General features: G+C 63.6%; 57 protein-coding genes and 1 pseudogene (2 of these 58 only partly in view). 33 read left to right on the top strand and 25 right to left on the bottom strand.

Going from position 1 to position 56,796, the window contains the following annotated elements:
- Positions 1–519 carry the 3' portion of a DMT family transporter gene (locus tag C484_RS16345; protein ID WP_006827004.1) on the top strand. The gene continues 543 nt to the left of window position 1, outside the view, so 519 of the gene's 1,062 nt are visible here — the last part of the coding sequence; its start codon lies off the left edge, out of view; its stop codon occupies positions 517–519.
- A gap of 179 nt (positions 520–698) precedes the next feature.
- A complete protein-coding gene (locus C484_RS16340; protein ID WP_006827003.1) occupies positions 699–1,811 on the top strand; it encodes a pyridoxal-phosphate-dependent aminotransferase family protein in 1,113 nt (370 codons plus the stop codon).
- 135 nt (positions 1,812–1,946) lie between these two features.
- Here C484_RS16340 and C484_RS16335 read toward each other — a convergent pair whose 3' ends face one another.
- Together C484_RS16335 and eif1A are read right to left on the bottom strand one after the other, a co-directional pair.
- Complete coding sequence (locus C484_RS16335; protein WP_006827002.1) at positions 1,947–3,020, bottom strand: cytochrome P450; 1,074 nt, start codon at positions 3,018–3,020, stop codon at positions 1,947–1,949.
- A 545-nt stretch (positions 3,021–3,565) separates the two neighbouring features.
- Positions 3,566–3,856: a translation initiation factor eIF-1A gene (eif1A, locus tag C484_RS16330; protein ID WP_006110924.1), complete on the bottom strand. Its 291-nt coding sequence runs from the start codon at positions 3,854–3,856 to the stop codon at positions 3,566–3,568.
- 113 nt (positions 3,857–3,969) lie between these two features.
- On the opposite strand from eif1A, the gene C484_RS16325 reads away from it, so the two are divergent.
- Together C484_RS16325 and C484_RS16320 are read left to right on the top strand one after the other, a co-directional pair.
- Complete coding sequence (locus C484_RS16325; protein WP_006827001.1) at positions 3,970–4,149, top strand: DUF7470 family protein; 180 nt, start codon at positions 3,970–3,972, stop codon at positions 4,147–4,149.
- Between the two features lie 84 nt (positions 4,150–4,233).
- On the top strand, positions 4,234–4,494 hold the full coding sequence (locus tag C484_RS16320; protein ID WP_006827000.1) for a hypothetical protein: 261 nt from the start codon (positions 4,234–4,236) through the stop codon (positions 4,492–4,494).
- 34 nt (positions 4,495–4,528) lie between these two features.
- Here C484_RS16320 and C484_RS16315 read toward each other — a convergent pair whose 3' ends face one another.
- From C484_RS16315 to rnz, 4 genes are all read right to left on the bottom strand, one after another.
- On the bottom strand, positions 4,529–6,502 hold the full coding sequence (locus C484_RS16315; RefSeq protein ID WP_006826999.1) for a DUF460 domain-containing protein: 1,974 nt from the start codon (positions 6,500–6,502) through the stop codon (positions 4,529–4,531).
- Positions 6,503–6,580: 78 nt separating this feature from the next.
- A complete protein-coding gene (locus C484_RS16310; protein WP_006826998.1) occupies positions 6,581–6,979 on the bottom strand; it encodes a PIN domain-containing protein in 399 nt (132 codons plus the stop codon).
- Complete coding sequence (locus C484_RS16305; protein ID WP_006826997.1) at positions 6,976–7,224, bottom strand: antitoxin VapB family protein; 249 nt, start codon at positions 7,222–7,224, stop codon at positions 6,976–6,978. Before C484_RS16305 ends, C484_RS16310 begins: the two co-directional genes overlap by 4 nt.
- Before the next feature lie 239 nt (positions 7,225–7,463).
- Positions 7,464–8,393, bottom strand: coding sequence for a ribonuclease Z (gene rnz / locus C484_RS16300; RefSeq protein WP_006826996.1), 930 nt, complete (start codon positions 8,391–8,393; stop codon positions 7,464–7,466).
- Positions 8,394–8,553: 160 nt separating this feature from the next.
- On the opposite strand from rnz, the gene C484_RS16295 reads away from it, so the two are divergent.
- The 3 genes from C484_RS16295 (at position 8,554) to C484_RS16285 (ending at position 11,348) form a co-directional block, all read left to right on the top strand.
- Entirely contained in the window at positions 8,554–9,666 is a 1,113-nt protein-coding gene (locus C484_RS16295) for a DUF7282 domain-containing protein (protein WP_006826995.1), read from the top strand.
- Between the two features lie 39 nt (positions 9,667–9,705).
- The gene (locus tag C484_RS16290) at positions 9,706–10,710 is read left to right on the top strand and encodes an AAA family ATPase (RefSeq protein WP_006826994.1); all 1,005 of its coding nucleotides are present in this window, start codon (positions 9,706–9,708) and stop codon (positions 10,708–10,710) included.
- 194 nt (positions 10,711–10,904) lie between these two features.
- The gene (locus C484_RS16285; protein WP_006826993.1) at positions 10,905–11,348 is read left to right on the top strand and encodes an acyl-CoA thioesterase; all 444 of its coding nucleotides are present in this window, start codon (positions 10,905–10,907) and stop codon (positions 11,346–11,348) included.
- Positions 11,349–11,384: 36 nt separating this feature from the next.
- Here C484_RS16285 and C484_RS16280 read toward each other — a convergent pair whose 3' ends face one another.
- Positions 11,385–12,461 carry an RNA methylase gene (locus C484_RS16280; protein WP_006826992.1) on the bottom strand — a complete coding sequence of 359 codons (1,077 nt, stop codon included), beginning with the start codon at positions 12,459–12,461 and terminating at the stop codon, positions 11,385–11,387.
- A 168-nt stretch (positions 12,462–12,629) separates the two neighbouring features.
- On the opposite strand from C484_RS16280, the gene C484_RS16275 reads away from it, so the two are divergent.
- Both C484_RS16275 and C484_RS16270 read left to right on the top strand, forming a co-directional pair.
- Positions 12,630–13,190: a TATA-box-binding protein gene (locus C484_RS16275; protein WP_005554970.1), complete on the top strand. Its 561-nt coding sequence runs from the start codon at positions 12,630–12,632 to the stop codon at positions 13,188–13,190.
- Between the two features lie 206 nt (positions 13,191–13,396).
- A complete protein-coding gene (locus C484_RS16270) occupies positions 13,397–14,461 on the top strand; it encodes a potassium channel family protein (RefSeq protein ID WP_006826991.1) in 1,065 nt (354 codons plus the stop codon).
- A 60-nt stretch (positions 14,462–14,521) separates the two neighbouring features.
- On the opposite strand, the gene C484_RS16265 is transcribed toward C484_RS16270, so the two are convergent.
- Positions 14,522–14,947 (bottom strand): universal stress protein, encoded by a 426-nt coding sequence (locus C484_RS16265; protein WP_006826990.1) that lies wholly within the window; start codon positions 14,945–14,947, stop codon positions 14,522–14,524.
- A gap of 163 nt (positions 14,948–15,110) precedes the next feature.
- The gene (locus C484_RS16260; RefSeq protein WP_006826989.1) at positions 15,111–15,398 is read right to left on the bottom strand and encodes a DUF5789 family protein; all 288 of its coding nucleotides are present in this window, start codon (positions 15,396–15,398) and stop codon (positions 15,111–15,113) included.
- Between the two features lie 152 nt (positions 15,399–15,550).
- On the opposite strand from C484_RS16260, the gene C484_RS16255 reads away from it, so the two are divergent.
- Both C484_RS16255 and C484_RS23745 read left to right on the top strand, forming a co-directional pair.
- A complete protein-coding gene (locus tag C484_RS16255) occupies positions 15,551–16,351 on the top strand; it encodes a PHP domain-containing protein (RefSeq protein ID WP_006826988.1) in 801 nt (266 codons plus the stop codon).
- 59 nt (positions 16,352–16,410) lie between these two features.
- Complete coding sequence (locus C484_RS23745) at positions 16,411–16,575, top strand: DUF6757 family protein (protein WP_006665316.1); 165 nt, start codon at positions 16,411–16,413, stop codon at positions 16,573–16,575.
- A gap of 47 nt (positions 16,576–16,622) precedes the next feature.
- Here C484_RS23745 and C484_RS16250 read toward each other — a convergent pair whose 3' ends face one another.
- The 3 genes and pseudogenes from C484_RS16250 to C484_RS16245 all read right to left on the bottom strand — a co-directional run bounded on the left by C484_RS16250 (position 16,623) and on the right by C484_RS16245 (position 18,572).
- Positions 16,623–16,946 (bottom strand): 4Fe-4S dicluster domain-containing protein, encoded by a 324-nt coding sequence (locus C484_RS16250; RefSeq protein ID WP_006110910.1) that lies wholly within the window; start codon positions 16,944–16,946, stop codon positions 16,623–16,625.
- 114 nt (positions 16,947–17,060) lie between these two features.
- Positions 17,061–17,189: pseudogene (locus tag C484_RS23925) on the bottom strand (TrmB family transcriptional regulator); the annotation flags it as partial.
- 207 nt (positions 17,190–17,396) lie between these two features.
- Positions 17,397–18,572, bottom strand: coding sequence for an MFS transporter (locus tag C484_RS16245; protein WP_006826987.1), 1,176 nt, complete (start codon positions 18,570–18,572; stop codon positions 17,397–17,399).
- A gap of 309 nt (positions 18,573–18,881) precedes the next feature.
- On the opposite strand from C484_RS16245, the gene C484_RS16240 reads away from it, so the two are divergent.
- Positions 18,882–20,012: an asparaginase gene (locus C484_RS16240; protein WP_006826986.1), complete on the top strand. Its 1,131-nt coding sequence runs from the start codon at positions 18,882–18,884 to the stop codon at positions 20,010–20,012.
- 21 nt (positions 20,013–20,033) lie between these two features.
- Here the strand turns inward: C484_RS16240 and C484_RS16235 are convergent, their stop codons facing one another.
- Positions 20,034–21,560: a hypothetical protein gene (locus C484_RS16235; protein ID WP_006826985.1), complete on the bottom strand. Its 1,527-nt coding sequence runs from the start codon at positions 21,558–21,560 to the stop codon at positions 20,034–20,036.
- Positions 21,561–21,673: 113 nt separating this feature from the next.
- On the opposite strand from C484_RS16235, the gene hemB reads away from it, so the two are divergent.
- From hemB to C484_RS16215, 4 genes are all read left to right on the top strand, one after another.
- Positions 21,674–22,678 (top strand): porphobilinogen synthase, encoded by a 1,005-nt coding sequence (gene hemB, locus C484_RS16230; protein ID WP_006826984.1) that lies wholly within the window; start codon positions 21,674–21,676, stop codon positions 22,676–22,678.
- 505 nt (positions 22,679–23,183) lie between these two features.
- On the top strand, positions 23,184–24,899 hold the full coding sequence (locus tag C484_RS16225) for an ammonium transporter (protein ID WP_006826983.1): 1,716 nt from the start codon (positions 23,184–23,186) through the stop codon (positions 24,897–24,899).
- Between the two features lie 192 nt (positions 24,900–25,091).
- Entirely contained in the window at positions 25,092–26,438 is a 1,347-nt protein-coding gene (gene hemL, locus C484_RS16220) for a glutamate-1-semialdehyde 2,1-aminomutase (protein WP_006826982.1), read from the top strand.
- A 60-nt stretch (positions 26,439–26,498) separates the two neighbouring features.
- On the top strand, positions 26,499–27,170 hold the full coding sequence (locus C484_RS16215; protein ID WP_006826981.1) for a hypothetical protein: 672 nt from the start codon (positions 26,499–26,501) through the stop codon (positions 27,168–27,170).
- Between the two features lie 63 nt (positions 27,171–27,233).
- Here C484_RS16215 and C484_RS16210 read toward each other — a convergent pair whose 3' ends face one another.
- A complete protein-coding gene (locus C484_RS16210) occupies positions 27,234–27,596 on the bottom strand; it encodes a group I truncated hemoglobin (RefSeq protein ID WP_006826980.1) in 363 nt (120 codons plus the stop codon).
- 219 nt (positions 27,597–27,815) lie between these two features.
- On the opposite strand from C484_RS16210, the gene hemC reads away from it, so the two are divergent.
- From hemC to C484_RS16190, 4 genes are all read left to right on the top strand, one after another.
- Positions 27,816–28,952 (top strand): hydroxymethylbilane synthase, encoded by a 1,137-nt coding sequence (hemC, locus tag C484_RS16205; RefSeq protein ID WP_006826979.1) that lies wholly within the window; start codon positions 27,816–27,818, stop codon positions 28,950–28,952.
- Complete coding sequence (gene cobA, locus C484_RS16200; protein WP_006826978.1) at positions 28,953–29,792, top strand: uroporphyrinogen-III C-methyltransferase; 840 nt, start codon at positions 28,953–28,955, stop codon at positions 29,790–29,792.
- Positions 29,789–30,562, top strand: coding sequence for a uroporphyrinogen-III synthase (locus C484_RS16195; protein WP_006826977.1), 774 nt, complete (start codon positions 29,789–29,791; stop codon positions 30,560–30,562). The genes cobA and C484_RS16195 overlap by 4 nt, the downstream gene beginning before the upstream one ends.
- Before the next feature lie 80 nt (positions 30,563–30,642).
- On the top strand, positions 30,643–32,211 hold the full coding sequence (locus C484_RS16190; RefSeq protein WP_006826976.1) for a single-stranded-DNA-specific exonuclease RecJ: 1,569 nt from the start codon (positions 30,643–30,645) through the stop codon (positions 32,209–32,211).
- Here the strand turns inward: C484_RS16190 and C484_RS16185 are convergent.
- Positions 32,203–32,964 carry a CehA/McbA family metallohydrolase gene (locus C484_RS16185; RefSeq protein WP_006826975.1) on the bottom strand — a complete coding sequence of 254 codons (762 nt, stop codon included), beginning with the start codon at positions 32,962–32,964 and terminating at the stop codon, positions 32,203–32,205. The genes C484_RS16190 and C484_RS16185 overlap by 9 nt on opposite strands.
- A gap of 214 nt (positions 32,965–33,178) precedes the next feature.
- Positions 33,179–33,568 carry a hypothetical protein gene (locus tag C484_RS16180; protein WP_006826974.1) on the bottom strand — a complete coding sequence of 130 codons (390 nt, stop codon included), beginning with the start codon at positions 33,566–33,568 and terminating at the stop codon, positions 33,179–33,181.
- 175 nt (positions 33,569–33,743) lie between these two features.
- Here C484_RS16180 and C484_RS16175 point away from each other — a divergent pair, with 175 nt between their 5' ends.
- Positions 33,744–34,073 carry a DUF5783 family protein gene (locus C484_RS16175; RefSeq protein WP_006826973.1) on the top strand — a complete coding sequence of 110 codons (330 nt, stop codon included), beginning with the start codon at positions 33,744–33,746 and terminating at the stop codon, positions 34,071–34,073.
- A gap of 59 nt (positions 34,074–34,132) precedes the next feature.
- Positions 34,133–34,492 carry a NifU family protein gene (locus C484_RS16170; RefSeq protein WP_006826972.1) on the top strand — a complete coding sequence of 120 codons (360 nt, stop codon included), beginning with the start codon at positions 34,133–34,135 and terminating at the stop codon, positions 34,490–34,492.
- Positions 34,493–34,586: 94 nt separating this feature from the next.
- On the opposite strand, the gene C484_RS16165 is transcribed toward C484_RS16170, so the two are convergent.
- From C484_RS16165 to C484_RS16145, 5 genes are all read right to left on the bottom strand, one after another.
- Positions 34,587–35,492, bottom strand: a complete 906-nt coding sequence (locus tag C484_RS16165; RefSeq protein WP_006826971.1) for a ketopantoate reductase family protein — start codon at positions 35,490–35,492, stop codon at positions 34,587–34,589.
- Between the two features lie 38 nt (positions 35,493–35,530).
- Complete coding sequence (locus C484_RS16160; RefSeq protein ID WP_006826970.1) at positions 35,531–35,830, bottom strand: DUF7130 family rubredoxin-like protein; 300 nt, start codon at positions 35,828–35,830, stop codon at positions 35,531–35,533.
- Positions 35,831–36,091: 261 nt separating this feature from the next.
- Positions 36,092–36,304: a hypothetical protein gene (locus tag C484_RS16155; RefSeq protein WP_006826969.1), complete on the bottom strand. Its 213-nt coding sequence runs from the start codon at positions 36,302–36,304 to the stop codon at positions 36,092–36,094.
- Positions 36,305–36,708: 404 nt separating this feature from the next.
- A complete protein-coding gene (locus C484_RS16150) occupies positions 36,709–40,422 on the bottom strand; it encodes a DNA polymerase II large subunit (RefSeq protein WP_006826968.1) in 3,714 nt (1,237 codons plus the stop codon).
- Position 40,423: 1 nt separating this feature from the next.
- On the bottom strand, positions 40,424–40,843 hold the full coding sequence (locus tag C484_RS16145; protein ID WP_006826967.1) for a PPC domain-containing DNA-binding protein: 420 nt from the start codon (positions 40,841–40,843) through the stop codon (positions 40,424–40,426).
- Between the two features lie 606 nt (positions 40,844–41,449).
- Between C484_RS16145 and C484_RS16140 the strand changes: the two genes are divergently transcribed.
- The 6 genes from C484_RS16140 (at position 41,450) to C484_RS23740 (ending at position 48,249) form a co-directional block, all read left to right on the top strand.
- Positions 41,450–43,066, top strand: a complete 1,617-nt coding sequence (locus C484_RS16140) for an ABC transporter substrate-binding protein (RefSeq protein WP_006826966.1) — start codon at positions 41,450–41,452, stop codon at positions 43,064–43,066.
- 97 nt (positions 43,067–43,163) lie between these two features.
- Positions 43,164–44,162 (top strand): ABC transporter permease, encoded by a 999-nt coding sequence (locus tag C484_RS16135; protein ID WP_006826965.1) that lies wholly within the window; start codon positions 43,164–43,166, stop codon positions 44,160–44,162.
- 63 nt (positions 44,163–44,225) lie between these two features.
- Positions 44,226–45,224: an ABC transporter permease gene (locus C484_RS16130; protein ID WP_006826964.1), complete on the top strand. Its 999-nt coding sequence runs from the start codon at positions 44,226–44,228 to the stop codon at positions 45,222–45,224.
- Between the two features lie 63 nt (positions 45,225–45,287).
- On the top strand, positions 45,288–46,502 hold the full coding sequence (locus C484_RS16125; RefSeq protein WP_006826963.1) for an ABC transporter ATP-binding protein: 1,215 nt from the start codon (positions 45,288–45,290) through the stop codon (positions 46,500–46,502).
- A 31-nt stretch (positions 46,503–46,533) separates the two neighbouring features.
- Complete coding sequence (locus tag C484_RS16120; protein WP_239640999.1) at positions 46,534–47,892, top strand: ABC transporter ATP-binding protein; 1,359 nt, start codon at positions 46,534–46,536, stop codon at positions 47,890–47,892.
- 198 nt (positions 47,893–48,090) lie between these two features.
- A complete protein-coding gene (locus C484_RS23740; RefSeq protein WP_169332880.1) occupies positions 48,091–48,249 on the top strand; it encodes a hypothetical protein in 159 nt (52 codons plus the stop codon).
- A 196-nt stretch (positions 48,250–48,445) separates the two neighbouring features.
- Here the strand turns inward: C484_RS23740 and C484_RS16115 are convergent, their stop codons facing one another.
- Entirely contained in the window at positions 48,446–48,955 is a 510-nt protein-coding gene (locus tag C484_RS16115) for a hypothetical protein (protein WP_006826960.1), read from the bottom strand.
- A 136-nt stretch (positions 48,956–49,091) separates the two neighbouring features.
- Complete coding sequence (locus C484_RS23735; protein ID WP_006110879.1) at positions 49,092–49,253, bottom strand: DUF7556 family protein; 162 nt, start codon at positions 49,251–49,253, stop codon at positions 49,092–49,094.
- Between the two features lie 140 nt (positions 49,254–49,393).
- Here C484_RS23735 and C484_RS16110 point away from each other — a divergent pair, with 140 nt between their 5' ends.
- From C484_RS16110 to C484_RS16095, 4 genes are all read left to right on the top strand, one after another.
- Positions 49,394–50,245, top strand: a complete 852-nt coding sequence (locus C484_RS16110; protein WP_006826959.1) for a CBS domain-containing protein — start codon at positions 49,394–49,396, stop codon at positions 50,243–50,245.
- A complete protein-coding gene (gene glyS, locus C484_RS16105; protein ID WP_006826958.1) occupies positions 50,238–52,085 on the top strand; it encodes a glycine--tRNA ligase in 1,848 nt (615 codons plus the stop codon). Before C484_RS16110 ends, glyS begins: the two co-directional genes overlap by 8 nt.
- 180 nt (positions 52,086–52,265) lie before the next feature.
- Positions 52,266–52,499 carry a DUF2061 domain-containing protein gene (locus C484_RS16100; RefSeq protein ID WP_006826957.1) on the top strand — a complete coding sequence of 78 codons (234 nt, stop codon included), beginning with the start codon at positions 52,266–52,268 and terminating at the stop codon, positions 52,497–52,499.
- Between the two features lie 102 nt (positions 52,500–52,601).
- Positions 52,602–53,198, top strand: a complete 597-nt coding sequence (locus tag C484_RS16095) for a hypothetical protein (protein WP_006826956.1) — start codon at positions 52,602–52,604, stop codon at positions 53,196–53,198.
- A gap of 65 nt (positions 53,199–53,263) precedes the next feature.
- Here C484_RS16095 and C484_RS24660 read toward each other — a convergent pair whose 3' ends face one another.
- Positions 53,264–53,398 carry a hypothetical protein gene (locus tag C484_RS24660; RefSeq protein ID WP_006110874.1) on the bottom strand — a complete coding sequence of 45 codons (135 nt, stop codon included), beginning with the start codon at positions 53,396–53,398 and terminating at the stop codon, positions 53,264–53,266.
- Between the two features lie 272 nt (positions 53,399–53,670).
- Here C484_RS24660 and C484_RS16090 point away from each other — a divergent pair, with 272 nt between their 5' ends.
- Entirely contained in the window at positions 53,671–56,175 is a 2,505-nt protein-coding gene (locus C484_RS16090; RefSeq protein ID WP_006826955.1) for a DEAD/DEAH box helicase, read from the top strand.
- A gap of 45 nt (positions 56,176–56,220) precedes the next feature.
- Here the strand turns inward: C484_RS16090 and C484_RS16085 are convergent, their stop codons facing one another.
- Positions 56,221–56,796 carry the 3' portion of a phosphatase PAP2 family protein gene (locus tag C484_RS16085; protein WP_006826954.1) on the bottom strand. It continues 303 nt past the right edge of the window, so 576 of the gene's 879 nt are visible here — the last part of the coding sequence; its start codon lies off the right edge, out of view; the stop codon is at positions 56,221–56,223.

The following is a 56,796-nucleotide window of genomic DNA, read 5'->3' as shown; positions in this document are numbered from 1 at the left end:
GTACAAGCCTGGGCGATGGTCGTCGGTGCCGGCCTGTTGCACGGCTTGAGCGCCTTCCATCCCGGCGAGCAACTCGCGACAGTCTCGCTTCCGTCGGCGACCCTGAGCGCACTCCTCTACCTCGGCGTCGTCTCCACGGCCGGCGGCTTTCTCGCGTACTTCCTGCTTCTCGATCGCGTCGGCGCGACCGAACTCAGCCTCGTCAACTACGCGACGCCAGTCATTGCCGCACTCGTCGGCTGGGCGCTCCTCGGCGAAGCGATCACCGCGACGACCGTCCTCGGATTCGCACTGATCGTCACCGGCTTTGGGCTCTGCAAACTCGAAACGCTGTGGCGCGTCGGCGGTCCGCTGGTTGGATACGGTCCCCAGCGCCTCCTGCTTGCCGACGGCGATGACGGTGATGACGGTGATGACGATAGCAGTATCGTCGTCGACGGGAACGCCTACCTGCGTGATCGTGAACTCGGCCTCAGTGAGACCGACCGCTCGACTCGCGTTGCTCCGCACGGGGACTGACGAAAACCCATCAGCACCACCGCACGGCGGCTTTCGGAGCGCATCGGCTATCGACAAGATGAGAAACCGGCGGTGAGCCTGAGATCGGAGAGTAGCACTTCCACCGACCGCCAAAAGAAGACGCCATCAAAAGTACCATACCGCCTCGCTACGCAGTAAGCCGTACTCAGGTGGTTTCCGTGACCGAGAAACGCGAATACAGAGACGACTATCCCGACAAAACGTTGTACATTCCAGGCCCGACCGAGGTACGTGACGACGTTATTGAATCGATGTGCGAGCCGATGTTCGGCCACCGAATGGACCGAATGACGGACCTCTATACGACCATCGTCGAGGACACCAAGGAGTTCCTCGGCACCGACAACGACGTCATCATCCTCACCGGCTCGGGCACCGAGTTCATGGAGAGTTCAGTCCTGAACCTCGTCGACGAGAACGTGCTCGTGACGACCTGCGGGAGTTTCAGCGAGCGCCAGGCCAACGTCGCCGAACGTCTCGGCAAGAACGTCGACACGCTCGAGTACGAGTGGGGACAGGCGGTCAAACCCGAGGACGTGCGCAAGACGCTCGAAGCGAGCGACACAGCGTACGATGCCGTTACCTGCGTGATGAACGAGTCCTCGACCGGCGTCCGCAACCCGATCGAGGAGATCGGCGACATCATCGCCGAGTATCCGAACACGTCCTTCATCGTCGACGCCGTCTCCTCACTCGGCGGCGATTACGTCGACATCGACGAGCACAACATCGACGTCATCTTCACGTCGGTCCAGAAGGCCTTCGCCATGCCGCCGGGGCTGGGCGTCTGCGTCGTCAGCGACGACGCCTACGATCGCGAACTCGAGAGCGACTCGGCGTCGTGGTACGGCGGCTTCCAGCGCTCGCTCGATTACTACGACCGGAAGGGCCAGACCCACTCCACGCCCGCGATTCCGATCATGCTCGCCTACCGAAAACAGATGAAACACATGCTCGAGGAAGGCCACGACGCGCGCGACCAGCGCCACCGCAAGATGGCCGAGTACACCCGCGAGTGGGCCCGCGAGCACTTCGAGATGTTCCCCGAGGACGGCTACGAATCGCAGACGGTGAGTTGCATCGAGAATACACAGGGCATCGACGTGGCCGAAACCATCGACACCGTCTCCAAGGAGTACGACATGGTCTTCTCGAACGGATACGGATCCGAACTCGGCGAGAAGACGTTCCGTATCGGCCACATGGGTGAACACGACGTGGAGTCCGTTCGAACGCTGACCGACGCGATCGAAGACGCTGCCGGCCTGTAGGTCGTCTCGGAACCGATATCCGCACTCGTGTGGCGTTCGTTCGCTCGTATTCCGGGTACGACGGCAGCATCAGATCCAGTAGCGCCTAGCATGTTCGCGTTACCGTTGGGGGCCGTTCAATCGCGAGCAGGACGATCAGGTTTGGACAGAGATAGGGAGCGTCTGCAATCCGTATAGCGTCGGCCCGACGATCGGATCGCGTTCGTCGGTCGCGAAGCTCACGTCGGAGACACGGTCGAAGAATACGGGGAGAACGGTTCTCGCTTCGAGTCGAGCGAGCGGTGCCCCCAGACAGACGTGAATTCCCCTGCCGAACGTCATATGGGGGTTCGGTGACCGTTCCGGATCGAACGTTTCGGGATCGTCAAACTGTTGTGGGTCTCTGTTCGCTGATGCAACCCATGCAGCGATCTGATCGCCTTCCGGAATGGTAGTACCGTTGACTTCAACGTCCGTCGACGCGATCCGCTCGACGGTATGAACCGATGGTTGGTACCGTAACACCTCCTCAATCGCAGTGTCAAGGTCGATAACGCCCGCCTGAATGTCTGCGATGAGGTCGTGTTTCGTAAACATCCAGAGCGCATTCGTCAGGAGGGTGATCGTCGTGTGGCTCCCAGCGAGCAACAGCAACGCACAGAAATTATAGATCTCCTCCGGCGTCATCTCCCTCCCGTCCGGAGTCGCGTGAATCACCTCCGAGAGGATGTCGTCCCGAGGGTTTTCCTTCCGCCTCTGAACCAACTCGGTAATGTACGCTTTGAGTTCTTCCTGCGTGTGTTCGCCGCCCGGTCTGACGCCTATAAGCACCTCGCGTTTGTCCCGTGGGACGCCGAGAATTTCTCCGATAACGCTTGCCGGAATCGGCGCTGCAAACTCTGCGGCGAAGTCGAATTCGGTTCCAGCCGCGAGGACCGTATCGAGCTGGTCGCGAGCCAATTCCTCGAAATCATCGCGAAACTTGCGTAGATAGCCCGGCTGGAAGTATTCGTCGACGACCCCTCGAAGGCGTTCGTGCTCTGGTGGATTGCGCTTGATCATCGTGTCCGTGAGGTCGACTGCACTATCCTTGCTCATCCCGCCCAGCCCGGACCCGAATTCGGAGGAAAACGTTTCGAAATCAGTGAGTACTGTCTGGACATCATCGTACTGGAATACATCCCAGCACCCCCGTGTCTCGTCGTAGCGGACGGGGTTGGTCTCACGCATCTCTTGATACCACGGATACGGGTTCAATTGCCGTTGCGGAGAGTCAATCGGGCCCGGCAGACGGCTCATACCGGGATTGTCTACGGCGACCATACTGACCGTTCAGTCAGCCAGCGGTAAATAGTTTCTCCTCGGTATTTTATTGGATTATTTAAATCGCGCCAATCATACGTCATAGATGGCGAACGCAGCCGTTCAGTGAGGACAGCTACCGTTACTACCGCGTCGAACTCGTGAACTCTGTGACGGTTCGCAAGCAAACACGGGAGGATACCACTATCGCTCAGACCGCCCCGGTTTCTGATATCGATTCGGAATCGATTCTGGCCATAGTAAGCACCAGCGGGCGTTATACGGAACGCTCCGATCGGGCTAAATATTCATTCAGAAACGATACGCGCAACGATAGCCAGAGAACCGTTTTGCGTAGTATGACTTCAAGGTCCGCCGTCACGGCGGACGCCCGCACGGCTACTGCTGTGGGACCTCTCGTTCGCTACAAAGCGTCAGCGCGAGAAGAGATGCAACCCGAGGGCGCTACCGAGCTACTGAATGTGGCCTTCCCGGCGCAACTGGTCCGCGTCGCTCTTCTCGTAGCGCCAGGTGATGTCCGCCTTCTCGTCCTGCCAATCCCAGGGTTCGACGAGGACGACGTCGTCTTCCCGAATCCAGATCCGCTTTTGCATCTTCCCGGGAATCCGTGCCGTCCGTTCTTTCCCGTCCGCACAGCGTACTGTCACTCGATTTGCGCCGAGCATATTCGTGACGGTCGCAAAGACCTCATCCTCGTCAGGCATTCGGAGGTTCTTCCGACCGCCCTCGCCGTCGTCGCTCATGCAGCACGATTCGGGTTCGAACGGTTTAACCCTTTATCGATTTGCTCCGTCACCCGTTCTCGCCCAAACGCCGAACCACGCCGCTTATTTCGCTCGCCTGTGCAAGCCAGCACATGCTGAAAAATCTCGGACTGCTCGGTATCGTCGGCATCGTCGTTCTCCTCGCTGGAATCGGTGTGATCGCGTACGCAAATTGGATGGTCGCCGTCGGCATCGCGCTCGTCCTCGCCGGGCTTGGACTCGTCGTCAAATCCCTCGTTTCGAGCGTCCTCAAGCAGTTCGGCATGTTCTGAACGCTCGGCTAACCGCCCAGTCGGCTGCTCGAACGTCCATATCATTTCTCCGATCCTTTTGTCGTCACACCGCCTAGAACTCGTATGGGATGCACGCTCCAGTACTACGATCTCATCTTGCTCGCGATCGGCGTGGGTCTCGGGAGCAGCGCGATTCTCGGCCTTGCAACCCCTCTCCCATTCCCTGCCCCTCCTGCCATCATCGGGCTCGGACTCGTCGCCATCGCGTTCATCGGCCACGCCCTATTCGTCAACGGCCCGGGCAGCGAAGTCAGTGATCCCGGCGAGGAAGTCGAACTCGAAGATGCTCCACAGGTTCTCTCGCCGATCAAATCCGTCGAGTAGCGAGTTCAGCGTGGCAGAACAGGCCACGGGGTCGTTAAACTTCGTTATCGCCCGCACGGTGTTCGCTGATGAGTTGGTCCACCATCGCCGACTTCCGATCCCGCCGGCGTTCGCGGGCCCGGTCGTGCCAGTCGTCGATCACGGCCTCGATGTCTTCCTCGCGCGCAACAGCGAGTTCATCGACTTCCTGCATGGCCACGTCGCCCGCCGGACCCACAGGAATCTGGTTGTCGAAGAGGATCTCGTCTGCGACCTCCGAGAGCCCGCCGTCTTTGAGAATCACTCGCGGCTCGAACTCGGCGAGGAGTTCGGCCGTCGAGCGCCCGGCACCGCTCGCGTCTCGGAGGTAGACGACGTCGTCGATCGCAATGCCGTACTGGTCGTCGGCTTTGCGGATCGTTCCCTTGGTGAACTTCTCGACGACCTTGACCGGAGCCAGCCCCTCCTTCTCGGCGGACACGTCGCTGAAATTCGAGTGATCGAGTTTCCAGAGGGCTTTCATCCGTTCGACCTTGTCCTCGAGTTCGTCGACGCGGTCGTGGGCCTCGTCGCGTTCGTACTCGAGTCGCTCGGCTTCGCGGCGGTGTCGTGTCACCTCGCGGTTCTGGCGGACTTCCTTGCGTTCCGCCCGTCGCGCACCGCTCAGTTCGTCCTCGAGTTCGTCGATACGATCCTCGCGCTCTTCGAGCCGCCCTTCGAGCGTCTCGACGTGTGACTGGAGGCGGTCGACCTGCCGTTCTAGGTCCTTGATCCGCCGTTCGTCCTCGGTCAGTTCGCGAGGTTCGTGCTCGGTCGCCGCTTCGTCCGCACCGTCGTCGTCTTCGAGGTCCGCGAGGACGGCTTCGACGCTCTCCTCGCCGGCGACGACGCGGGCGATCACTTCGCCGCGGTCGATCCCCGGCGGGAGTTTGTCGGCGATGCGCTCGAACTGGTCCTCGTGGGCGTCGGCGGCGTACAGGGCGGCCGCCATCGCGTCGCGCTGGTGATCGTCGTCGTAGGGCTGCTCGCGCGTGCGATGTTGCTTCTCGTCGATCGGCAGGTCCGACTCCGGCGTCCAGCCCGCGGCGTCGAAACTCCGACGAAACTTCTCGACCGTTTCGGGCATCGGCGTCACGTCCGCCCCGACGACGATCGGTCGCCCCCGCTCGACGATCCACTCGATCACGTCGGCGGTATCGCTCGTGCGCGAACTCCAGACGTCCAGCACCTCGCCCTCCAGTCCCACGATGGCGACCGCGGTCGTCGTCCCCGGATCGATCCCGACGATGACGTGATCCCGGCGCTTTGCCAGCGGCCTGAACTCGATCCCGTCGCGGCGCTCGCGCTCGATTTCGACCCGAACGTCGCCAGAGCGGGCGCTGGAAACGGGGATGTCGCTCGGTCGCGCTTCGACGGTAAACACCGCGTTCGCGTAGCCGCCGTAGGCCTCGCGGATATCAGTCTCGTAGGCGAGATTCGCGTCCTCGAGTTCTGATTCGACCTCGCGGGCGCGGCGCTTGACGGCCCCGTGGATGCGGCGGGTGTAGCGGTCCTCGCTCCAGCCGCCGCTGCCAGTCGACCGGCCGCGTGAGACCTTGACGCTCGTGGTGTCGGTAAAGGCGGAGACCTCGTGGCCGACGTTGTGGGCGGCGAGGCGAGCGGCGGCCTCGGCTTCTTTCATCGGTTCCTTGCCGTAGGGGATGCCGTGACGTTTCGCGACGCGAGAGAGCGGCTCGGGCTGTTCGGCACCCGTCACTTGCACCAGTTTCGTCCCGGTCGGCAACGAGCCGAGCAGGTGGATGAGCTGGTCCTTGTCGGCGGCCAGCTCGTACATGTTGTCCGTCGCGACGATCGCCGGCTCCTCGTCGTCGATCAGCCGCCTGAGTTTTCGGTGGGAAACGACGTCCCGAGCGACGGTTTCGCCGTCGAACTCGACTAGCGCGTACGACGGTGCATCGCCGCGCACGTCGCCGCTCTGGATGTCGATCCCGAAGACGACTGCATCGAGCGCACTCGTTCGCGTACTCACGATGGGGGATAGGGGCGAGTCGAGTATAAATCCGGCGCGGCTGTAAGCGCTGCTGAGAAACCACGCTGAAAAGAGCGGCTATCGGTACATCTCGACGGCAATAACTCGTCTTGTTTCGGGATGCGTTAAATCGGTGTCGCCAGAGACGACGGGTGCGTCGAGTTCGCGTCCAACGGCTGCGGTGAGCGCATCCGGTCCGTCTAGAAACGGTCCTTCGGACCCGATTTCGTCTGCAATTCGACCTGCCGTGATTGCCGTTCGTTCGTCGATTTCGTATACTGATGTCCATGCAAGATCGGCACGAACGCTGTCAACGTCGCCGCCCGGGAGGTTTCCTTCGCCAACGAGAATCTCTGCGAGCGCTGGAATCGGGACGATCCACCGCGTATTCGCTCCACCATGTTGCTCGTAAAATTCACGGGTTACGTTGCGGCCATCCAGATAGTCGATCAGAAACGACGTATCCACGACTTTCATGAAGTCTCTTCTCCGCGCTCGCGCATTCGGCGCTTTCGCTTCGATTTGGCATTTTTCCGTTCCTTCCGAACCCGCTCCGCTTCTCCGTCGGACCAGCGGCCAAATCCGTCGGCAAAGTCACCGCTCGTTCGCTCGTTAAATACGCGCTCGAGAACGTCGTTGTAGCTCTCTCCCTCCCGCTTTCGGCGCTCGAGTTCCCGCTTCACGCGGTCACTCACTCTAATCTGCTCGTTGGCAGCGCCCATACGTTGACAATCGTGTCGACGTTCCTTCTGTGTTTGGTTCAGACCGAGAACCAAACGGTGGTGTACTCGGCTCTATCTATGAGTGTGAGTGACTATCGATGTGCGAGTGTCTGACGATGCGTTCTTCCGGTGTGTTCCTCCGAAACTCAACGTCGGGCAGGTTACAGTAACGGAGACTGGTACGTATCTATCCGGAGAGGAGAAGAAAACGAGATGAGTGAGAGAACAGGGTGAATGCGCTACTCTGTCTCCGAATATGGAATCTCGAGTTCATCGCCGTCCGCGGGGACGAACGTTTCGCCGTCGAAGACTTCGCGAGCCTCGGCGAGGTGATCGCCGGTATGGCCCGCGTAACGCGAGGAGAGGTGCATTAGTGCGAGTCGGTCCGCACCCGCGCGACTCGCGAGTTCGGCAGCCTGCCGCGCCGTCGAGTGGGCGGTTTTGGCCGCGCGGTCCGCGCGGTCCGCGGCGAAGGTCGCGTCGTGGATCAACAGGTCCGGTTCATTCGCAACCTCGACCGTCGCCGCAGTGGGCCGCGTGTCGCCCGTGTAGACGATCGTTCGGCCGGGTCGGGGCTCGCCGACGACCTGCTCGGGTTCGACGACGGTGCCGTCCTCGAGTTCAACCGCCTCGCCCTCGTGGAGTTGCGAGAACATCGGGCCGGCGGGGACGCCCAGTTCTTCGGCGCGTTCGCGGTCGAAGCGGCCCTTGCGGTCGTCTTCGACGAGCGCGTAGCCGACCGAGTTCGTGTCGTGGTCGGTGTCGAAGGCTCGGATCTCGAACTCGTCGGCGCGGTAGGCGACGTCGCCGTCGCCGACTTCGCTGATGCGCACCGGAAACGAGGGGCGATTGTTGAGGGCGTTGACCAGTCCCTTGAGTTGGCGACGCGTCCCGCGAGGAGTGTGAATCGCCAGGGGCTCTTCGCGGTCATTGAAGGCCATCGTCTGGAGGAGTCCCGGAATCCCGAGGACGTGATCGCCGTGGAGGTGCGTGACGAACAGCTGTGAGACGGAAAACCCGGTCCCAAAGCGCATCATCTGTCGCTGGGTTCCCTCACCGGCGTCGAACAACAGTCCCTCACCCTTGCGGGAGACGTGGATACTGCTCGGATTCCGTTCGGTCGTCGGAATCGCGCCGGCCGTCCCCAGAAACGTCACGCATAGTGGCATCTGGTAGGGTGTTCGACGGGCCGCGGCTAAACCGGCTTCGAATCGTGACTCGGGATGACAGCGAGAAGCAGTCGCTCGAAGCGACTCGAAACCCGTGAACGGACGGCGCGTTTTACGTCATTCGAGTCCGTATCCCCGGTCGCTATCCACCCCCAACCCAATGAGTTCGAGATCGACTTTCGGTACTATCAAACGCGTCGTCGCCATCCTGATCGCGATCATGATCGTCCTGGCCGCCGGAATCGTCGTCGGGCAGGCACCCACCCTCTTCGGGATCGAGGAAGACCCCGAGGCATCGATCGAGTTCACGGATCAACAGGGCAACGGAACGGCAGTCACGATCGACGAGGTGAGCCTGTCTGACGGCGGGTTCGTCGTCATTACCGCCAACAGTGACGGATCGGAGTCGATCGCGGTCTCCGAACCGCTCGAAGCGGGCACCCACGAGAACGTCACGGTCGAATTAGCCGACGATGCCGACCGCGAACTGCTCGGGCGACTCACCGCGACGGTCCATCAGGATACCGACGACGACGAAACGTACACCTACGGGGAGAGCGACGGCGAGGAAGACCGTCCGTATCTCGACGCCGGCTATCCGGTCAGCGCCACCGCGACGGTCACCGCAGACGAGACTGACGACGCGCTCGGCGATTCGTTCGTCGTCGACTCGCTCGACGTTCCGGACACCGCGACGACGAACGAAACGATGAACGTCACCGTCACCGTGCGGAATCCGACCGACGTTCGCGCCCAGCAGAACGTCGAACTTCGACTCGACGGGCAACTCCTCGAGTGGCAGTCCGTCGATCTGGACGGCGGCGAGACGACCGAACTCACCTTCGAGGTCGATACCCGCGGCACGCCGCCGGGCGAGCACCCCCTCAGCGTCCAAACGAACCGTGACGGTACAGTCGAACTCGTCGAGTTCGAGTTCCACACCGACCCCGGTATCGAGGTGACGAACGCGACCACGGACCGCATCATCACCGACGTCGCGACGCCCGCCGAGGGATTCGTCGCCGTCGAAAACGACAGCGGCGAGATACTCGCTACGAGCGATGAACTCGACTCTGGCGAGCACGAGGAGATCCGGATCTCGATCCCGGCGAACGTCTCCGTCGACGAGGACACCGACCTCACCGCCGTCGTCTACGAGGGTGATCCCGACACACCCGAATCGGCATCGCCGTACGAGGAGGACGGCGATCGAATCGAGACGACGTTCACGATTGGAACGACACCAGGCGGGCCGACGACTGACGCGGAGTAATCGACCGATTCTTACCCGTTCCGACCATAGCACCCGTCGATGGACGCGCCGCTGTGGACCGACACGTACGCGCCCGAGTTGGCCGAGTTGCCACAGGACGACGCCCGCGAGTACCTAGAGCGGGCCGTCGACGAGCCGATCAACCTCCTGTTGCAGGGGCCGCCCGGAAGCGGCAAGACTGCGGCGGCGCGTGCACTCGCCCGCGAAGCGCATGCGGACCCGGATAACGATCTGGTCGAGATCAACGTCGCCGACTTCTTCGGTCGGACGAAGACCGAAATCAAGAACGACCCGCGATTCTCGCAGTTTCTCGTCGGCCGCTCCTCGATGTCCAAACGCGACATGATCAATCGCGTCCTCAAAGAATCCGCGAGCTACGCCTCCGTCTCGGGGGAGTACAAGACGATCCTGCTCGACAACGCCGAGGACGTCCGCGAGGACTTCCAGCAGGCACTGCGCCGGATCATGGAACAACACCACCGGACGACGCAGTTCATCGTCGCCACCCGCCAGCCGACGAAACTCATTCCGCCGATCCGATCGCGGTGTTTTCCCGTCTCCTTTCGCTCGCCGACGACCGCCGAAACCGTCACCGTCCTCGAACGCATCGTCGAGGCCGAAGCCGTCGAATACGACGACGACGGCCTCGAGTTCGTCGCCGGCTACGCCGACGGCAACCTTCGGCAGGCCATTCTAGCGGCGCAGACGACCGTCGAGAGCGAGGGCGAACTCACGATGAGCGCGGCCTACGAGACGATCGGCGAAGTCGGGCTGGACGACGAGATCGAATCCATGCTCGACGACGCGGAAGCCGGCGAGTTCAGCGACGCGCGAAAGACGCTGGACGACCTGCTCGTCGACGAGGGATTAGATGGCGAGGAAGTTCTCGACTCCGTTCTGGAACTCGCACGCAAGCGCTATCAGGGGGCGAAACTGGCCCGGGTACACCGCTTGGCCGCGGATATCGAGTTCGAGATGCACGAAGGCACGAGCGATCGCATCCACGTCTCGCACCTGCTTGCTGAACTCGGGCGGGACGCCTGATACGGTCTGCTGTAACGATTTACCGGGCAACCGCGCCCGTCCTGCGGTTGCGCCGGAAATGACTTACAGCAGTCCGTATGACGGCCGACATCGTAGCGAACGCGTCCCGAGTTCATGCTCGTCGGGCGACGAGGGTGCCTCGTGAGGCGGCCGATCGAAGCAAATTTCTTCACCCCGTCGGGCGAAGAGCCGGTATGCCAACGGTTCGCGAAACGCATATTCAGAATCGTTTTCCAGTTCAGCCGAATCACGCAAACAGCAACGGCACGCTCCACGGCGGCAATCTGATGAAGTGGCTCGACGAGGTCGGCGGAATGGCGGCGATGCGCTTTGCCGGCGAAACCTGCGTCACCGCGCGGGTCGACAGCCTCTCGTTCGAGCGGCCGGTCCAGATCGGCGACACGGCGCTGGTCGAAGCCTACGTCTACGATGCGGGACGAACGAGCGTCCACGTCGCACTTCGAGCCTGGCGCGAGAATCCACGAACCGGCGAGACCGAAAAGACGACCGAATCGTCGTTTACCTTCGTCGCGATCGACGACGACGGAACTCCCATCCCAGTACCCGAACTCGGCGTCGAAACGGACGAGGGCGAGCAACTCCGCGAGCGAGCGCTCGCGGCCGACTACAGAGCCTGAGACGACTATCGGATACCATACCGCTCGCCGCGAAAACTACTCGAGCACAAGCACGTACCGCGTCAGCGATCGATGAACTCGCCGCTCGAAAGTCGCCTCGAGTTCCCAGCCAGCGTCTCGTGCTTCCCGCTCCCAGGATCGATCGGCGACGACGACGGCCCGCGAGGCGACTCGCCGCGCTTCCGAGAGTGCGCCGGCGACGAGATCCTCGAGTCGATGGGTGTCGATCTTCGACTGGCGGCCGTAGGGGGCGTCGAAGATCACGCTGTCGACGGCGTCGTCGGCGAGCGGCAGGCGCGTGCCGTCGCCACGGCCGACGGACCAGGAACCGCGCTCGACGCCGGTGGGCGAGGGCTCGTCGCGATCGAGAAAGGCGGTCAGGTTCTCTCGTGCGCCCTGGGCCATCTTCGCCTGCGCGTCGGTGCCGATCACGTCCGCGCCGACGAGGCCGGCTTCCACGAGGACGCCGCCGGTGCCGCACATCGGGTCCAAGAGAGTGCGGCCGGGGCGCGCGCCGGCGATGTTCGCGACTGCACGAGCGAGCAGCGGGTCCATGCTGCCGGGCTGGAAGAACGGCTTGTCCGTCGGGGCGCGAGCGCCGAAGTCGCGGACGCTCTCGGCGGCGAGCCAGCCGAGGGCACAGACGGAGCTCCGGTCTGAGTCTCCCGCTTTCCCCCCGTCACCGTCCTCCGCCGTCGACCCGTCCGCGGACGCGGTCGAAAACGCGGCTCGCAAGAGGTGATCCGGGTCGTCGAGATCGACGTCGAACCCGCGATCGACCAACACCTGCCCGAGTTCACGTTCGGCGCGTGCAGTACTGATGCCGGTCGAGCCGTGCACGTCCGTCGCGCGGACGGCGACGGTTCCCGGTGGCTCGCGATCGAGCGTCGCCGCGTCGAGCAGCGCGCGGGCGCTTTCGAGGTCAGCATCGGTTTCGGTTCGACCCAGTAACTCGCTCGCGCGGTGCGTATAAGCCAGTCCGCGGACCCGCTCGGATGCGATGCCGCGCGCGACGCCGAGTCCGGGCGCGATCCGTCGCACGTCGCTCGCGGCGCTACGGGCCTCGCGGGCCGCAAAGGCGTCGTCCTCGCCGCCGAACTCGAGGAGGTACACGATGAGTCGTCACCGCGGGCCGAGTATGAGCCTACCGTTTTCACTGGCACGACCGGCGTCGGCTTCGCCTCGAGTACCGGTCACGACCGCCCCGTACTGAATGAACCGGATATATCAGGTGTCGGTACCAAGCTTTATAAACCTTAAATACGTCTTTTTAAGCGACTTATGACGGATCCGAAGGACACCATCAACATCGAAAACGTGGTGGCGTCGACCGGCATCGGGCAGGAACTCGACCTCCAGAGCGTCGCGATGGACTTAGAGGGGGCCGACTACGACCCAGAACAGTTCCCCGGTCTCGTCTACCGGACGCAGAATCCAAAATCCGCAGCGCTGATCTTCCGCTCGGGGAAGATCGTCTGCACCGGGGCAAAGAGCACCGACGACGTCCACGAGAGCCTTCGTATCGTCTTCGATAAGCTCCGTGAACTCCAGATTCAGGTCAACGAAGACCCCGAAATCGTCGTCCAGAACATCGTCACCTCGGCCGACCTCGGGCGGAACCTCAACCTGAACGCGATCGCGATCGGCCTGGGACTCGAAAACATCGAGTACGAACCGGAGCAGTTCCCCGGTCTCGTCTACCGCCTCGACGAACCCGAAGTGGTCGCACTGCTTTTCGGTTCGGGCAAGCTCGTCATTACCGGCGGCAAGAAGCCTAAAGACGCTGAACACGCGGTCGACAAGATCGTCTCCCGACTCGAGGATCTCGGCCTGCTCGAGTAACGCGACTCGACTTTCGTTTCCGACGCCGACGGTTCGAGTGTCGACGCTGCCGCCATCGGCCCCTGTTTCCGTTTCGTCGCCCATCCCTCGTTTGCCACCGGTCTCCACTCCACCTTACTCTGTCACTCCTCGCGTCGATCGCCCGCTGTCGTCCGTCGCTGGCCCATCGTTGACGGTCACCCATCCCGTAGTCGTGTGACGGATCAATGCAACCACTGTTTCTGCTCGCCGGACTCGTCGTGCTGGCCGCCGTCATCATCGACTTACTCTGGACGACGCTCTGGGTTGATGGGGGCTCCGGCCCGCTGTCCGGTCGGCTCACGACCGGCGTCTGGCACGGCCTTCGACGTGCCACCGGCGACCACCCCCGCGCGCTCAGCCTCGCCGGCCCGATCATCCTCGCGCTCACCCTCGCGATGTGGATCGGACTCATCTGGCTCGGCTGGACGCTCCTCTTTGCTGGGGGCACGGCAGCCCTCGTCGACAGCCAGACCGGCGACCCCGCAACCTGGGCCGGACGGCTCTACTACGTCGCCTACACGATGTTCACCAGCGGGAACGGCGACTACACGCCGACGAGTTCAGTCTGGGAACTCGTCAGTTCGTTCACGACGGCGACGGGGATGGCCTTCGTCACGCTCGGGGTGTCCTACGTCCTCTCGGTGCTCGGTGCGGTTTCGGAAAAACGAGCGTTCGCCAGCGACGTGACCGGGCTGGGCGAGCGGAGCGAGGCGTTCGTGCGGACGAGTTGGACCGGTGGCGCTGCCGCCGCCGATTCCGAAATCGATAGTCGTCGCCCGGATGGCGGGCGAGCCAGCGAGGCGCAGAACCCGTTCAGCGGACTCGATCTCCCGCTCGAATCGCTCGCCTCCCAACTCAGCCTCCTTGCGGAGCAGCACAAGTCCTACCCGATCTTGCACTACTACCACAGCGACCAGGCCGCGCAGGCCTCCGCCGTCGCCGTCCCGATTCTGGACGACTCGCTCACGCTCTTTCGCCACGGGATTCCCGACGAAGAGCAGCCGAATCCGACGCTGATCGAGGACGCCCGCACGAGCGTCCATCGCTATCTCGAGACGCTGGACACGGCATTTATCGACCCCGCAGCAGAGGAGCCACCCGCTCCTGAACTCGAGCGGCTGCGCGAGGAGGGGATTCCGACCGTTTCCGACGAGGAGTTCGACGCTGCGCTCGAAGAGTTATCGGAGCGTCGACGGAAGCTACTGGGCGTCGTTCGGGCCGATGCGTGGGAGTGGCCGCCGGCGAAGTGATGGGACGGGGCGATCGGGATAGATATTCGAGACCGATCGCCGCCGCGAACGGGAACGGGCTCACCGAACGATCGTCACCGGGACCGGCGAGCGTCGCGTCACCGTCTCGGCGACGCTCCCGAGGAGCACCCGGCTGACGCCGTGTCGACCGTGGCTCCCCATGACGACGTGGTCGATATCGTGCGTCGAAATGTACTCGGTAATCGTCTGGGCCGGCGTCCCGATCTCGAGTTCAGTCTCGATCGTCACGTCGCGATCTGCAACCTGGCTGTGGGCATCATCGAGCAGTTCGGTGCCGTATGCCCGAAGCTGATCGATGAACTCGTCCGTGAAGATGGCACCGTCAGTGCCGTAGGTGGAGAAGTTTCCCACATCGATGACGTGCAAGAGCGTGATCGTCGCGTCCGGGTACTCCTCGACAGCGAACGTGAGCGCCGACCGGGATTGCTGTGACCGATCGATCGGAACGAGGACGTGTTCTGGCATGTGTCTAGTTAGCACTCGGTAGCTAAATCGTTGCCGTTCGTCGGCGGTCGAATTCGGTGACGAGACGCCGATCGGTCGGACGAGGAGAGACTGCAGTCGCCCGAATCAGGAACGCGCTGTCGATGGTTTCGAAAACTCGAACGGACGGACGGGTGCCGCAGCCCTAGAACGAGACGGCATCCGGCGAGTACGGACTCCCGACCGGCGTCGGATCGCGGTCGCTGTAACCGACGCGGCCAACGGCCTTGTTGCTCACGGCCGAGTAGACGGCGAGGTGGGCGTCGTCCGCCGATTCGAAGGTTTCGGACTCGAGGCGGGCGAGTACGTCGCTGACCGTCTCGGAGCCGTTCGAAAGTTCGAGGACGCGGTCGCCACAGTCCTCGATCAGTTCCTCGGTCGTCGCGGGGTACTCGTGGTCGTCGATGACCTCGGCGGTGCCGTTTGAAAGCATTACACCCAGTTGTCCGTGAACAATGATTATAAACATTGTCCATAATGAATTCCTAGTGCCACCCAAGACCTAATACAGCTAGAATGGGTCGACACCGCACGACCAAACCGACACTGAAAACGTCTTTATCGCCGGGACGGCTCGCATGAGCCATGCCCTACGCCGACCTGCACGTCCACACGACCCGCTCCGACGGCAGCCTCGAACTGGCGGACGTCCCCGCGGCTGCCCGCCGGGCGGACGTCTCGGTCGTCGCCGTCACGGATCACGACCGCCTCCAACCGTTCGATGCCCCCCTCTCGGAACGCGACGAGGTGACCGTCGTCAACGGCATCGAACTCCGCGTCGAACTCGATGACGAGACCGGTGCTTCCGACGGAAGCGGCCAGCGTGTCGACCTCCTCGCCTACGGCATCGAACCCACGGCCGAACTCGAATCGCTGACGGCGCGCATCCAGGAGAACCGCATCAAGCGCGGCCGAGCCATCGTCGACCGCGTCGAAGACCGCCTCGACATCGACCTCGACGTTACCGTCGCCGACGGCTTCGGACGCCCGCACGTCGCCCGCGCCGTCGACGCCAATCCGAACACCGACTACGGCTACGAGGACGCCTTCGAGCACCTCATCGGCGACGACGGCCCCTGCTTCGTCGCCCGCGACGTTCCGTCGTTCGAGGAGGGCCGACGAATACTCGCGGACGCCGCACAACTCGTCTCGCTCGCCCACCCGCTTCGCTATCCCGACCCGGACGGCGCGCTGGAATACGCCGCAGAACTCGACGCCGTTGAACTCGCGTATCCCTACGGTCGATCGGTGGATCGCACGCCGGTCGAGCGGGCCATCGAGCGATACGACCTCCTCGCGACTGGCGGCACCGACGCCCACGAAGAGACGCTCGGCGTCGCCGGGCTCTCCGAGGCCGAGTTCAGTCGGCTGAATCTGACAGCGTGAAAATGTAAATCCTGTCCGGGAGCGGAGGGTTCAATGTTCCGTGTCTCCAATAAAGCTGTATGAACTGCCACTACTGTGACCGCGAGGCCGCCTTCGCCGCCGAATCCGATGGCCTCAAAGTCGGGCTCTGCGAGGACCACTTCCGCGAGCGGTTACAGGAACTCGCCGAAGCCGACGGCCTCGAGAACTTAAAGGAGAAGGTCGACGTGGATCGTGCCGAGTAACGTCTTGGGAAGGCGTCTGACTGGTTGACTGGTTGGTAGTGGCCGATTCAGGCCGATCGTCCGGCATCGACATCAATCGCGTCGACCGGACAGACATCGACGCAGAGCATACAATCGATACACTGGGCCTCGTTTGCGGGGTCCGCTTTTTCCTCGCTTTCAGGGTGACCCGGCGTGTCAAGCCACTCGAAGACGTCGACCGGACAGTCCTCGAGACAGGCACCGTCGGCAATACAGAGATCGAAGTCGACCGCGACGTGTGTCCCGTGAATACCGAGTTCGTCCGGTTCGTCGACGGGCCCCCAGACGCTGTGGCCCTCGTGGTCGTCGACCTGCTCGCGGGTTTCGTGAAACTGCGGATCGATGGCCATTGCTAGCAGAGGAAAAGGGCCGATGCGTACTTAAAAGCACGGACTCGGTGTCGGCGGTGTGACCGGTTGATCGCCCGCTCGCCGGACTGACGGTTCGGATTTTCTCGCCCGGTCTCACCCGCCATCCGTCCGGTCGTCGGCGTACTGCTCGAGTCGGTTGTCGAGCAGCGTTCGAACCCAGGCCGCAAAGCCGTGATCGTTGCCGTAGGTCCACACCGCCGTCTCCTGGACGACATCCGGGATGGAGCCGATCGGTAAGATTTCGTGGGTCGAGGTTACCCAGACTGCGAGCGGCTTGCCGCAGGCCTCACACCGTGCTGCGCCTCTCTGTCGCGTTGGTTCCGTTATTACGCGATTTTCGCCGGCAAGAATTATAAACCTATTGTCATTTTAACAGTAGTACGACGATCGTTACTGCTGCCGTAACAACAGCGCTCACAACGGCGGCTGTCAGTACCCGAGCGAGAGCGCCCAGTTGACGACGAGCGCACAGAGCACGAGCGCCAGCAGGCCCGCAAGCATGGCGAAGGCAACCCCCCAGTTGAAGAGGTCCGCTACCAGTCCGGTGCCGACCGAGCCGAGCGCGCCGACGAAACCGTAGACGGTGCGGATGAGGCCGAAGCCGGCCCCGCGTTCGGCGTCCGAAAGCACGTCCATGAACCGCGGCAGCAGGGCGGCCCCCCAGCCGAGTCCAGTGCCGATCAGGAGCACGGCGACGGCCACGGCGGTGAAGCCTGGACCGACGACGAGCAGCGCGAACCCGGCCGACGCTAGGAGCATACAGCCCGCCGTGGCGAAATCGCGACCGTAGCGGTCCGAAATCGCCCCGACACCGACCTGCGTCGTCGCCTGGACGACGAAGTAGCCGGCGAAGACGACGCTCGCGAGTTCAGTCGAGTAGTTCCGGTGGTGCTTGAGAAACGTGGGGAGGAACGTGGAGGTCGCTTGCCAGACGAACGCGGCGGCGATGGCGAGACAGATTGGAAACGCGATCTGCGGCCGCGAGAGGAGGTCGGCCATGGCACCGAGGTCGAATCGGTCGCGCATCGATTGGTCGGGTCGACGGGGGGCGGTCGGCTCGATGAACTGCGCAAAGAGCACGTAGACCAGGATCGCGACCGGAATCGCGATGGCGACGGCCGGCCGCCAGCCGTAGGTGACGCCGACCCAGCCGGCGATCGGCGGCGCGATGAGGCCGGCGGCGGGACCGCCGCTGTTGTGAATGCCGATCGCGGCCCCGATCTCGTCGTAGGTCCGGGTGAGCAACGTCGTGGCGACGCTGTAGTGGAGGCCGGCGACGGCACCGAGCGCGACCGTGCCGAAGACGAAGACGGCGAAAACGGGGGCGGCCGCGAGGAAGAGACTCGTCACCGCCGTTCCGCCGACAGCGATCAGGATGATCGGGCGCTCGCCATACCGATCGGCGAAGATGCCGCTCGGGAACTGCGAGAGGAAATAGGCCATCCACATGCCCGTCATCGCGATGCCGACGACCGTGTTCGAGACGCCGAACTCGTCTTTGATCATCGGTAGGACGGGGCTGATCGCCAGCCGGCCGACCATCGTCGCGAAGAACGCGAGCGTCGACAGCGCGAGGACGGTTTCGCTGTATCGCCAGCGCCTCATTCGTGATCTCGCCGTCGCGTCGCGTATTCGGCCGGTCGCCTCTCGTGGTCGTGTCGTCGGTGAGTCGTCGCCATTGTCGAGCGCGTCGGGGGTGAAGTGTCCCGGCGGACGGAAACGCGGCGTCCCGACCGGTCACTCGCGCCGAGAGTTCATCCGTTCGTCACCGGCGTGTACGGATGAGGATATTGGTCCCGGCAGTCGCCGCCGTGGAGTGGTGTGACGACGCTCACCACGTGAGACGGGTGGTTCGTCGCGACGGCACTCCCATGCTGGACTAGAACCTTCCCGGTGGCGAGCGAGGTGAGCGGTATGGAGACGGAACGATCGCGGTCGCGGTCACGGTCACAGTCGCAGTCAGAAGTAGACTCACAATCACAGTCGCAATCCCGACCGCACGTCAGAATCCTCAGCACCGGCGGCACCATCGCGAGCACTGGCGAGAGCGAGACGAGCGGAAAGACGCCCACCCGTACCGGCGACGAACTCGTCGACGCCGTCCCCGAACTGGCCGACTACGCGACCGTCAGCGTCGAGACGGTCTGTCAGCGCTCGGGGTTTCAGATAACCGCCGAGCAGGCGACGACGATCGTCGATGCGGCCGAACGCGCCGCCGAAGACGGCGTTACCGGCGTCGTCGTCACCCACGGCACCGACACGATGGCCGAATCCGCCTACTACCTGGACCTCGTCTCGGCGGCCGACGTTCCGGTCGTGTTCACCGGCGCACAGCGCCCCTTCGACCAGCCCGGCACGGACGGCCCGGCAAATCTGCTCACAGCCGTTCAGACAGTCGTCGACGACCGATTCCGGTCCGGCAGCTATCTCGCGTTCAACGACGCCGTTCACGCCGCCCGCTGGGTCCGCAAATCCCACACGAGCAAACTCGAAACGTTCGCCTCGCCCGGCGCGGGGCCGGTCGCCGAACGCACGCCGAACGGACTGCGAACGTTCCGCGAGCCGCGCAGCTACAGCAACGCCACGGCGATTCCGGATACCGGCGCGCGAATCGACCCCGACGTGCGCGTCGAACTCGTGACGAACGCGATGGGCATCGACGGCACGCAGGTCGAGCGCGCACTCGACGACGAGACCGTAGACGGCTTCGTCCTCGCCGGCACCGGACTCGGCAACGCGACCGCCGAACTCGGGGCCGCACTCGAATCCGCGATCGACGCCGGCTATCTCGTCGTCCTCACCTCCCGCTGTCACGCCGGGAGTTCGGCCGGGCTGTACGGCGGTCCCGGCGGCGGGCGAACACTTCTCGACGCCGGTGCGATTTCCGGCGGCGACCTTTCGCCGTGGAAGGCCAGGGTAAAAACTGAACTCGTGCTGTCAGCGGCGGCGACCGATGCAGATGTAGATGCGGACACAAATACAGACACGGACGCGCTACGAAAACAGGTCACAGCCGCGTTCGACGGCATCGAGTCGGTCAATTGAGCCGCAACACTGGCTCGTCTCTCAGGTGGACTCGAGCGATGCAGTCGCTTCGAACAGGTCGCCCTCGTAGGCGATCGTGTGCGTTGTATCCGATTCGAAGTCGAACCAGCGGAGCGCAGTGGAACGATCCGTCCGTACCTGAACTCGTTCGACATCGTCCCCGAACAGCGGCAGCGAGTTCCGGAACGCTCGAAATGACGGCCGGGGGAGCTGCTCAGGAATGACGCGGGCGTCGGCCGTCGATGCTGCTCCGGCTGACGGCGACCCGACCCGACTGACGGTAACCGTTGCCGGGCGACGGGCGTCCGCGTAGTTTGGCAGCCGGACGACCCGCTCCGTCCCGTCGCTGCGGGCATCGTCGACCACCGCGTCGGCCTCCGGATCGACGTGCAGATCGGGCGCATCGAGTTCAACGAGCGCCGCGTGGGTTTCCGAGTCGACACTATATCCGACCGTATAGGCATACTGCCCGCCGCCGAGGAAGCCCACCGTCCGCTCACCCTGGTGCGTGATCGGCTCACCCGCGTAGACGACGAGTTCGGAGTCGTCGATAGCACCCGGAGTGACCCACGATAGCGGTTGCGGAGTCATCCAGGGCGCGATGTGGTGCCACGCGCCGTCAACCAACTTGTACAGCCGCCACTGGTACGGATTTCCGGACAGTCGCTCGCGGGCGTGGTTGACGAGACTGAACTCGATCCGTGCCGGAGCCGTGACCGACTCGCGACTCGGCTCGAGAAATACCGGCGTCTCGGGCGTCGCCTCGTGGTACCATCGAACGTCGTCTCGGTCCGGAAGCGGTGGGACTGTCGTCCCGGCGAACGTCGAGTCGCCGTTTGGACCCGGCTGTTCAGTCGGCCAAATGGCGATTTCGAACGAGTTCTCTCCGTAATTGAACCGATAGCGACGGTCCTCGATGGGTTGTGTTCCGGGCTGGTGGTGACCGAGCAGGTAGTATTCAGCGCTGATGCGCTGGTCGGCCTCGAGCGTAATCGTCTCGGGGAACCAATCGCCGCTGGGGCTGGTGAGTCGCCAGCGGCCATCGTCGTCCCGGTCGTACTCGGGCGTCGTTTCGGCGAGTGGGTGGGCTTCGGCTGGAGCGAGGTACACCGCGTCACGGTCACCGGGCGAGCGACTGGCTACCAGCTCGTCGAGAACAACCAGCCGATCCGGCTCGAACGTCTGTTCGTAGGACCGCATATTCGCGATGATTGCCGTGAGCGTCGCCGGCGACGACGAGGTTGCCGGCTCGTCGAAATCGAGCGCCATCATGAGACCGTCAGCGGTACGCACTCGACCGGTAACCGCGGCAGTTAGCGGTGCCGTCTCGAACTCGACGACCGTCGGGTTCGTTGCCAGGGTTCTACTGTCGGCTTGTTCGGTTAGCTCGTCGGACTCGTCCGTCTCGGAACTGCCATTGGAAGTGTCGTCTCCCTGCGCTGGCGAACGACCTGCATCACCGTCGACTGCGGCGAGTTCAGTGCAACCGGCGAGCAGGACGCTGCCACCGGCGAGTGTCTGGAGGAAGCGTCGGCGGTAACGGGACATACGTCAACTATCGTGAGAATACCCGTAAAGATATGGATAGCTCAAAGCCGTCTTTCACCGTTCGGACCGCTCGCGAACGCACCGCTTTTGCCCGTTCCGTGACTAGCGCCGGTATGGATCTCACTCACCGTCCCCGCCGCCTGCGAGAAGACCGCGTTCGTGAACTCGTCAGCGAGACGAGCCTCGAGCCGGCGGATCTCATTGCGCCAGTGTTCATCGATGCGACGACGGCGGAGCGCCAGCCGATCGAGTCGATGCCGGGGCACGAGCGCGTGCCGATCGAGGACAGCGTGGCTCGCGTCGAGGAGGTGCTCGAAACGGGCGTCGAGGCGGTGATGCTGTTCGGGATTCCGGAGTCGAAAGACGCGAAGGGAACGCGGGCCTGGGCCGAAGACGGCGTGGTCCAGGAGGCGACGCGACGGATTACCGCCGAGACGGACGCCTACGTCATCACCGACGTGTGTCTGTGCGAGTACACCGAGCACGGCCACTGCGGAACGCTCGAACCCGGTATCCGCGAGACCGAGACTGGATCGCGCGAGGATCCGTCGTTGACCGTCGACAACGACGCTACACTCGAGTCCCTCCGGAAGACGGCCATCTCCCACGCCGTGGCCGGTGCGGACATGGTTGCGCCGAGTAGCATGACCGACGGCATGGTCGGCGCGATTCGAGACGAACTCGACGGCGAGGGCTTCGACGACGTGCCGATCATGAGCTACGCCGCGAAGTACGAAAGCGCCTTCTACGGCCCGTTTCGGGACGCCGCCGACGGGGCACCCGCCTTCGGCGACCGCCGCCACTACCAGATGGATCCCGCCAACGCCCGCGAAGCCATGCGCGAGGTCCGCCTCGACGTCAAGCAGGGCGCGGACGTATTGCTGGTCAAACCCGCGCTTCCGTACCTCGACATCGTCGCCGACGTTCGCCGCGAGTTCGAACAGCCGGTTGCCGCCTACAACGTCTCCGGCGAGTACGCGATGCTCCACGCGGCGGCGGAGAAGGGCTGGCTCAATCTCGAGGAAACCGCCCGCGAATCGCTGCTGTCGATCAAGCGGGCCGGGGCGGATCTGATTCTTACCTACTTCGCCGAGGACATCGCCGAACAACTGCGCTGAACGGGGATCATTTCGGGGTGGTGCCCCATCGATTGCGGACGAATCGCCGGATTTGGGTCCGATACTCGATCGATAACGCACGGGCGTCGACAGCAAACCCAGTGTGAGACACCACATTCGGACGAACGTCCAACCGATGTCCGCATTCGCCGAGCGGGCGGCAACATCTGCCGCGCGTGCGGTGTCGTGTCACATTTTGTCGTCACCTCGGTACGATACGCTACATATCGCCGTTAGTTCGAGTTCACGAACGCCGGATAGATACCCGGGAAACGAAAAAGGCACAAAATCCAACACCCTTATACACATTAAATCGCCTTTAGATTTGTTCGGCTGTCCCTATTATGCGCTGATTTTTGGACAAGCAACAACGCTAATCCTTATATGAGTCTGGTACATCGAGGATAAACGTGATTCAGAACAGAACCATGGAGTCGATTGGATGGGATATGGACATATGTCTACAAACTCTGGATAGCAGTACGCAGGTGGAGGTGAGCGGATAATGGAGACGATGGTGCTCCAGACCGAGCCCGATGCGTTGATGGAGGCGATCAACTACACGTGGATTCTCGTCGTCACGTTCCTGATCTTCTTCATGCACGCCGGCTTCGCCATGCTCGAGGCGGGGCAGGTGCGCTCGAAGAACGTTGCTAACCAGCTGACGAAGAACTTGCTGACCTGGAGCGTCGGCGTAACGGTGTTCTTCCTCATCGGAATCGGCATCGAAAGCGCGGTCGCCGGCGCGGGGTTCGAGCCCGCGTTCACGGGTAACGGGACGGGGTGGATCGACTGGCTGTACGGTGCCGTCTTCGCGATGACGGCGGCGACCATCGTCTCGGGAGCTGTCGCCGGCCGTGCGAAGCTCCGTGCGTACGTCACCTACACGTTCCTGCTGGCCGCAGTCATCTATCCGGTCGTCACCGGGATCACCTGGGCCGGCGGGTATATCGAGACGCTCACGGGCACGCCGTTCTCGGACTTCGCAGGCGGGATGATCGTCCACGGCATGGGCGGTATCGCCGGCCTCACCGCCGCGTGGATCCTCGGTCCGCGTATGGACCGGTACAACAGTGACGGCACCGCAAACGTCATTCCTGGTCACTCGCTCACGTTTGCCGTCCTCGGAACGTTGATCCTCGCCTTCGGCTGGTACGGCTTCAACGTCGGGACGTCGGCGATCTTCTCCGAAGAGGGCGCGTTCCTCAGTGAGCAGCTCGGTCGCGTCGCCATGACGACGACGATCGCGATGGCCTGCGGCGCGATGGGTGCGGGACTCGTCGCGTGGCTCAAGACGGGGAAGGTCGACACGCTATACGTTGCGAACGGACTGCTCGCCGGGCTGGTCGGGATCACCGCGATTCCGGACGCCTCGACCTGGTGGGGTGCGTTCCTCGTCGGCGGTCTCGCCGGCGCGCAACTCCCGCTCGTCTTCGGATTCGTCGAAGACTACCTGAAGATCGATGACGTCTGTGCGGTCTTCCCCGTTCACGGCTCCGCGGGCGTCCTCGGCACGCTGCTGTTCCCGCTCGTTGCAACGTCGGGATACATGGCGGATCTCGGCGCGACCCGCACCGAGGCATTCATCGCCCAGTTCGCCGGCGTCGCCATCATTGCCGTCTGGACGATCGCTGCGACCGCTGTGATCTGGTTCGTGTTCAAAGCCGCCGGACAGGCCCGCGTCACGCCCGAACACGAACGCGACGGCCTCGACGTCTCCGAACACGGCGTCGACACGTACCCCGAGTTCGGCCAGCCGGATGTCGCCACTGACGGCAGCGGCACCGTCTCGGACGTTCGAACCGACGGCGGCAGCCCGGCGCGTGCAGGCGACGCTGAGCCAGAAATCCGGACCGACGGGGGCAAGCCGAACGGCGGCGAGATCAAGATGGTCACCGCGATCATCCGCCCCGACCGCCTCGGCGAGGTCAAACAGGCGCTCGCCGAAGCGGGCGCACCGTCACTGACCGTCACCAACGTCTCCGGTCGCGGCTCCCAGCCCGCAAAGAAGGGCCAGTGGCGCGGCGAGGAGTACACGGTCGACCTCCACCAGAAGGTCAAAATCGAGTGCGTCGTCGCCGACATCCCCGCCGCCGACGTCGTCGACGCGATCAGCGAAGGCGCTCACACCGGCGAACCCGGCGACGGGAAAATCTTCGTGACGCCCGTCGAGAGCGCCTACCAGATCCGCACCGGCAAGACCGGTTCGGACGCCGTCTGAACCGACAACCGACACGCCCTGGTTCTGAACTCGGGGGAGGGACAGAACCACGGCTACCGGACAGCCAGTCTCCGGATGGCAGGACATCACGGGGGGTCTGTTTTCGTTCACCAATCGTTCAGCAGCGTCATGATCGGGAGCCGTCAGTCGAACCTCGGTACTACTTTGCCGTTCCGTTACCTAGGCCCGCGCATGACCGACGACAACTCGCGTGCGCTGTACGACCGGGCACTCTCCGTGATGCCCGGCGGCGTGAACTCCGCCGTTCGTGCGGCGATCGAACCCTATCCGTTCTTCGTCCAGAAAGGCGACCGCGGCCACGTCATCGACGCCGACGGCAACCGCTACATCGACTGGGTCATGGGCCTCGGCCCGCTGCTGCTCGGCCACAACCTCCCCGAATCCGTCCAGGCCGGCATCCAGCAGAAAGCCAGCGAAGGACCGATGTACGGCACGCCCACCGAAATCGAAGTCGACCTCGCCGAGTTCGTCGTCCGCCACGTCCCGAGCGTCGAAAAGATCCGCTTCGTGAACTCGGGAACCGAGGCGACGACCTCCGCGGTCCGACTCGCACGGGGCTATACGGGCCGGAACAAGATCGTCGTCATGCAGGGCGGCTACCACGGGGCCCAGGAGTCGACGCTGGTCGAGGGCGACGCCGACGACCGCGCTCCCTCTTCGGCGGGAATCCCGCAGGCCTTCGCCGAGCACACCCTCCCGGTGCCGTTCAACGACGAGGACGCGATGCGCGAGGTCTTCGAGGAACACGGCGAGGACATCGCAGCCGTTCTCACCGAGCCGATCCTCGGCAACCACGGCATCGTCTACCCCGAAGACGGCTACCACGAGTTCGTCCGCGAGATCACGACCGAGTACGGTGCCTTACACATCTTCGACGAAGTCATCACCGGCTTCCGCGTCGGTGGCCTCGGCTGTGCCCAGAGTAAGTTCGGCGTCACACCCGATCTCACCACCTTCGGGAAGATCATCGGCGGCGGCTTCCCGGTCGGCGCGATCGGCGGCCGCGCCGAGATTATCGAGCACTTCACGCCCGCCGGGGACGTCTTCCAGGCTGGCACCTTCTCCGGCCACCCCGTCACGATGGCTGCCGGCCTCGAAACGCTGCAGTTCGCCGCCGAAAACGACGTGTACGCGCACGTCAACGACCTGGGCGAACAGCTTCGCAGCGGCCTCACCGACATCGTCGCCGACCAGGCCCCGAGTTATACCGTCACCGGCACGGACAGCATGTTCAAAGTCATCTTCACCCGCGAAGGGCCGGGGCGAGACGAACTCGACGGCCAGTGTCCGGCCGGCTCCCGACAGGACCCCGACTGCCCGCGCTACGAGTTCAGTCCGAAGAACGCGGGCGACGTGAAAGCCGCCGAAACCGACCGCTGGCGGCGCATCTTCTGGGGACAGATGAAAGAGCAGGGCGTGTTCCTCTCGCAGAACCAGTTCGAGTGTCAGTTCGTCAGCTACGGGCACATCAAAGCGGACGTCGAGGACACCCTCGAAGCGTATAAGGAAGCGCTGTAAGTCGACCACAGCGACGCGACGACGAACTGTTATGGGGCGGGGCGTGGTTCGATACCGCAGGTGTCGACGACCCGAGCCGACCACGACTGGGCGCGCATCCTGGAGCACCTCCTGTATCTCGTTCCCCCCGTCGCCGGGGTCGGTATCGTCGGCGTTCTACAGGAACTCGAAGTCGGCGTTCCCGGCCTCGATCAGGTGCTGTTCCTGCTCGGAACCTCCGGCTATACGGTCCTCACGATCGGGATCACGGTCGCGATTGTCTGCGATGCGAGCCGCGTTCGGCGGCGGCCGAAAGCGAGCGGCAACTGGCGGCCCCGGCCCTGGCTCAACGGGCTCTTCGCGCTCGTCTGGGCCCCCGTCGCGGGCGTGGCCTATCTGGCCCGGCGACATAGATACTTCGGGACGCCGCCGGGGTGGTCCGGCTGGTGGCTCCTCGTTCTGGGCTCGCTGGTGGCGACGCTCCTCGGAGCCGCCGTCGCAGCCATCGCGTACGTTCTCGCGATCCCAGGGCTGATCACGGCTGCAATCGGGCTGGCGAGCACGGTTGTCGTCGGTTCGTTCCCGGTCGCGATCCACCGGGATGCGGCGTACGTCTGCACGCAGCCGAACTCGTGGCGGCCGAATCCCGGGGTCTACCTGGGGCTCGCGTTTCTGAGTCTCACCGTCGCGCCGCTGCAGCCGCTCCTTGCGGGGTACTATCTGTACAAGCGCCGAGCGGTGGTGGACAAGTGAGAAGGCGCATCCGCATCCACAACCACACCCCGCCAGAGCAATCGGCCAGGACGCGAAGACGGTTCAATCGGCCGTGACGATCGCATCCTCGTAACTGCCGAACTCCGCGAGGACGGCCTCCCGGTCGGCTTCGTCGACATCGAACTCGGCCAGCGTGTCGTCCAGATGCGTCGCGATGGCGTCGAAGTCGGCGCGACCGATGTCGAGATCGGCGTGCACGGCTTCCATATCCGCGCCCGTGTACTCGACCGGGCCGCCCGTGACCGCGCTGAGGAACTGCGCTTGATGGGCGCGCTGTTGTTGCATGTCGACATCCTCGAAGAAGGGGGCGAGGCGCTTGTCGGCGAGGACGCGATCGTAAAACCGGTCGACGACTGCGGTCAGCGCGTCCTCGCCACCGAGGCGCGTATAGAGCGTCTCTGTCATCTGGATCGATATTATCGCCGGTTGATGATAAGTACCGCCCCGAACATGTTATTCGAACCCGGTCAGTTCACCCGTTATCGGCCGTTGCGGCCGGCTTCCACGACTGCCCGCGAGCTTCGTGACGATTCAGCCAGCCTCTATGGCGACCCTGGAACCGGACAGTGTGGCCAGCGCCGGACAAGCGTGCGCTTTTCATACCTCAGGCGAGGACTACTCTCTATGAGAACGCGTGGGACGTTGCGACTGGCGACACGGGGATCGGCCCTCGCCCGGCGGCAGGCCGCACTCGTGAAAGAAGCCCTCGAGAACCGCCGGTACGAGGTCGAACTCGTGACCGTCGAAACGACCGGCGACCAGATCCGAGACGAACTCATTCACCGCCTCGGCAAGACCGGTGCCTTCGTCCGCGAACTCGACGAACGGGTCCTCGACGGCGACCTCGACGGCGCGATCCACTCGATGAAGGACATGCCGACCGAACAGCCCGACGAACTCGTCACCGCCGCCATCCCCGAACGGGGCCGCCCGGGCGACCTCCTCGTCACGCCCGACGGATCACCACTCGCGGAACTCCCGGACGGTGCAACCGTCGGCACCTCGAGTCTCCGCCGGCGCGCACAACTCCTGTCCGAACGGGCCGACCTCACGGTCGAACCGCTCCGCGGCAACGTCGATACCCGCCTCGAGAAACTCCTCGCGCCCGCGCTGCAGGCCGAACACCAGGAACGCAGCGATGCCGACAAAGAACGGAAGGGGAATACGGGTAACGAGGACTTCGAGCCGGAGTACGACCGCACCGTCGACGAGTGGTTCGACGACCTCTCCGAACTCGAAAAGCAGGCCCTCAGCCGCGAGGTCGACACCGAGTACGACGCCATCGTCCTCGCACAGGCCGGCCTCGAACGCAGCGGCCTCACCCACTACGTCGACGCCCAGGAACTCCCGACAACGACGTTCGTCCCCGCACCGGGACAGGGCGCACTCGCCGTCACCGCGACCGACGGCGAAACCGCACGCGAGATCCAGACCGCGATCGACCACCCGCGCAGCCGCGTCGAGACAACCGTCGAGCGAACCATCCTCGCCGAACTCGGTGGCGGCTGTATCGCCCCGATCGGCATCTACGCGATCGTCCAGGGAGAGTTCGTCCACACGAGCGTGAGCGTCTTCGACCGCGACGGCGAGGAGTCGGTGACGGCGACCCGCGACCTGCCGATCGAAACCCACGCCGAAGCGGCCCGCGAGTTCGCCGCTGAACTCGCCGACCAGGGCGCTGCGGCGTTGATCGACACGGCGCGCGAGGACGCCGAAGGAAACGCGGAACCGAGTCAGGAGGACCAGCCGGAGGGAAAGTAGATGGGGCGCACGGCTGAATCCGAGTCCGGTTCCGAGCACGAACTCGAACCCGAACCCGGCACCGTCTTCCTCGTCGGCAGCGGTCCCGGCGATCCCGACCTGCTCACGGTCAAGGCAAAACGCCTCCTCGAATCGGCCGATGTCGTCCTTCACGACAAGCTCCCGGGGCCAAAGATCATCGAAATGCTCCCCGAGGACCGCCGCGAGGACGTCGGCAAGCGCGCCGGCGGCGAGCGCACGCCCCAGTCGGAGATCAACGAGCGACTGGTCGAACTTGCCCGTGAGGGCAAGTCCGTCGTGCGGCTCAAGGGCGGCGACTCGTTCGTCTTCGGCCGCGGCGGCGAGGAAGCCGAGTACCTCGCCGCCCACGAGATCCCGTTCGAAGTCGTCCCCGCCGTCACGTCCGCGATCGCGGCACCCGCCGTCGCCGGAATCCCGGTCACCCACCGCGATCACGCCTCGTCGGTCTCCTTCGTCACCGGCCACGAGGACCCCACGAAGGCCGAGTCGTCGGTCGACTGGGACGCGCTGGCCGCGACCGGCGGCACCATCGTCGTCCTGATGGGCGTCGGTCGGCTGCCGGATTACACGGCCGCGCTTCGGGAAGCTGGTATGGCCCCCGAGACGCCGGTCGCGCTCGTCGAACGCGGCACCTGGCCCGGCCAGCGCGTCGCCACGGGAACGCTCGAAACGATCGTCGACGTGCGCGACGACAAGGACATCTCGCCGCCGGCCGTGACCGTGATCGGCGACGTTGCGGGCACCCGTGAGTCGGTGGTCGAGTTCATCCGGAACGAGTACGGCGAAGCGACCGACGAGAAGACTGGAGGAAACCGATGAGCGACGCCGCACCGCTGGAAACGGAGACACAGACACCGACCGTCGCCGTCTTCCGCCCCGACGACGAACGCCTCGCGGCGGCCGCCGACCGCCTCGAATCACTCGGCGTCAGACCGCTTCCGGACCCGATGCTCGCCGTCAAACCGACCGACGCCGTCCCGCGAACCGACGCCGACTACGCCGTCCTCACGAGCAAGACCGGCGCCGAACTCGTCGCCGACGCGGGTTGGGACCCCGGCAATGCGACCGTCTGTGCGATCGGCTCCGCGACGGCCGATTCGCTCCGCGAGGAAGGCTACACAGTGGATCGCGTCCCCGACGAGTTCACCTCGAGCGGCCTCGTCGCCGAACTCGCCGCGGAGACCGACGGCGCGCGCGTCGAAGTCGCCCGCAGCGACCACGGCAGCGACGTGTTGCTCGAGGGCTTCGAGAACGCGGGCGCGTACTGCCACGAAACCGTCCTCTATCGGTTGGTCCGTCCGGAGGGCAGCGGCGCGTCGACCGCCGCGGCCGCCGCGGGTGAACTCGATGGGGCCTGTTTCACCTCGTCGCTAACCGTCGCGCACTTCCTTGAGGCCGCCGCGGAACGGGGCGTTCGCGAGGAGGCGCTCGCGGGACTCGACGAGGCCGTCGTCGGCGTCATCGGCGAGCCGACCGCCGCGACAGCGGCCGAATACGAACTCGATGTCGATCTCGTCGCGAGCGAGGCAACCTTCGAGACGCTGGCCAGCGAGACGGTCGACGCGGTGGCCGAACGGAATCGCGACTGATCGCCCACGAACACGACACGACCCCCCGCTGCGAGCCGAGGACCGCAGGTTTATCCCCGAAGCCGACCCACAGTCGACCGATGGCTGGCCCGATCCCCGAACTCGAGGAACGCGCGACCGAGTGCGCACGGCGACTCGCCGACGCCGACCGCGTTCTGCTCGCCTCCCACATCGACGCCGACGGACTGACGAGCGCCGCGATCGCCTCGCAGGCGCTCGAGCGAGCGGGTATTCCGTTCGAAACCGTCTTCGAAAAACAACTCGACGCGGACGCGATCGCCGAAATCGCGTCGACCGAGTACGACACCGTCCTCTTTACGGACTTCGGGAGCGGCCAGCTCGACGAAATCACCGTCCACGAGGACGAGGGCGCGTTCACGCCTATCATCGCAGATCACCACCAGCCGGCCGACAGCGAAACGCACTATCACCTCAACCCGCTCCTGTTCGGCATCGACGGCGCATCTGAACTCTCGGGCGCGGGCGCGAGTTACGTGCTCGCACGGGCGCTCGCGGACGTTTCGGAGCAGCCGACGGAGCGGACGATGACGACGGACGGCGGCGCAGCCGCCGCCCGCGCCGACAACCGCGACCTCGCAGCCCTCGCCGTCGTCGGCGCGGTCGGGGACATGCAAGCCTCGGGCGGTGAACTCCACGGCGCGAACGAACAAATTGTCGCCGAGGGCGTCGACGCCGGCGTCATCGAAACCAGCACGGATCTCGCACTCTACGGCAAACAGACCCGCCCGCTCCCGAAACTCCTCGAGTACGCCACCGACGTCCGCATTCCCGGGGTTTCGGGCAGCGAACGCGGCGCGCTCTCGTTTCTCGACGACCTCGATCTCGAGTTGAAACGGACGGGTGGCGGGGACAACACCGGCACCGGCACCAGCACCAGCACCGGCGACGGCAACTGGCGGCGCTGGGCGGAACTCTCCGACGACGAAAAGCAAACCGTCGCCAGCGCCCTCGTCAAACGCGCCGTCTCCCGCGGCGTCCCCGCCTCGAAAATCGACCAACTCGTCGGCACCGCCTACGTCCTCAGCGAAGAACCCGTCGGCACCGAACTCCGCGACGCCAGCGAGTTCTCGACGCTGCTCAACGCGACCGCGCGCTACGACCGCGCCGACGTCGGCCTCGGCGTCTGTCTCGGCGACCGTGACAAGGCCCTGGACCGAGCCCGCACCCTCCTGCGAGACCACCGGCGAAACCTCTCGAACGGCATCGAACTCGTCACCGAGGAGGGCGTCACCCACGCGGAGCACGTCCAGTGGTTCCACGCGGAGGACCGCATCCGGGAGACCATCGTCGGCATCGTCGCCGGAATGGCGATGGGCAACGCAGGCATCAGCCGCTCGAAGCCGATCATTGCGTTCGCCGACAAACGCGACGCATCCGGCTCGGATGCGCCAGATCGGAACGATTCGGAAAAGCGCGAGCAAACCCAGGACGTCAAAGTCTCGGCCCGCGCCACGCACAGCCTGACCCGCCAGGGACTCGACCTCTCGGTCGTCATGGGTGAGGTCGCACGGGCCGTCGGCGGCGACGGCGGCGGCCACAACGTGGCGGCCGGCGCAACCGTCCCGAAGGGCGAAGAACGGGCGTTCGTCGACCGCGCCGACGAACTCGTCGGCGACCAGCTATCCTGACCGCTCCATCGACGCCGGAACCGTCGGCACGAGCGGCGCGTGCGAGGTCAGCACGAACGCCGACTTCCGAACCGCTCCCTTGGCGTACTGCACCGAACTCTTGTGGATCGGCGTTCGCTTTCCTCGAATCTGCGTCCGGCCCTCGAGAATGGCCTCGACGAGGTCCTCACCGTCAATATCGGCCTTCGTCGGCGTTCCGTTGTCCGTCTCGGGCGTCACGCGTACCTCAGTGTACGCCCTCCCGACGTTTGGCAGGTAGTGCGCATCACTCGCGCCGATTTCAGGATACTCACGCCGGCGAGCGAACGTCCGCGCGCGGCGATTTCGGTAGCCGGTAAAGAGCATCGAGTTGTAGGTCTCGATCGCATCTGCATCTTGGATACGGCGTTTGCGAACACCGTGGCGACTTCGCTGGAACGGATGCGGAACGATCGCGATGCCGCCGAGTTCTCGAACGGCGGCGACAGTGTCCATGAACGGCTGGCCGGGGTCGGGACGTTCGTCGACACCGATTGCGAGCAGATGGCCGTGCCGCGTCGACACCTCGACGCCTGGAATCCCGAGCAGCCCGTACTCGGGGGCAAGCGCGGCGGCGCGGCGCGATTCGCCGATTTCGTCGTGGTCGGTAATAACGACGCCGTCGAGATCGATGTCGGCAGCGTGTTCGAGAATGAGTTCGACCGGCTCGTGGCCGTCGTAGGAGTCGTCCGAGTGAACGTGAAAGTCGATCGTGAAGGGGATCGGCGCTGTCATGAGGACCGGGGATGCACACGTGTACTGTCGATAGAAGCTTAAACACTCGGTTGCGAGCAGGATCGACCGTAGCCATATTCTATATCGCGATATGGGATTTATGGAGAGTAGGTGCCTGCTGAGACGACTCGGAGTCGCGGTCAGGTGTGGATGAGGAGTAAAGGCGTTTAGAGGTGGATGAGGGAGTACACTGTAGCCGAGCCGTCACGCACAATCAGCCCGATGGCGACCGGTTCTCCGGGACGAAATCCGAAAACGAAATCTTGCCCAGCGTCTCCATCACTTCGATCGGGTCCGACGGCCGCTCGACCGAGTCGTGAACTCGATGCATACACTTGAGCAAGCCGCTGACTGCAGCACTCCGGTTCGAGACACGAGCGATCGCCTCGGAAACCGTACGATCACCGAGCAAGTACCGATAGCGAAGTTCCCAGTACCCACAGAGCCCAAAGCCAGGATGAGACTGCGCCGCTTCCGTCCGATCAGCCACCAACACGATCGACGACTGGCCGTGATGGTACACGAACCGACCGTCACCGTACTCGGTCGGCCCCCAGTCCGGCGGGAGTTTCTCCCAAGGAATGGGGTGCGTATCGAATGGCATAGTCGACAGTATCGCCACTGAATAAGGTGTTCGTTCCGCTTGCGTACGCACGCCACCTGTAGGGACCGCCTACAATGTCACTCTCTGAGAGTAATAGCCACCCTCACAGCGACCATCGCGAATACCGACCGGGACAACCGTCCGACTTTTGTCCTCACTCGCGTTCGGATATGATATGGCAGACACGAACACCGAGTTCGACCCCGAAAAATTCGAGGACAAGTACGCGAACTACTTTCCCGAGCTCCAACAAGCCTACAAGAACGCGTTCAACCGGATGAACGACCGCTATGACTCCGAACTCGTCCACGCAATCGACCAACAGGTGTTAAACGAAAGCGAACCCTTCTACGACGGCGACGGCGAGTTCCACGTCGAACTACCCGACGACCCCTACGACCGACTTACCGGTACTATCGTCGAACAGGACCGATTCGAAGACGTTCTAGACCACCACGTCGATGCCATCGAAACTGAACTCGAACGCGTCTTTGGATTCGCCTGAGCGGCGCGACGATGGGGACCGACGGAAGGTTTAGGGAGGCTCAGCCCTAACGGCGAGATATGAGTACCGAAACCCAAGGCGGAGACGACCTCGAAGACCGCGTCGCGAACTTCCTGCGACGGAACTTCCCACAGATCCAGATGCACGGCGGGAGTGCGGCGATTCAGGACCTTGACCGTGAAACGGGTGAAGTCTCGATCGCCCTCGGCGGTGCCTGCAGTGGCTGTGGTATCTCGCCGATGACGATTCAGGCAATCAAGAGCCGAATGGTCAAAGAAATCCCCGAAATCGAGCAGGTCAACGCCCAGACCGGAATGGGTGGGGACGACGACATGGGCGGTGGCATGAGCCCGTCGTTCCCCGGCGAGACCGTCGACGACGACGGCGAGACCGACGAAGGTCCCGAAGCACCGTTCTGATCGCGTAGGGCCAGTTTCCTCGTGCCGGAAGCGTATTGCCCGTTCTCACCGCTGCTGAGGACTACTCTTCATCCGCAGAGTCTCTCCGATCCGCCTATCGAAGCCCACACCCGTGCTCCCAGGTTTCAAGCAACGCAGTGAGCGTCCGATTCGTCGGTACCGAAACACCCAATTCATCGGCGCGCTCGACCACATAGCCGTTGATCGCATCGATTTCTGTCCGCCGGCCCGCACGGACATCCTGGGCCATCGAAGACGAGTTCAGCGCGGTCTGTCGTGCCACGCGAGTCATCGTCTCGACGGCCGTCTCGTCCGAGAGGGAAATGCCGTCAGCCCGGGCAACGTGGGCTGTTTCTCGAGCGGCTGCTCGTGCGAGTTCAGTAGCAGGATCGGCGAGAACGGCCTCGTTTTTCGTTCCGGTAAGCGCCGTTAGCGGATTGATACCGGCGTTAACAGCGAGTTTCCGCCAGAGTCGGGTCGGCATATCACTCGCAACGGTTGTTTCGAGCGGGCTCAGCACGAATGCCTCGCCGACGCGGTCGGCAAGTTGGGTCGACCCACCCGATCGCGGGCCGAGAGTAACCTCGCCCAGTCCGGTGCACTCGACGACACCGGGCTCGCGCAATAGCGCCCCGTAGGTTGCCGTTCCGGCCAGGACGGGAACGCCAAGCCGGCCCGCGAGCGTCGCTTCGTTTCCCATCCCGTTTTGGAGCGAGAGCACGGCGTCGAACGAGCCGGTCGAAAGTGCATCAGCGGCCGCTGCCGTGTCGAAGGATTTGACCGTCACGACCGCGAGTTCAGCGGCGAGTTCTGTTCCGTCCGTTACCGCCGCGGGAGCGACGGTCTCGCTGAACTCGCCCGCGAGTTGCAGGCCGGCCGTCCGTACCGCGCTCGCGTGTGGGTCGCGGGCGACGAGCGTCACCTCGTGTGCGCCAGATTGGGCAAGGAGTCCACCGACGAGACTGCCGAGGCTCCCGGCTCCGAAGACCACGATCTCCATACCGGCCCGTCGCGCCACACGCGATAAAAACGCTCGTCTCAGTCCTCGGTCCAGTAGTACAGATCCTCCCGCTCGGTGCCACAGGATGGACACCGCTCCGGCAGTTCGCTGTCGAGTTCGTCCATCGCTCCGCACTCGAGACAGCGCCACATCAGATGGGCCTCGCCGAACTCGTGGCCGGAGCGGACGTGTTCAATGCTCATCCCCTCAATACCGTCTCGAATCGTCACGTAGAACCCGTCCTCGTCGAAGCCGCGAATGCGACCGACGGGGGATCCATCTTCGCTGTAGACGGTGGTGCCGAAGCCGAGCCGAGGATTTTGTTGTTCCTCACTCATGTGGGTTGCTACCACTCGGAGGCGTATAAACCCAGTTCCGTACGAAGACGCCCTGAATATCCGGTTTGCGAGAAATACTCGTCTCAGGGGGCGTTCGGCATAAACCAATTATAGCGATACAAAATAGGTGGCCGAAGACGGGCACGTCAGAAATAATCGCTTGGTCTTCGGTATCGCAGTAGGTAGTAGCGCGATTTCGGTCTGCAGTCTCGGTGCTGAAATCGAAAACGGAGGTTCGGGAAGAAGGGATGCTTATTGCCGTCAATCGGCGAGGTAATAGGAGTTATAGAACAGTAGCAGGCCGATGAATGCAGCGACGAATGCCATTGTTGCAATCGCGTATGCGACTATTCCCTCAATACCTACGATGGATACGACCGTTAGCGTTGCTATTCCAGCGATGAAGAAGGCACCGACGAGGAATAAGACGTTGCCGAGGTAAGGGGGTTCATCGGCCGTTTCGTTGGGGACCATATTCGGCGATACGCGCTATTTAGTTATAGTATTTCTGTCACTCTCTTTTAAGCAACTCTGTCCAATGCTGTACTACCTGTACGTAGCGGATGTTGAGGCTCCGTTCCGAATAACGAACCACGCTACTATCGACTACTACGATTCGCCTTCTTATGCGAGTTCATGGCGCGTTCAGCAAACTGCACACGTCCTTCTACGCGTGGGTGAAGACCACACGCTCCGGTTCGCGTGGGATTGTCGCGAAGAGTGTCTCTGTCTCCTCACTCAGTTCCCACTATCTGCCGCGGTTTCGGATTTCAGTCGCGCACGACCGCTAGACGAACTATAAACTACCACAATACAGCGGGTATTTCGAGGAACACGAGTTCGAGAGTGAGAGTGTGAGAGGCGTGGTTCGCGACCGGCTACATGAAGTCCTCGATACCCGACTGTTTGTTCTTGTCGTTCTCGAAAACACTCTCGAGTGACTTCTCGAGGACCTCCAGACGCTGTTTCGTGTAATCGCGGCAGTCGTACTCCTCCGCGACCTGGATCGCCGTCTGCATGTACTTGTTAACCGAGCCCTCGTGGACGGTGAGGTTGACCCGCCCACCGCATTCACGACAGTCTCCGGTCAGGGGCATCCGGCGGAACTTCTCGCCGCAGTCGAGACAACGCGTCTCCTGGCGGGAGAACGCCCGCAGGTTTCCGATCAGGTCCGGCAGGAAGTGATACTCGATAACCCGCTCTGCAACGTCGGTCTCGTCGACGGCCGCTAGTTTCCGCGAGAGTTCGAGTTGGGCGTCCATCTTGTCCATCATCGAGCCCAGGGTCTTGTACGCCGAGAGGTCGGGCCCCATCGCGATGTTTGACGTGTCGTGGGTGTGAGAGAAGCCGGTGTACTCCCCGTCGGTTCCCAGCGTGTCCTCGCCGATCTGGATATCGACCGACTCGGGATCGGCCTGCTCCAGCGTCGCGAGGTAGAACTCGCGGGGGTACTGCGAGACGATGTCCATGTTGTGGGCTTCGTCGTCGATCTCGGCGGGGTCGATTCGCGAGGACATGACGAGGGGGGCGTCCATGCGCCCGCCGCGCTTGTCGGGGAGAAAACTTCTACTGAAGTTGAGCAGTCCGTCCATGAGAAGCATGACGCAGTCTTCGTCCCCGTCACAATTGCGTCTTTTCGCGGCGTGAAAGTACGGGTGTGCGTATCCAACCGCGGCGCTCGTGAATCCGATCACTCTCCCGACAGTCGCGGCACTCGTGTGGGGTGCCATCCCGAACACCAACTCGCCGACGAGTTCGTCGCGGTCCTCGAATTCGTAGAACGGGTCAAGGCCGTAATATTGCTCCAGGAGGTCGTCAATGAAGTCGGCGGTCTTGAGCATGTGCTCGGCCGCGCCGTCGGAGAGGACGATATCCTGGACGTTGAGTTCGACCAGTTGGTCCTCGTGCGTGAGCGGGTCGCCATGGACGTCCTCCGTGTACCCGAGCGCCTGTAGTTGCCCGACGTCGATGTCGAGTTCGCTCGCGCGGACGGACGTGACCGGGAGGTCGGTCATGTCGTAGCGGACGGTGCCGTCCTTGAACGCCGACACGTCGTGTTTGGCCCGGAGAATCCCCTTTTCGATGGGCTCGGGGATCTTGGTCGACGAGGTCAGTCCCTTGACGCCCTTGAGGATCTCGAAGGCGTTCTCGCGCTCGCCGACGGATTCGAGAGCGCTTCTGAACTCGTCGTTGATGTCGATCTCACGGGGTTCGACGCAGGTTCCGTCTACCTCACAGCGGTCGCACTCGACGCGTCCAGCCTCGTCGGGCTCGAGTGATTGGTCGCAGTCCGGGCAGCGGTAGTCCGGTTCGGTCCGGGTCTCACAGTCCGGACAGCGGTTCTTGAACGTCTCCGTGCCGCAGTTCGGACACTGTTGGCGGCCGATCCGAAGCTCGACGACGCCGGGCGTATCCGACATCGTCTCGGCGTGTTTAGCCGCGTCGGCGACGTTTCGCTGTGCGCCGCCGGCCTCGCCGATCGGAAACAGGGTGTGGACCGGCGGGCTCAGGTCTCGGCGCTCTGATTTCTCCGGGCGGCCCATCCGGTTGCCGATCCGGGTCGGCGCGCGCTCGCGGATGTCGACGGGAGCGACCTCGTTGACCGCCTCGATAGCGTTCGCGCCGTCGGGTTCGTCCTCGTGGCTCCAGGTCCGCGAGCGCTCTGAAAGGTCGGCGTCGGTCCATGTGCGTTCGAGTTCGATTGCGGTCGCGGCGTCCGTCTCGGCCGACGCTGGATCAGTGGCCGGCTCATCGCCGCTCGCCGCCGACCGCGAGGCCCCGTCGGTCGCCGTCCGACGGATCTCACAGCCGAGCGAGCGCGCGAGCGGCCGCCAGTCGTCGATCTCGATCCGGTCCTCGCGCTGGCGGTGTTCGATGACGATCGTCTCGAGCGCGTCACAAACGGCGTCGCTGAACTCGAGGACGAGCGTGTCGTCGGCGTCGTCGTTCCCGCCAGCCCCAGCGTCGCCCTCGCTCTCGACTCGTCCCGCCGCCACCGCTTCCGCGAGCGTACAGAAGTCCACGACGGGGAGATCGTGCCAGAGATACGTGTACTCGGGATGTAACGGCGCGTCGAAGTCGGTGGCCCACACGAGGGCCTCCTCAGGATCGGGATGCTCGAGATCGATCCGCGGATCGTCCTCGAGTGCCTGTACGTCCGCGCCGGCGGCTTCGAGGTCCTGAATCCACCACTCGGGCGTGTAGGAAGCGGGTGCGAGCGGGTGGTTGTTCTCGATGAACTCGCCGTAGTTGACGAGATATTCGCCGAGATCGAGGATCTTCTCGACGCCGTTTCTGATCTCCTTGGCCTCCGTCGGATCGTCGATCTGGCGGACGTCGCCGTTCGCGAGTTTGACGGTCGGTCCTTCGATGGAGTCGACGGGGACGACGCCGGCGGCCTTGCCGGGCCGTTCGGTCTTGATCTGTGTCCCGGTCGCGAGGAAGTCGTCGACGAGGTGCATCGCGGCGGGGTGGACGCCGGCGGTCGCGAAGCCGTGGTTGCGCGAGCGGCCGTAGCGAAGGCGAAAGCCACCTTTCGCACAGGGATGGGAGAAGACCGGGCGGCCAGCGATCAGGTCCCGAAGGAACTTCTTCGATTCGCCGACCCGTGGAGGGCCCGCTGGACCGTCCACGTCGGCCGATTCGTCCCCGTCGGCGTTCGCTGGGTCTCCGTCGTCTTCGGCGGGTTCGTCGTCCGTCGCGCCGTCAGCCCCCTCACTCTCGTCCTCATCGTCGGCTTCGTCTTCGGTGCCCGCGTCGGCGTCGTCGCTCGTAGCCGCGTAATTGCCGTCGATGAGATCCTGGAGCCACGGCCAGTCGACCTCATCGAGGTTTCGCGTGTAGCGCTGGATCTTCGGTGCCTTGAGCGCGATCCCCTCGCCCAGAACGAGACACATGCCGCCGCGGGCGCTGTTGGTATCGACCCATTGCTCAGATCGGAAGAGCGGTTNGTCTAGCATGATCGGGAGGTGCTTTGCGATGAACTTCGCCTCCTTGTCCTTCGGACAGTACTGCAGGCCGGTCTCCTTGTGGTAGAGAGCGATCTCCTCGGCGTACCGTTCGACTTCCTCCTCGCGAGTATCGTACTGGTCGATGCCGACGAGCGCGCGCGTATAGTCGGCAACGAGCACCGAGAGCGCCTGAGCCGTCCCGCCAGCCGAGCGGATCGGCCCGGCGTAGTAGACGTTGACGAACTCGGTGCCGTCGTCGTTCGATAGTATTTCGACCCGATCGATGCCCTCGATCGGAGCCGCGACGACGCCCTCGGTCAACAGGGCGACCGCCGTCCGGACCGCCCCCTCGATCTTGCCGGCTTTCGTCTCGTAGTCGCCGACGCGACCCTCCGCGAAGTCCTCCGCGAGTTCGAGTGCGGCTTCCTCGCGACTCATCTCGCCTTCGAGTTCGCGAACGCGGTCGGCGACGCCGTCGATGCCGAGGATGTTCTCGACACGGTCGGCCATGTCTCTGGCGGTCGGGATTTCGACTTCGGGTTCGGGATCGCCGCCGCGTTGCTTGGCGCGTTCGGCGACGTCGAACGCCTCGTCGAGCTGGGATTCGAGTCGGTCGAAGTACTGTTCGTCTTCCGCGCGCATTTCAGAGCCAGAGATCGAGTTCGGTAGTGTCGTCGTACTCGCGGACGAGTTCGTCCTCGAAGACGCGCATGTGGACCTCGCCGGCCCAGACGGTGGCTTCGTTCAGGTGGCCGGCGTAGGTAGTGCCGTCGGGATCGGAGAGGACGGCGTGGGTGTGGGCAAAGCGCTCCCCCTCGAGCAGAGAGACGTTACCGACACAACTTGCGACTTCGAGTGGCTCGTCGAACTCGATCGGATAGTATTCGCACTCGTCCTGGTCGTAGAACCAGAGTTCGGCGTCTTGGACGGCTCCGAGAGCGGTAAACCAGGCGGCGTCGGCCTCGACGTCGTCCGCGAGGGCCTCGATTTCGGCGCGCCAGTCCGCGCCGGTATCGAGGCGCGCGACGTACTCGGCTGCGGTGTCGACGGCTCGGTAGTTCATACGGCGATACTGTATGTGCCGATGGAAAAAGATCACTGTTCCTGCCAATCGAACCGACAGCCCGCCGCACTGAGCGGTGCCGTCTGTCGGGTGATCCAGGCCTGTACTGTCCGCCCGGGTGCTCTGTGTCGGACGGTTCGCCCGGTTACTGGGCCCGCTACGAAGCGATCGCCACAGCTGATACTGTCGGACGAACTACGTGACGAGTGGTCGCTCCGCTGCGGCCGTCGCCGGTGGAGACGTCCGCAGAACGCCGCGTTCTACTGGAGACCGCAAACCAACGGGTTGCTCAACGGCCGCGAATTCGCGACCAACTTCGTATTGACTTCGGCCCGACGGTACGAACGCAGGTCGAATGGACAACCGTCCGCAGGATCGGAGGAGATGTCCACATTCATCCGACGCGGGACAATACTGGTTATCAGAGTGCACTAAAAGACGTGTAAAAGCACATTACGTCACGCGCGTCGAAAGTATCGTCGTTATTCGTCCGGTTTGGGTGAGGATAACAAAGAGTCGATGACAGTGTATCTCGAGAGGATGGTACGGAAGTCACCATACGCCACCCGTCGCCGAGTTCTCGCATCGGGAACGGCGGTGTCGGCGGTGGCGCTCGCAGGGTGCATCGGTGGGGATGGCGATGACGACGACGGAGACGAACTCATCGACCCCGAAGACTACGATTACGACCGGGAGGAGCCGGACGACGAGGAAGCCGCCCGTGAAAGTACGATCGAGTATACCCAGGAACTGGAGCGAGACGAGGACTTCGACCCGATCCACTCCAACGACGCCTACAGCGTCCAGGTCTCGAATTTGGTGTTCGATGGCCTCTACGAATGGGACGACGGACTCGGACTCGAGCCGAAAGTCGCCACGGACATGCCCGATGTCGAGCGCGACGGGACGCGCTACCTCTACGAGATCAACGAGGGCATCGAGTTCCATAACGGCGAGGAACTCACCGCCAGCGACGTGGCCCACTCGTTCATGGCCTTCCAGGAAGAAGACAGCGTCAACCTGGCCCAGTACGAGATGGTCGACTCCGCGGAGGTCATCGACGACTACCAGGTGCAGGTCGACCTCGCCTACCCGTACGGGCCGTGGGAACTCCAGACGATGGCGATCTCGGTCGTCCCCGAAAGCGAACGCGAAAGCGAATCCGACCGCGAGGAGTTCAACACGAACCCGGTCGGTTCGGGTCCGTTCGTTTTCAGCGACTTCGAGTTCAACGAGTACGTTACGCTCGAACGAAACGAGGACTACTGGGACGAGCCACAGCCGTACCTCCAGGAGATCACGTTCGTCGACAACGTCGACGCAGCGAGCCGAATCGGCGAGATTCGGGCCGGCGACACCGACGCGATCGCCGACGTGCCGAACGACGACTGGAGCGAACTCGAGGACGACGACGGCATTCGCGTCCACATCAGCGAGAGTCCGTCGTACATGCATCTGACGTTCAACTGTCGCGACGACGCACCGACGAGCGACCCCGACGTGCGGCGGGGGATCTGTCACACCTTTTCGATGACGGACTTCGTCGAGTCGCGGCTGTCGAACGTGGCACAGCCGTTGTCCGCACCGATTCCGCCGATCACCAACGAGCAGTGGGACTTCCCGCTCGACGACTGGCAGGAAGAGTATTATCCGGGATACGATCCGGATCAGGCCGAAGAACTGCTCAACGGCGCGGTAGACGACGACTGGAGTCCGACGATCGTCGCGCCTGGAGACCACCGCGGCGACCTGGCGGAGCGGATCGTCACGCGACTCAACGAGATCGGGTACGACGGCGCGCAAGCCGAAACGCTCGACTTCGGGACGCTGCTCGACCGGACCGTCTACAACGAGGAACCCAGCCCGGACGACTTCCAGGCGTACCTCCTCGGCTGGACCGGCGGCCCGGACCCCGACGCGTACCTGTACAACCTCTACCACGAGAGCCAAACGGGAATTAATCAGGCGCACTTCTACGAGGGAAGCGACTCCTTCCACGACGACATCGCCGAGGCTCGTGAACTCGCCGATCAGGAGGAACGCTACGCCCTCTACGAGGGCGTCATGGTCGAAATACTCGAGGAACTGCCGTCGTTGCCGGCGTACTCGTTCCACAACACCATGGCCTCGCGCGATTACGTCAAGGATCTGCACGCACACCCGATGGTCCAGCAGAACCCGCGCGTCGTCTCCGAGTACGGAAACGTCTGGACCGACAACTGACCCGCTCGGCGACGAGCGCGAACTCGCGGATCGCGAGAATCGAGGCGCCCTCCGAAATCGAGAGCCGCCAACCGAAACCTGAAACACGACACGACAAATGGGACTCCTTCGCTATACGGCAGGTCGCGTGGTACAGGCGATTCCCGTGTTGATCGGGATCACCGTAATCACGTTTATCCTCGCGAATCTGGCCCCGGGTGACCCGGTGCGGCTCATGTTGCAGGGCCAGGAGGTCAATCAGGAAGTCATCGCGCGTATCGAACGCCAGTACGGCCTCCACAGGCCGCTGCACGAGCGGTATCTGACGTACATGAGCAACGTCCTGCAGGGCGATCTCGGCCACAGTATCCACCGGGATCGACCCGTCACGGCGCTGCTCGCCCAGCGGGCCGGACCGACGCTCATGCTGGTTCTGTCGGCGTACGCGTTCGCCCTTGCGACCGCGATTCCGCTCGGGATCATCGCGGCGACGCGGCGAAACGAGCCGACGGATCACGTCTCCCGGATCGTCGCACTGATCGGCGTGAGCACGCCCTCGTTCTGGATCGGCATCGTGCTGATCCTGATCTTCGCGATCCAACTCGGCTGGCTGCCCTCGAGCGGGTTGGTATATCCGTGGCGCAGTCCCGACCAGTACGGCTACAGCGGCTATCCTGAATTGGCATATCAGACGATACGACATCTGCTGTTGCCGATGATCGCACTCGGCACGCTTCAGATGGCGACGCTGATGCGTGTCGAGCGGACGCAGATGATCGAGTCGCTGCAGGGAGAGTACGTCAAACTCGCGCGAGCGTACGGGGTTCCGGAGCGAACGATCCTTCGGAAGCACGCCTTCCAGGTGGCTCAGCTCCCGATTATCACGATCATCGGGCTCAATCTCTCGACGGCGCTCGGCGGTGCCGTGCTCACGGAGTACGTCTTCAACATCAACGGCATCGGGCGGCTGTTCCTGGAAGCGATCCAGAGCCTCGACTACCAACTGATCATGGGGATCACGATCGTGATCGGGACGATGTTCGTCGTCGGCGTCATCATCACGGACATCTCCTACGCGTACATCGATCCCCGCGTCACCTACGGAGAGCACGACTGAGATGGCAGTGAACGGCGAAGAGGCCGACCGGAGACTCGACCACAACCAGGGAGGTACCTAAGCATGGCACTCGGCGAAGCGCAGATGGACGAGAGTTCAGGGCCATCCGAGGACGTCGAGGCCGAATACGGGTGGCGGTATACGTTCTCGAAGGTAATGGAGGATACGACTGCGCGGTGGGGGCTGTACGTCGTGGCGCTCGTCCTGCTCATCTCGACGTACACGTTCATCGACAGCAATCTCTCACAGCTCACCTTCGGAGCCATCTCGGACTTTACGTTCGCGGAGACGCTCCCTATCTTCGACCATCCCGAGCGAATACCGCCACCGGGCGAGGGCGAGGAGAACATGCCGCCGGCGTTTCACGCCGACGGATCGCTGAGCAATCCGCTCGGAACCGATCCGAGCGGCCGCGACTACTTCACCAGAATCGTCTACGGCGCACAGGTCTCCGTCAGCGTTGGCATCGTCTCGACGCTGATCGGCTTCGTCGGCGGAACGATCATCGGCGCAGTTTCGGGATTCTACGGCGGCCGCATCGACGACGTGCTCATGCGGATGGTCGAAACGGTGTACGCGATCCCGCCGCTGATCCTCATCATCGTCTTCACGGTGTTCGTCAGCGGCGGCAGCCCGGACATCACCTACGCCATCCTCGGCGTCGGGATCACGTTCATCCCCGTTTTCGCCCGGATCATCCGCAGCGAAGTGCTGTCCGTCCGTGAGATGGACTACATCGAGGCCGCGAAGGCCTCCGGCGTCAAGAACCGCAACATCATCCGTAGGCACGTAATTCCGAACAGCTTCGCGCCCGTCCTCGTCTACGCGACGCTCCAGATCGGCGTCACGATCCTCATCGTCGCCGGCCTCTCCTTCCTCGGCTACGGGGCGCAACCGCCGACGCCCGACTGGGGCCAGATGCTCAACACCTCCCACGGCTACATGCACTCGAACGTCTGGCTCTCGATCTGGCCCGGCCTCGCGATCCTGGTGACGATTATGGGCTTCAACCTGTTCGGCGACGGCCTGCAAGACGCGCTCGATCCGCGAATCAACGACTGAGAGACAGACCATGACCGCTATCCAGACTCCCCCCCCGACTCCCACACCGATCCCACACCACCGATGAGTTCACGTTCAGACCCACTCCTTCGCGTCGAGAACCTCAAGACGCAGTTCTTCACCGACGCCGGTACCGTCCGCGCCGTCGACGGCATCTCATTCGAGGTCTACGAGGGCGAAATCGTCGGCCTCGTCGGCGAGAGCGGGGCCGGCAAGAGCGTCGCCTCGATGAGCCTCCTTCGGCTCGTCGACTCCCCCGGCCAGATCGTCGACGGTGAGATCACGTACAAGGGCGAAACCATCTTCGGACTTGAGGAAGGCCCCGACGGCGACCTCCACGAGCGCGAGGACATGCTGACGAACGAGGAGGTTCGCACCCGCATCCGGGGCAACGAGATCGCCGTCATCTTCCAGGATCCGATGGAATCGCTCAACCCCGTCTTCACCGTCGGCAGCCAACTGCGCGAGTTCATCGAACTCAACCGCGACCTGTCGAGCGACGAGGCGCGCCGGGAGGCGGTCGACATGCTCCGCGAGGTCGGCATTCCCGATCCGGCGGAGCGCTACGAAGAGTACCCCCACCAGTTCTCCGGCGGGATGCGCCAGCGCGTGCTCATCGCCATGGCGCTTGCCTGCGAGCCGAACCTCATCATCGCGGACGAGCCGACGACAGCGCTCGACGTGACGGTCGAGGGCCAGATCATCGACCTCGTCGACGATCTCCAGGCGAAGTACGGGACGAGTTTCATCTGGGTCACCCACGACATGGGCGTCGTCGCCGAAATCTGCGACCGGGTGAACGTGATGTACCTCGGCGAAATCGTCGAGCAAGCGCCGGTCGACGAACTGTTCTACGACACCAAACACCCCTACACCGAGGCGCTTCTGAACTCGATGCCCCGGCCCGACCGAACCGTCGCTGAACTCGATCCGATCAGGGGAGTGATGCCGGAGGCGATCAACCCGCCCGCAGGCTGTCGATTCCACCCGCGCTGTCCGGATGCGCGGGAGGCGTGCAAGCGGATCCATCCCGAAAACAGGGAGGTCGCCCGGGCCGACGGGCAGCCGCATCGAGCGGCCTGCATCAAACACGACGTGTTCGGCGACGAGTACGAGGAAAGCGTCCCGCTCGAAGAGCGTGCACAGGAGACCGCTGCCAGTGCGACTGATGGCGGCGAAAGCGAAGGGAGTGGAGTCGAGAGTCGGAGTCAGAGTGGAAGTGAGAGTGGGAATACAAGCAAAGCCGGTAGTCAGCACGGAGGTGACGACCGTGAGTAAGAGTTCACCCGACGGCCAACTCGGGTCCGAAATGACGGGTGAGACGGTCCCGTACGGCGAGGCGCTGATCGAGGTCGAGGGGCTGAAGAAGTACTTCTCGCAGAGCGGCGGGCTGTTGCCGGGAATCTCTCTCGATACGAATCAGTTTCCGCCAATCAGCGTCGGCGAGGAACGGGTCCAGGCCGTCGACGACGTGAGTTTCGACATTCGACGCGGCGAAACGCTCGGGCTCGTCGGCGAGTCAGGCTGTGGCAAGAGTACGCTGGGACGGACGATTCTGCGCCTGCTCGAGCCAACTGCGGGGACGATTTCGTTCAAAGGCGAGGATCTGGCGACGCTCAGTGGAGAGAATCTGCGCACCAAGCGCTCGGAAATTCAGATGATCTTTCAGGACCCGCAGGCCTCGCTCGATCCGCGGCTGACGGTCGGCCAGATCATCGAGGAGCCGATGCGCGCCCACGGAATGCTCGACGACGAAGGCCGCGAGGCCCGGGCGAAGGACCTGCTGGAGAAGGCCGGGCTGGACCCGCACCATTACAACCGCTATCCCCACGCGTTCTCGGGCGGCCAGCGCCAGCGGATCAACCTGGCTCGCGCGCTGTCGGTCAATCCGGACTTCATCGTCTGTGACGAACCCGTCTCCGCACTCGACGTGTCCATTCAGGCGCAGGTGCTGAACACCATGGAGCGGCTCCAGGACGAGTTCGGCCTCACCTACCTCTTCATCGCCCACGACCTCTCGGTCATCCGCCACATCTCCGACCGCGTCGCCGTGATGTACCTCGGGAACATCGTCGAACTCGCCGAGAAAGAAGAACTCTTCGAGAACCCGCAACATCCGTACACGAAGGCGTTACTCGACTCGATCCCGGTTCCCGACCCGCGGGAGACCGGGGCGCGCGGGGTGCTCGAGGGCGAGGTCCCGAGTCCGGTTGATCCACCCTCCGGCTGTCGGTTCCGCACGCGGTGTCCGCGCCTGATCGCCCCCGAAGCCTACGAGTGGGACGGCGAGGAGTGGGAGCGGACGCGGTCGTTCATGCGGGCGGTCAAACGACGGACGTTCGAACCGATGCCGGCCGCCGAGATCCGCGCGGAGTTCTTCGGCAACACGCTCCCGCAGGGCGAGCCGGGACGGATCGTCGAGGAGGCGATCGAGTTCATCGCGACGGATCACGAAGCGGGAACACAGACGAGCGGCCAAGCGAAAGCAGTGACGGACGAAGCGGGCACCGAGCGTGACGGGCCGACCGTCGACTGGGAGCAAGCGACCGATCGCTTGCTCGAGGTGTTCGCCGAGCAGAGCATCTGTGCGCGGGAGCGGCCAGCCTACGAGGTCGAGTCCGAACACGGTTCCGGGACGCACTTTGCGGCGTGTCACCTCCACCGATGAGTGCTGAAATACCATATTACAAATACAATTTTTCCGAGAGTTACTCGGAAGATAGTAAATACTGTCTCCAAGTATACGGCAGAATAGCGCGATAAAAGTGAAGTTTCAGATTTTGCTTCGGTCGAGTCATCGGAAAGTAACCACACAATCTTTCATATTATAAATACTTATGTGGCCGGGACCACTAGTAACTCGTGTATGAGTAAGATCCTCGCTACAGTGGCTGCGTGCAACCGCACGGTCGCAAAGGCTCGACGAACGATCGAACACTCCCCCGAGTTCGGCAGCGACAACGACCCCGACGAGGACGGGCGGCCGACGACGCGCATCCCGCCCGGCGGCTTCCTCACGGGATAAGCGACGCGACGGACGAAGACGAACCGTCGGTCGTCGGTATCGGGCCGCGATACCGCACGCCACTCACGTTGCCCTCCTGTCGCGTCCGCGGCCGCTTCTCTCGGTCGATTTCAGCCGCTCAAACCGGCGCACGGTCCGTTCGGCGATTCGCCTCTCTCATCCATCTCATCAATCTCGCTCATTTCGCTCACTTCGCCTACCGAATCCGGATGCTCGCCGTATCACTGGGCTGATACCGGCCCTCGCGTGTCGCGACGAACGCCCGGATCTCGTACTCGCCCGGGTCCGGCACGACGAACTCGTGACGATCCGCGGTTCGTTCAAAGCGGCCGTTCCAAGTGACCGTGATCCGTTTTCGCTCACCGCCGTCGAATCGAAACACCGACGGCTGTGACCGCATGTATCGTCGCTCGTCGCTGGCCTCGAGTTCGCCGGCGACGGTCCACCCCCAGCGGCGCTGGTGTGGCGTCGGAACAGCGACGGCGACCGGCAGTCGGTTCCGAAACGTCACGGTGAACTCGACGGGGTCGCCGCGGTCGTAGACCGTTTGGTCCGGCGTGACGGTGACGGAAATCGCGCGTCGGGCGAGGCTGACGGGAACGAGCGCCGCGAGCAGCGAGGGAAGGGTATAGCGCGCGTTGCGGTCCGCTCCGGCGTCGTTCCGTGCGGTACCAGGTCGCCGGTCTGTCCGCTGGCGGCCAGCCATCGACTACTGACACAACGGCGACGTACTAAACGCTACGTCTCGTTCACACGCTGGCAGAAAGCCGGCGTTCCGTTGGAAAAGAGCCGCAATCGAACGTCCCACCTGACCGGCCCCCACCGGTACAGGTCGAATCCCCCTACCGCCAGGCCGGAAGTGTCATTGCCTCCTCCGCTCGCATCGAAAGCCACGCGTCGTCTGCAGAGATGTCCGCAATGACGAACTCGTCGCTCGAATCGGTCGAATCGATCGAGCCGACGACCGTCTCGTCTGCCGTCGTGGTGTGGGGATTCAACACCATGGTAGAACATCTCACCCTTAGACATATAAGGCCGTCGAATCGAACCCCTGAACCGGTGCGTGGGCGGGCTAACGGCTGGGCGTCGAGTGCAGGCACAGGAAACACTGGGTTTATACTCATTTTCGCCCTACAGTGGGGACATGAACGTAGCCGACGCGATGACGCCTCGTGAGGACGTAGTGACCGTCGACCTGCCAGGCACCCGTTCGGATGTCCTCGAGTACCTGCAAGAACAGTCGTTCTCGTCAGTTCCGGTCGTCAAACCGACCGACAACGGCCCAGAATACCGCGGACTAGTCTCGCGGGATACGCTGATCGAACAGCCCGACGAGGACCAACTCGTCATGCTGATGGACGACGTGCCGACGACGACGCGCGAGACCACGCTGGAGGAGGTCGCCCGCACGATGGTCGAAAAGAGCGCGCGCCGCGTCCCGGTCGTCGACGGCGAGTTCGAGGGCATCGTTACGGTGACTGACGTGATCCACGCCATCGCGGCCGGCAATCAGAAAACCGACGATACCGTTGGCAACTACGCCAGCGACAACGTCAACACGACCTACGAGGGCACGCCGCTGCCGGTCGCCGAACGCGAACTGTCCTACGCGAACGTTCCCTACACCGTCGCGCTAAACGACGACGGTCGGATGAGCGGCGTCCTCACCGAAGTCGACATCATCGAAGTCGCCCGCATCGTCGAGGGCGAGGAGGAGACGGGCAACAACTTCCCGGACCAAGACTCCGAATGGTCCTGGGAGGGCATCAAGGCCGTCGGCAGTCGCTACCTCCCGACGCGGGACATCGAGCTCCCCGCCGAACCGGTCCGCGAGTTCATGAGCGACGACGTGGTGACGGTCGCGACGGAGAAGTCGATCCAGAACGCCGCCCAGCAGATGATCAGCAACGACATCGAACAGATCCCGATGGTGTCGGGCGAACAACTCGTCGGCATCGTCTGCGACGTCGACCTTCTGGAGGCCCTGTATGAGTGAGCAACAGACTGAATCAGCGGAGACGGACGACTCGATCGGCGAGAAACTCGTCGAACTCGCAAAGCGCCGGGGCTACTTCTTCCAGTCCTCGGGTGCCTACGGCGGCGTCGGCGGCTTCTACACGTTCGGCCCGCAGGGCGCGGCCCTGAAGGGCAACGTCGAGGACGCCTGGCGCGACCGCTTCGCCGTCGCCGAGGGCAACATGGAGATTGACGCCCCGACGATCATGCCCGAACCGGTCTTCGAGGCCTCGGGCCACCTCGACGGCTTCGACGACATGCTCGTCGAATGTCCCGACTGCGGCGAGAGCCACCGCGCGGACCACATCGTCGAGGACAACACCGAGTACGAGGACGCCGAGAGCCTCCCCATCCCCGAGGTCGAGGAGGTCATCGCCGAGTACGAACTCGTCTGTCCGAACTGCGGCGCCGGCCTCGCCGGCCAGGCCGTCGAGACGTTCAACCTCATGTTCGGGACGAACATCGGCCCCGGCGACTCCCAACCCGGTTACCTGCGCCCCGAAACCGCTCAAGGCATCTTCGTCGAGTTCCCGCGGCTCAAAGAGTACGCGCGCAATCAACTGCCGTTCGGCGTCACCCAGATCGGTCGGGCCTACCGCAACGAGATCAGCCCCCGCCGATCCATCATCCGCACCCGCGAGTTCACCCAGGCCGAACTCGAGTTCTTCATCGACCCCGAAACCGACGAACCCGACCTCTCGGCGGTCGCCGATGTCGAGGTGCGCCTCTATCCGGCCAGCGAGCAGAACGTCGAGGACGGCGAGGAGATTCGGACGACCATCGGCGACGCCGTCGCGGAGGGCGTCATCGCGAGTCCGTGGGTCGCGTACTTCCTCGGCGTCGCAAAGCGGTGGTACGACGCTGTTGGCGTCGATATGGACCGCTTCCGGTTCCGCCAGCACCTCTCGGGCGAGCGCGCCCACTACGCGAGCGACTGCTGGGACGCTGAGGGCGAACTCGACGGCAACTGGATCGAACTCGCCGGCTTCTCCGACCGCGGCGACTACGACCTCTCGAAACACGCCGCCCACTCGGAGGACCGCTTTACCGTCTTCCGGCAGTACGACGAACCCAAGACCGTCGAGCGCGCGACCGTCGACCCCGACATGAGCTACCTGGGCCCGGAGTTCGGCGGCGACGCCCAGGCCGTCGTCTCCGAACTCGAAACCCTCGCGGAACGCGACCGGGCCGCGTTCGAGGGCGACAGCGTCACGATCGACCTCGACGGCGAGAGCCACGAACTCCCGACCGAGAAGACCGGCTTCGCGGTCGAGGAACAGACCGAGGCCGGCGAACACATCATCCCGCACGTCATCGAACCCTCCTTCGGCGTCGACCGCCTCGTCTACACCGTCCTCCACCACGCCTACCGCGAGGACGAAGTCGACGGCGAGGACCGCACCTACCTCGAACTCGACCCCGAGGTCGCACCCACCTTTGTCGGCGTCTTCCCACTACAGAACGACGACGAACTCGAGGCGACCGCAAACGACATCGTCGCCGACCTCCGCGACGCCGGCCTGTCGGTCACCTACGACGACTCCGGCAACATCGGCCGGCGCTACCGCCGCCAGGACGAGGTCGGCACGCCGTTCTGCGTGACCGTCGACTACGAGACGCTCGAAGAGCGCGAGGCGCAACGCGCCTCGGATACTGCGAGCGGGGATGCCCCGCGAGCCGAGGCGACCACCGTCACGGTCCGCGAACGGGACACGACCGCCCAGAAACGCCTCCCCGTCTCGGACCTGCCCGAACTCATGGCCGACCTGCGCGCCGGTGAACTCTCGTTCGGCGAACTCGACGGCAAAAACGAGAGCTAACGAATCCGTCTGAACTCGCGGACGGCCGCGGTCGCGTTGCGTTTTCGTGTTCCTCACAGTCAGGAGCGGGCCGTACGGATGCCGGTCGATCCGAATCGCACACGAAACCAATATTGGTTATAATCAAGCAAATATGTACCCGATCGTCGTTACTTATTGGGTGGCCGACGAACCAGGCGTATGCACTGGAACGTCCTCTCCCGGCCCGCAATACAGGCCCAGAAACGGGCGCTCGTCAAGACGCTCTGTTATCGGTTGGTCATGCTCTTGATCACCGTTACTGTTGCCTGGGCGGTCGTCGGCGATGTCGGTGCGGCGCTGAATATCGGACTCGTAACGAACCTCGTGAAAACCGGCACGTATTATCTCTACGAGCGAACGTGGGCCCATATTAGCTGGGGCGTGACGACCTGAGAGCACGGAATCGACGGGCAGCGGGCGACCCGAGTGTCAAAAAACCACCCGCAGCAGACGTAACCGACGCACTGAAGGTCACCACCTTCGAGGAGTGACGTGATGGCCGACGAATTGAAGCGACGGCTCGTCCATGCCAGCGGCTCCGGATTGGTCGCCCTCTATCTGCTTGCGAACGCGCTCGACCTCGGCCTCTCCTGGACGCGCTTTCGCATTCTGATGGTGGTCCTCGCCCTCGGTACGATCCTCCTCGAGTTCACGCGATTACAACTTGAACTCGAGTGGTGGGTCTACCAGCGCCTCTACGAGACGTTGACCCGCGAGTACGAGCAAGAACAGTTCGCTGGATACGGGTATTACATGCTCAGCATGACGGTGGTCGTCTGTCTCTTTCAGCCGGCGATTGCCCTGCCGGCGATGTTGATGCTCTCGCTCGGCGACCCGATCAGCGGAACCGTTTCGGACGACACGCTAAAGCGGGTCAAGGGACCGAAGGTACTGGGAACGATGTTCCTCGTCAGCGCGATCATCGCGACGCCGTTTCTCTACGAGACCCCGCTCGCCGTGGTCGCGGCGGCGCTCGGCGCGACGATCGCGGACGGCGTGACGGTACAGTTCGGTGACTACATCGTCGACGACAATCTGACGATTCCGATCTACGCGGGCGTGCTCGCGTGGCTGGTCGTTACGTTCGTTTGACGTTTGAGTACCGGCTCTCCGTGAGAACGGCAGCAACACGCTGTTTTCGGTACGCTATGACGTGCTTAGACCGCGACGCCGAGTTCGGCGAGTTCAGTTTCGGAGTACGCCGCGCGCAGTTCTTCGAGGCTGTGCTCGTCGCGGACGGCCGCCCGTTCCTCGGCGGTCAGGTCGTCGACGGATGCGAAGCAGTGACACATTGCGGAGGAGACTACGGCGCGCTGGGACAAAAAGGGTGGCGGCGTTCGGCCTCAAGCCGTGTACGGACGCTATCGTTCAGCAGGATAGTCTCCTGAGAACGATCGATTCGGGTGATGCGTTTACTTCCACCCCACTTTCTCAATCCTTAACCGCAACCGCATCGAATCGACCGCCAATGGCAGCACAGGACGAGGAGCCGCCGTCGATCGAGCACCCCTTGCTCNCCCCACTTTCTCAATCCTTAACCGCAACCGCATCGAATCGACCGCCAATGGCAGCACAGGACGAGGAGCCGCCGTCGATCGAGCACCCCTTGCTCGAATCGAATTTTCTCGAGCGCCGCCTCTACCAGTTGAAACTCGCCGGAACGGCCGCGAACGACCACACGCTCGTCTGCCTTCCGACCGGGCTGGGAAAGACCACCGTGAGCCTGCTCGTGACGGCGCGTCGGCTCGAAGAGGTCGGCGGCACCGCACTGATGCTCGCACCGACGAAACCCCTCGTCCAGCAACACGCCGACTTCTACCGCGAGGCGCTCCAGATCTCGGACATCGACGAGCGGAACTCGTCGAGCGATCAGAACGCAGAGCGTTCTGAAAACGAGGAGATCGTCGTCTTCACGGGCGACGTGAGCCCGGACGACCGCGCCGAACTGTGGGCGGACGCCACGGTCGTGATGGCCACCCCGCAGGTGATCGAGAACGACCTCGTCGGGGGCCGCATCTCGCTTTCCGACGTGACCCACCTGACGTTCGACGAGTGCCACCGCGCGACCGGCGACTACGCCTACAACTACATCGCCGAGCGCTATCACGAAGACGCCCGCGACCCGCTCGTCACCGGCATGTCGGCCTCACCCGGCGGTGACGAGGAGGCCATCCTCGAGGTCTGTGAGAACCTCGGGCTCCAGGAGGTCGAGGTGATGACCGAGGAGGACGCCGACGTCGACGAGTTCACCCACGACACCGAGGTCGAGTGGGAACGGATCGACTTGCCCGATGACGTACTCGAGATCCGTGACGCCCTAAACGAGGTGATCAAAGATCGGCTCGAGAAGCTGAAAGAGTTGGGGGTTGCGAAGTCGACGCAGCCGGATCAGTCCCAGAAGGATCTGAACAAAATGCGCGCCGAGTTGCAGCAGTTGATCAACAACGACCAGTCAGAGGGGTTCGAGGGAATGTCGATCCACGCGGAGGTGATGAAGCTCCGCCAGGCCGTCACGCTCGTCGAAACCCAGAGCGTCGAGGCGCTGCGGCGGTACTTCGACCGCCAGCGCAACCAGGCCCGTTCGTCGGGGGCGTCGAAGGCCAGCCAGCGGATGGTCTCGGACCCGCGCGTTCGCGAAGCCATGCGGAAGGCCGAGAGTTTCAGCGAGTTACACCCCAAATACCGCAAGACTCGGATGCTCCTCGCGGAAACGCTCGGAATCGAGGACGGCGAGCGCGTGATCGTCTTCACCGAATCGCGCGACACGGCCGAGGCGCTGACGGAGTTTCTCGCAGAGAGCTGTGACGCCAAACGGTTCGTCGGCCAGGGCGACCGCGAGGGTTCGGACGGAATGACCCAGAAGCAACAGCAGGAAGTCTTAGACGAGTTCCGCGCGGGCGAGTTCGAGGTGCTCGTCTCGACGTCAGTCGCCGAGGAGGGCTTAGACGTGCCCGAGGTCGACCTCGTCCTCTTTTACGAACCCGTTCCCACGGCGATTCGGTCCATCCAGCGCAAGGGCCGGACGGGTCGCCAGTCCGAGGGCCGCGTCGTCGTGCTCATGGCCGAAGACACCCGCGACGAGGCCTACTTCTGGATCTCCCGCCGGCGCGAGAAGGAGATGGAATCGGAACTGCGCGAGCTGAAGGGGATGACCGACGACATCGAGGACGAACTCGACGAATCCCAGCAGTCGCTCGCGGATTTCGGCGGCGGTGACGGGAGCCACGCGACGACCGATGACAGCGGAGCGAAAGTAAACGCTAGCGGCGGAAAACCCGGTGCAGGCGGCGATGGTTCCAGTGGAAGCGAGGGGGGTTCGGAACGGCCCGGTCTCCGGGAGTTCGAGCCCGACGAAGACGGCGACGATGGAGACGCCGCACAGGCGGTCGAAACCCACGAACCCGCGGCCGAGGGCGACGCCGTCGAAATCGTCGCCGACCAGCGCGAAATGGACGCCAACATCGCCCGCGAACTCTCGCGCCGCGAAGAGATCGAGGTTCGACTCGAAACCCTCGACGTGGGCGACTACGTCTGCTCGGATCGCGTCGTCGTCGAACGGAAGTCCGTCGCCGACTTCGTCGATTCGCTCGTCGGGGGCGACCGGTCGGTCTTCGAGCAGGTGGGCGCGATGGCTCGCCACTACTCCCGACCCATCGTCGTCGTCGAAGGTGACGGGCTGTACGATCAGCGCGATATTCATCCGAACGCCGTTCGGGGAGCACTCTCGAGTCTCGCCGTGGACTTCGGTGCGAGCGTGCTTCGCACCGAAGGCGAGGACGAAACGACCGAACTGCTCGCGGTGATTGCGAGCCGGGAGCAAGACCTTACGGACCGCGAGGTATCGGTTCACGGCGAGAAACAGTCCAAGACGCTCGGCGAACAACAGGAGTACGTCGTCGCCTCGATCGCCGAAATTGGCCCGGTTACGGCCCGGTCGCTGCTCGACGAGTTCGGTACCGTCGAAGCCGTGATGATCGCCAGCGAAGAGGAGTTACAAGCGGCCGACGGCGTCGGGTCGGTGACGGCCGAGCGGATTAGAGAGGTTATCGGCAGCGAGTACAGCGGCTGATGGCCCTCGATGACTGCCGTTCGAGAAGTTGCGGGTCGAGAGCGATCAGTCGCTCACGTCGGACGTGATGCCGTCCTCGTCATCAGGGTCGGGAACGGGGTCCTGTTCTCGGCCCCGACCGCGCTCGGCATCGCCTTCCGCGCGGTCGACGAATCGTTCGGCCGCGTAGATGCTTCCGACGCCGAGTGCGGCACCCGCCACGACATCGAGCAGCCAGTGAATGCCGAGATACATCGTCGAGAAAACGACACCGGCGGTCACGAACGCCGCAATCGGGAACCACCGCGGATACTCTCGGCGTGATCGCCAGGCGAACACGAGGACGACGACCGCCAGCGACGTGTGCAGCGACGGGAACACGTCGGTGTTCGCCGAAACGGCCCCCGTGAGATCCTGCGTAGACGGGTAGAAGTCGTACATCAGACCGTTGACCGTCGACAGGTAATTCCGCGGCCCGTACGCGATGAACAGCGTATAACAGATCGCACCGAGGAAGTAGTTGAGGAGGTACGCGATGAGGAGTTCCTTGAGGTGTCGCTGGGACGGTAACAGGAAATAGAGGATCGGTGCCGTCACGACGAGAAACGGGAATCCGAACATGTACATCACCGAGAAGAACTC

The organism is Natrialba taiwanensis DSM 12281 (assembly GCF_000337595.1).
Taxonomy (GTDB): Archaea; Halobacteriota; Halobacteria; order Halobacteriales; family Natrialbaceae; genus Natrialba; species Natrialba taiwanensis.
This window is presented reverse-complemented; position numbering and strand designations above follow the sequence as displayed.

Bases quoted from the DNA above. Each gene is read 5' to 3' on its own strand.
- C484_RS16335 (WP_006827002.1), bottom strand. From the start codon at position 3,020: ATGCGTGAGACCAACCCCGTCCGCTACGACGAGACACGGGGGTGCTGG.
- eif1A (WP_006110924.1), bottom strand. From the start codon at position 3,856: ATGAGCGACGACGGCGAGGGCGGTCGGAAGAACCTCCGAATGCCTGAC.
- C484_RS16325 (WP_006827001.1), top strand. From the start codon at position 3,970: ATGCTGAAAAATCTCGGACTGCTCGGTATCGTCGGCATCGTCGTTCTC.
- C484_RS16320 (WP_006827000.1), top strand. From the start codon at position 4,234: ATGGGATGCACGCTCCAGTACTACGATCTCATCTTGCTCGCGATCGGC.
- C484_RS16310 (WP_006826998.1), bottom strand. From the start codon at position 6,979: ATGAAAGTCGTGGATACGTCGTTTCTGATCGACTATCTGGATGGCCGC.
- C484_RS16305 (WP_006826997.1), bottom strand. From the start codon at position 7,224: ATGGGCGCTGCCAACGAGCAGATTAGAGTGAGTGACCGCGTGAAGCGG.
- rnz (WP_006826996.1), bottom strand. From the start codon at position 8,393: ATGCCACTATGCGTGACGTTTCTGGGGACGGCCGGCGCGATTCCGACG.
- C484_RS16295 (WP_006826995.1), top strand. From the start codon at position 8,554: ATGAGTTCGAGATCGACTTTCGGTACTATCAAACGCGTCGTCGCCATC.
- C484_RS16290 (WP_006826994.1), top strand. From the start codon at position 9,706: ATGGACGCGCCGCTGTGGACCGACACGTACGCGCCCGAGTTGGCCGAG.
- C484_RS16285 (WP_006826993.1), top strand. From the start codon at position 10,905: ATGCCAACGGTTCGCGAAACGCATATTCAGAATCGTTTTCCAGTTCAG.
- C484_RS16275 (WP_005554970.1), top strand. From the start codon at position 12,630: ATGACGGATCCGAAGGACACCATCAACATCGAAAACGTGGTGGCGTCG.
- C484_RS16270 (WP_006826991.1), top strand. From the start codon at position 13,397: ATGCAACCACTGTTTCTGCTCGCCGGACTCGTCGTGCTGGCCGCCGTC.
- C484_RS16265 (WP_006826990.1), bottom strand. From the start codon at position 14,947: ATGCCAGAACACGTCCTCGTTCCGATCGATCGGTCACAGCAATCCCGG.
- C484_RS16260 (WP_006826989.1), bottom strand. From the start codon at position 15,398: ATGCTTTCAAACGGCACCGCCGAGGTCATCGACGACCACGAGTACCCC.
- C484_RS16255 (WP_006826988.1), top strand. From the start codon at position 15,551: ATGCCCTACGCCGACCTGCACGTCCACACGACCCGCTCCGACGGCAGC.
- C484_RS23745 (WP_006665316.1), top strand. From the start codon at position 16,411: ATGAACTGCCACTACTGTGACCGCGAGGCCGCCTTCGCCGCCGAATCC.
- C484_RS16250 (WP_006110910.1), bottom strand. From the start codon at position 16,946: ATGGCCATCGATCCGCAGTTTCACGAAACCCGCGAGCAGGTCGACGAC.
- C484_RS16245 (WP_006826987.1), bottom strand. From the start codon at position 18,572: ATGAGGCGCTGGCGATACAGCGAAACCGTCCTCGCGCTGTCGACGCTC.
- C484_RS16240 (WP_006826986.1), top strand. From the start codon at position 18,882: ATGGAGACGGAACGATCGCGGTCGCGGTCACGGTCACAGTCGCAGTCA.
- C484_RS16235 (WP_006826985.1), bottom strand. From the start codon at position 21,560: ATGTCCCGTTACCGCCGACGCTTCCTCCAGACACTCGCCGGTGGCAGC.
- hemB (WP_006826984.1), top strand. From the start codon at position 21,674: ATGGATCTCACTCACCGTCCCCGCCGCCTGCGAGAAGACCGCGTTCGT.
- C484_RS16225 (WP_006826983.1), top strand. From the start codon at position 23,184: ATGGAGACGATGGTGCTCCAGACCGAGCCCGATGCGTTGATGGAGGCG.
- hemL (WP_006826982.1), top strand. From the start codon at position 25,092: ATGACCGACGACAACTCGCGTGCGCTGTACGACCGGGCACTCTCCGTG.
- C484_RS16210 (WP_006826980.1), bottom strand. From the start codon at position 27,596: ATGACAGAGACGCTCTATACGCGCCTCGGTGGCGAGGACGCGCTGACC.
- hemC (WP_006826979.1), top strand. From the start codon at position 27,816: ATGAGAACGCGTGGGACGTTGCGACTGGCGACACGGGGATCGGCCCTC.
- cobA (WP_006826978.1), top strand. From the start codon at position 28,953: ATGGGGCGCACGGCTGAATCCGAGTCCGGTTCCGAGCACGAACTCGAA.
- C484_RS16195 (WP_006826977.1), top strand. From the start codon at position 29,789: ATGAGCGACGCCGCACCGCTGGAAACGGAGACACAGACACCGACCGTC.
- C484_RS16190 (WP_006826976.1), top strand. From the start codon at position 30,643: ATGGCTGGCCCGATCCCCGAACTCGAGGAACGCGCGACCGAGTGCGCA.
- C484_RS16185 (WP_006826975.1), bottom strand. From the start codon at position 32,964: ATGACAGCGCCGATCCCCTTCACGATCGACTTTCACGTTCACTCGGAC.
- C484_RS16180 (WP_006826974.1), bottom strand. From the start codon at position 33,568: ATGCCATTCGATACGCACCCCATTCCTTGGGAGAAACTCCCGCCGGAC.
- C484_RS16175 (WP_006826973.1), top strand. From the start codon at position 33,744: ATGGCAGACACGAACACCGAGTTCGACCCCGAAAAATTCGAGGACAAG.
- C484_RS16170 (WP_006826972.1), top strand. From the start codon at position 34,133: ATGAGTACCGAAACCCAAGGCGGAGACGACCTCGAAGACCGCGTCGCG.
- C484_RS16165 (WP_006826971.1), bottom strand. From the start codon at position 35,492: ATGGAGATCGTGGTCTTCGGAGCCGGGAGCCTCGGCAGTCTCGTCGGT.
- C484_RS16160 (WP_006826970.1), bottom strand. From the start codon at position 35,830: ATGAGTGAGGAACAACAAAATCCTCGGCTCGGCTTCGGCACCACCGTC.
- C484_RS16155 (WP_006826969.1), bottom strand. From the start codon at position 36,304: ATGGTCCCCAACGAAACGGCCGATGAACCCCCTTACCTCGGCAACGTC.
- C484_RS16145 (WP_006826967.1), bottom strand. From the start codon at position 40,843: ATGAACTACCGAGCCGTCGACACCGCAGCCGAGTACGTCGCGCGCCTC.
- C484_RS16135 (WP_006826965.1), top strand. From the start codon at position 43,164: ATGGGACTCCTTCGCTATACGGCAGGTCGCGTGGTACAGGCGATTCCC.
- C484_RS16130 (WP_006826964.1), top strand. From the start codon at position 44,226: ATGGCACTCGGCGAAGCGCAGATGGACGAGAGTTCAGGGCCATCCGAG.
- C484_RS16125 (WP_006826963.1), top strand. From the start codon at position 45,288: ATGAGTTCACGTTCAGACCCACTCCTTCGCGTCGAGAACCTCAAGACG.
- C484_RS16120 (WP_239640999.1), top strand. From the start codon at position 46,534: ATGACGGGTGAGACGGTCCCGTACGGCGAGGCGCTGATCGAGGTCGAG.
- C484_RS23740 (WP_169332880.1), top strand. From the start codon at position 48,091: ATGAGTAAGATCCTCGCTACAGTGGCTGCGTGCAACCGCACGGTCGCA.
- C484_RS16115 (WP_006826960.1), bottom strand. From the start codon at position 48,955: ATGGCTGGCCGCCAGCGGACAGACCGGCGACCTGGTACCGCACGGAAC.
- C484_RS23735 (WP_006110879.1), bottom strand. From the start codon at position 49,253: ATGGTGTTGAATCCCCACACCACGACGGCAGACGAGACGGTCGTCGGC.
- C484_RS16110 (WP_006826959.1), top strand. From the start codon at position 49,394: ATGAACGTAGCCGACGCGATGACGCCTCGTGAGGACGTAGTGACCGTC.
- glyS (WP_006826958.1), top strand. From the start codon at position 50,238: ATGAGTGAGCAACAGACTGAATCAGCGGAGACGGACGACTCGATCGGC.
- C484_RS16100 (WP_006826957.1), top strand. From the start codon at position 52,266: ATGCACTGGAACGTCCTCTCCCGGCCCGCAATACAGGCCCAGAAACGG.
- C484_RS16095 (WP_006826956.1), top strand. From the start codon at position 52,602: ATGGCCGACGAATTGAAGCGACGGCTCGTCCATGCCAGCGGCTCCGGA.
- C484_RS24660 (WP_006110874.1), bottom strand. From the start codon at position 53,398: ATGTGTCACTGCTTCGCATCCGTCGACGACCTGACCGCCGAGGAACGG.
- C484_RS16090 (WP_006826955.1), top strand. From the start codon at position 53,671: ATGGCAGCACAGGACGAGGAGCCGCCGTCGATCGAGCACCCCTTGCTC.